Consider the following 56,380-nt stretch of genomic DNA (forward strand, 5'->3'; position numbering starts at 1 on the left):
AGCAGGGCACCGCCGACCAGGTCGGGGGCGGTCAGCAGGATGGCCAGCAGGCAGCACAGGCCGCACAGGGGGTTGCGCAGCAGCAGCACCTGGCTGAAGCCGTTGAGTAACGCCGTGGCCCAGTCGGGGCACGGGTTGACGAAATTTTTGGTGTACATGGGGCAGTCAGTGAGGTTGAAGGGAAGCGGTGGGCCTCTTTGGGCCTCGGGTTTTCCGCTGTTCTGTAAAGCACCACCGACCCTGTTGGAGCGGGCGTGCCCGCGAATGCGTCAGTACAGGCAACATTGTTGCCCCTGCTGGCCTCTTCGCGGGCACGCCCGCTCCCACAGGAGATGTGCAGTGGCTTAGATCAAGGTCTCGATCCGCAGCGTGTTAGTCGAGCCCGGCTTGCCAAAAGGCACACCGGCCGTGATCAACAACGTGTCGCCACGGCTGGCCATGCCTTGCGCCTGGGCAATCTCCAGCGCAGTCGACACAACCTCGTCCACCTGGCGCAGGCGGTCGTTGACCACCGAATGCACGCCCCACGCCACGCTCAGGCGGCGAGCGGTGTTCAGGTTCGGTGTCAGGTTGAGGATCGGTGCCCGTGGCCGCTCGCGTGCAGCACGCAGGGTGGAGGCGCCCGACTCGCTGTAGTTGACCAGCACTGCCACCGGCAGGATGCCGCTGATACGGCGGATGGCGCAGCTGATGGCGTCCGATACCGTGGCTTCGGCTTTTGGCCTGCCAACGTCGAGCTGGGCCTGGTAGTCCGGGCCGTTCTCCACCTGGCGGATGATCTTGCTCATCATCTGCACGGCTTCCAGCGGGTAGTCACCCGAGGCGGTCTCGGCCGACAGCATCACCGCATCAGCACCTTCGGCCACGGCATTGGCCACGTCGGTGACTTCGGCGCGGGTCGGTGCCGGCGAGAAGCGCATGGATTCGAGCATTTGCGTGGCCACTACTACTGGCTTGCCCAGTTGGCGGCAGGTGCCGATGATGCGTTTCTGGATCTGCGGCACGCTTTCGGCCGGCACTTCTACGCCCAGGTCACCACGGGCCACCATGATGGCGTCTGCCAGTTCGGCGATGGCTTGCAGCTGTTCGACGGCCGATGGTTTTTCGATCTTGGCCATCAGGTAGGCGCGGTCGCCAATCAGCTGGCGCGCTTCGACGATGTCTTCCGGGCGCTGCACGAACGACAGGGCCACCCAGTCCACGCCCAGTTCCAGGCCAAAGGCCAGGTCGCGGCGGTCTTTTTCGGTGAGCGGGGAGAGGTCGAGTACCGCTTGCGGCACGTTCACGCCCTTGCGGTCGGACAGCTCACCGCCGTTCAGCACGGTCGTGTCGATGGCGTCGGCGTGCTTGGCGGTCACCCGCAGGCGCAGGCGGCCGTCGTCCACCAGCAGGTCCATGCCCGGCTCCAGCGCGGCGATGATTTCCGGATGGGGCAGGTTGACCCGCTCGCTGTTGCCTGGCGTCGTGTCCAGGTCCAGGCGCAATGACTGACCACGCTGCAGCTGCACCTTGCCTTCGGCCAGGCGGCCAACACGCAGCTTGGGCCCTTGCAGGTCCATGAGGATGCCCAGCGGGTAGTTGAGCTGCTGCTCGACTTCGCGGATCCACTGGTAGCGCAAGGCGTGATCAGCGTGTTCGCCGTGGCTGAAGTTGAGGCGGAAGATGTTCACACCGGCCTCGACCAGCTGGCGGATGTCGTCTTTGCCTTTGATCGCAGGGCCGAGGGTGGCGAGGATCTTTACTTTTTTATCAGGCGTCATGATTGGGCAGTCTCAAGGATCAGGATGGCGCGGAAATCGTTGACGTTGGTACGGGTTGGTTCGGTGACGATCAGCGCATCCAGGGCGGCGAAATAGCCGTAGCCGTTGTTGTTGTCCAGTTCATCGCTGGCCGACAGGCCCAGGGCCTCGGCGCGGGCGTAACTGCCTGGGGTCATGAAGGCACCGGCGTTTTCTTCCGAGCCATCGATGCCGTCGGTATCACCGGCCAGGGCGTACACACCCGGCAGGCCTTTCAGGCTTTCGGTAAGGCTGAGCAGGAACTCGGCGTTGCGCCCGCCACGGCCATTGCCGCGCACGGTCACGGTGGTTTCACCGCCGGACAGGATCACGCAGGGCGCCTTGAGCGGCTGGCCGTGCAGGACGATTTGCCGGGCGATGCCGGCATGGACCTTGGCCACTTCGCGCGACTCGCCTTCCAGGTCGCCGAGAATCAGCGGGCTGAACCCGGCCTGGCGGGCTTTGACCGCGGCGGCTTCAAGCGACTGCTGGGGCTTGGCGATCAACTGGAAGTGGCTGCGGGCCAGGGCCGGGTCGTCGGCTTTGACGGTTTCCGAGGCTGGGTTGTTCAGCCAGTCGATGACCGCTTGCGGCGCTTCGATGTTGTAGCGCTTGAGGATGGCCAGGGCATCGGCCGAGGTGCTCGGGTCGGCCACGGTGGGGCCGGAGGCGATGACGGTTGCCAGGTCGCCCGGTACATCGGAAATCGCATAGGTGTAAACGGTGGCAGGCCAGCAGGCCTTGGCCAGGCGGCCGCCTTTGATCGCCGAGAGGTGCTTGCGCACGCAATTCATCTCGCCGATGGTGGCGCCGGATTTGAGCAGTGCCTTGTTGATCTGCTGCTTGTCGGCCAGGGTCAGGCCCTCGGCCGGCAGCGCCAGCAGGGCGGAGCCCCCGCCAGACAGCAGGAAGATGACGCGGTCGTCTTCGTTGAGGTTGCTGACCAGGTCCAGCACGCGCTTGGCCACGGCCAGGCCGGCGGCGTCGGGGACCGGGTGTGCGGCTTCGACCACTTCGATTTTTTGGCAATTGGCGCCGTGGCCGTAGCGGGTAACGACCAGGCCAGAGACTTCGCCCTGCCAGCTTTTCTCGACCACTTCGGCCATGGCGGCTGCGGCCTTGCCGGCGCCAATGACAATCACCCGGCCGCTACGGTCGGCGGGCAGGTAGGGTTCGAGGACTTGACGGGGGTGGGCGGCAGCGATGGCTGTGTCGAACAGCTCGCGGAGAATTTTTTGCGGATCGACCGACATGGCAGGCTCCCAGATTATTGTTGTTCTGCAGAATCAAAAACGCCCCTGGAACTGCCTCCGTGCAGGCCGAACCAGGGGCGGGTGTTGCTCGGTGTCACTGGCTGACCCGTGGTCGCAGGTCAGTCAGCGTGTGCTTCAATCGCGCGCTTTGCTCGCTCCTACGGGCCTTACGCTGATCCTGTAGGAGCGAGCGCAGCTCGCGATGAGGCCGGTAGGTTTTATTGGTCGTCGCGGATCGAGAAGTTGGCCATGTGCTCCAGGCCTTTGATCAGCGCCGAGTGGTCCCAGTTGCCGCCGCCCAGCGCCTGGCAGGTGTTGAACACTTGCTGGGCATTGGAGGTGTTGGGCAGGTTGATGCCCAGCTCCTTGGCACCTTGCAGGGCCAGGTTCAGGTCTTTCTGGTGCAGGTTGATGCGGAAGCCCGGGTCGAAGGTGCCTTTGATCATGCGCTCGGCATGCACTTCAAGAATTTTCGATGAAGCGAAGCCGCCCATCAGGGCTTCACGCACCTTGGCCGGGTCGGCGCCGTTCTTGGCAGCGAACAGCAGGGCTTCGGCAACAGCCTGGATGTTCAGGGCAACGATGATCTGGTTGGCCACCTTGGCAGTCTGGCCGTCGCCGTTGCCACCTACGCGGGTGATGTTCTTGCCCATGGCTTCGAACAGCGGCAGAGCACGCTCGAAGGCTTTCGTGCAGCCACCGACCATGATGCTCAGGGTCGCGGCTTTGGCACCGACTTCACCGCCGGATACCGGAGCGTCCAGGTAGGCGGCGCCGGTAGCCTTGATTTTTTCGGCGAAGGCTTTGGTGGCGGTAGGGGAGATCGAGCTCATGTCGATCACCACCTTGTTCGGGCCCACACCTTCGGCCACGCCGTTTTCACCGAACAGGACGCTTTCGACCTGCGGGGTGTCCGGGACCATGACGATGATGAATTCGGCTTCCTGTGCCACTTCCTTCGGATTGGCCAGGGCCACTGCACCGGCGGTGATCAGCTCGGCTGGCGCGGCGTCGTGATGGGTGGAAACGAACAGGCTGTGACCTGCTTTCTGCAGGTTCTGGGCCATGGGCTTGCCCATGATGCCGGTGCCGATGAAACCGATTTTAGCCATGACAATGTGCCTCTTTGTATTTGTTCACATCAGGCGCTGTGCGCCCGGCTCGTTCAGATTGCGTTGTGCGTTTTCAGCCAGCCCAGGCCTGCTTCGGTGGTGGTCTTGGGCTTGTATTCCGCGCCCACCCAGCCCTGGTAGCCAATGCGGTCCAGGTGCTCGAACAGGAAGCGATAGTTGATCTCGCCGGTACCTGGCTCGTGACGGCCGGGGTTGTCGGCCAACTGGACGTGGTTGATCAGTGGCAGGTTGGCTTCCAGGGTGCGCGCCAGGTCACCTTCCATGATCTGCATGTGATAGATGTCGTACTGCAGAAACAGGTTATCGCTGCCCACCTCGGCCTGGATTTCCAGCGCCTGTTGAGTGGTGTTCAGGTAGAAACCCGGGATATCGCGGGTGTTGATCATTTCCATGACCAGGCGAATGCCGGCGGCTTTGAGCTTGTCGGCGGCGTAGCGCAGGTTTTCCACGAAGGTCTTGCGCACGGTGGCGCAGTCCGGGCCTTGCGGGCGGATGCCGGCCAGGGCGTTGACCTGGGTATTGCCCAGCACCTTGGCGTACTCGATGGCCTTGTCGACACCGGCACGGAATTCTTCGATGCGATCAGGGTGGCAGGTGATGCCACGCTCACCTTTGGCCCAGTCACCAGCAGGCAGGTTGAACAGCACCTGGGTCAGGCCGTTGGCCTCCAGCTGCTGCTTGATTTCGGCAGCACTGAAGTCGTACGGGAACAGGTATTCGACACCGCTGAAACCAGCATCGGCGGCAGCCTTGAAGCGGGCCAGGAAGTCCTGTTCGGTGAACAGCATGGACAGGTTGGCAGCGAAGCGAGGCATGGGTTGTCTCCTTGCGTTGAAGGCCCCCAGGTAAGCCTGGGGGCGTCAGGCGATCAGTCCAGCAGCGAGATGGCGGTTGGCGCGTCGTTGCCGACGAGGGCCAGGTCTTCGAACTCGTTGACCGCGTTGATCTCGGTGCCCATGGAAATGTTGGTTACACGCTCGAGAATCACTTCGACCACTACCGGCACGCGGAACTCTTCGGCCATTTTCTGTGCCTTCATCAGGGCCGGGGCGATTTCTGCCGGCTCGAACACACGAATGGCCTTGCAGCCCAGGCCTTCGACCACGGCGACGTGGTCGACACCGTAGGTGGCAGCGTCGGTGGAGTTGATGTTCTCGAACGCCAGTTGTACACAGTAATCCATGTCGAAGCCACGCTGCGCCTGACGGATCAGGCCCAGGTAGGCGTTGTTCACCAGCACGTGCACGTACGGCAGGTTGAACTGCGCGCCCACTGCCAGCTCTTCGATCATGAACTGGAAGTCGTAGTCACCCGACAGCGCGACAACCTTGCGCTTGGGGTCGGCTTTGACCACGCCCAGCGCGGCAGGGATGGTCCAGCCCAGCGGACCGGCCTGGCCGCAGTTGATCCAGTGGCGTGGCTTGTACACATGCAGGAACTGCGCGCCGGCAATCTGCGACAGGCCGATGGTGCTGACGTAGCAGGTGTCCTTGCCGAACACCTGGTTCATTTCTTCATATACGCGCTGCGGCTTGACCGGCACGTTGTCGAAGTGGGTCTTGCGCTGCAGGCTGGCTTTGCGCTGCTGGCAGTCTTCCAGCCAGGCCTTGCGGCACTTCAGCTTGCCGGCGGCTTTCCACTCGCGGGCCACTTCCAGGAACACGTCCAGCGCTTTGCCAGCGTCGGAAACGATACCCAGGTCCGGGGTGAACACGCGGCCGATCTGGGTGGGTTCGATGTCGACGTGCACGAACTTGCGGCCTTCGGTGTAAACGTCGACCGAACCGGTGTGGCGGTTGGCCCAGCGGTTACCGATACCGAACACCAGGTCGGATTTGAGCAGGGTGGCGTTGCCGTAGCGGTGCGAAGTCTGCAGGCCGACCATGCCGACCATTTGTGCGTGGTCGTCCGGGATGGTGCCCCAGCCCATCAGGGTCGGGATGACCGGCACGCCGGTCAGCTCGGCGAATTCGACCAGCTTGTCGCTGGCGTCGGCGTTGATGATGCCGCCACCGGCCACCAGCAGTGGGCGCTCGGCGTCATTGAGCAGGGCCAGGGCTTTTTCGGCCTGCACGCGGGTGGCGGACGGCTTGTTGATGGCCAGCGGCTCGTAGGCGTCGATGTCGAATTCGATTTCGGCCATCTGCACGTCGAACGGCAGGTCGATCAGTACCGGGCCTGGGCGGCCGGTGCGCATTTCATAGAAGGCCTTCTGGAAGGCATAAGGCACCTGGCCTGGTTCCAGAACGGTGGTCGCCCACTTGGTCACCGGCTTGACGATGTTGGTGATGTCTACCGCCTGGAAGTCTTCCTTGTGCAGGCGGGCACGCGGGGCCTGGCCGGTGATGCAGAGAATCGGGATGGAGTCGGCCGAGGCACTGTACAGGCCGGTGACCATGTCGGTGCCGGCCGGGCCGGAAGTGCCGATGCACACGCCGATGTTGCCCGGGTTGGCACGGGTGTAGCCCTCGGCCATGTGCGAGGCACCTTCGACGTGACGAGCGAGGACGTGATCGATGCCACCGACTTTCTTCAGGGCCGAGTACAACGGGTTGATGGCAGCCCCCGGGATGCCGAACGCGGTATCTACACCTTCACGGCGCATGACCAGAACGGCTGCATCGATTGCTCTCATTTTGCTCATGGTTTGTGCCTCATCGATTTTGTAATTGTATACAACTTGCGTTGCGACAGAGTGTATTCACGGCGGGCGCCTCAGGTCAATGGGTTTTCATCGGCTAAGCTGGCTTTCGCCAGAGCGCCCGTGAAAACGGCGATTTGCGTCATCGCATACGATCGTTTCAAAATATTGTATACAAAAATACATCTCGTTGTGTTCTATTTGTTCTATCGGTTTTCAACTGCCCTCAGGGCTTCTCACAACAAGAAGAGGACCTTTCCATGAACGCTTTGAACCTGAACGTTGCTGTCAGCCTGGTGAATGCCGCACTGGCGGCGGGCCGCAAGATCAACGCCGCGCCACTGACCGTGGCGGTACTGGATGCCGGCGGGCACTTGCTGGCGCTGCAGCGCGAGGATGGCGCCAGCCTGATCCGGCCTGAGGTGGCCACGGGCAAGGCCTGGGGTGCGATTGCGCTGGGCAAGGGGTCGCGTTTACTGGCGCTGGATGCGCAGCAGCGCCCGGCGTTCTTTGCCGCGTTGAACGGGATGGGGGAGCGGCCGGTGGTACCGGCACCGGGTGGTGTGCTGATTCGTGATCAGGCTGGCAAGGTGCTGGGTGCTGTCGGGATCAGCGGGGATACGTCGGATATCGACGAGCAGTGTGCGATCAGTGCGATCGAGGAGGTGGGGTTGAAGGCGGATGCGGGGGTAGCAGCCTAAATCTCTATCGCCTGTTCTGGCCTGATCGCCGGCAAGGCAGCTCCCACAGGTACGGCACAGTGTTCAAGAACTGTGGTGTACCTGTGGGAGCTGCCTTGCCGGCGATTGGGCTGCAAAGCACCCACTGGCCCTGTCAGGCTGCCTCAGGCTCACAGCCTTTCAACACCATGCGAATGATGGTCTCGGCCGCCGCGTCATAGTCGCTGTCGGCCAGCTTGGCCTTGCCGGTCACCGCAGAAATCTGCCAGTCGAAATCCGCATAAGTCTGTGTCGCCGCCCAGATGCTGAACATCAGGTGGTGCGCATCCACATGGGCGATCTGCCCGCGGTCGATCCAGCGCTGGATGCACTCGATGTTGTGCCGGGCCTGCTCGTTCAATTGCTCCACCTGGTTCGGCGACAGGTGCGGGGCGCCGTGCATGATCTCGCTGGCGAACACCTTGGAGGCGTGCGGCAGGTCACGCGAAATGCGGATCTTCGATCGAATGTATGAACTCAGCACTTCCTTCGGGTCGCCGTCGGCATTGAACGGCGTCGACGCCTGCATGATTGGCGCGATGATGCTTTCCAGGACCTCGCGGTAGAGGTTGTCCTTGGATTTGAAGTAGTAATACACGTTCGGCTTGGGCAGGCCGGCCTTGGCCGCGATATCGCTGGTCTTGGTGGCGGCGAAGCCCTTGTCGGCGAATTCCTCGCTGGCCGCGCGCAGGATCAGTTCCTTGTTGCGCTCGCGAATGGTGCTCATGGTCAGGGATCTTCCTCGTGTCTGGCCACCTCTAAGAGGGATCGGGCATGGTAGCACCGGGCTCGACGGGGGCTCAAGGCAGCGGCTTTGGGCTAGAATCGATGGCACATACACATCTGGATACACGCAAACATGGCAGGAAGCAGTCTACTGGTACTGATCGACGATATTGCCACGGTGCTCGATGACGTCTCGGTGATGACCAAAGTGGCAGCGAAAAAAACCGCAGGCGTGCTGGGCGACGACCTGGCGCTGAATGCCCAGCAGGTCACCGGTGTGCGCGCCGAACGCGAAATCCCGGTGGTGTGGGCGGTGGCCAAAGGGTCGATGGTGAACAAGGCCATCCTGGTGCCGGCGGCGCTGTTGATCAGCGCGTTCATCCCTTGGGCGGTGACGCCGCTGCTGATGGTGGGTGGTGCTTACCTGTGCTTCGAGGGTTTCGAGAAGCTGGCACACAAGTTCTTGCACAGCAAAGAGGAGGATGAGGCTGAGCACGAAGCCCGTAAGGAGGCGGTGGCCGATGCCAATGTCGACCTGGTGGCGTTCGAGAAAACCAAGATCAAGGGCGCGGTGCGCACCGACTTCATTCTCTCGGCGGAGATCATCGCCATCACCCTGGGCACCGTGGCCGATGCGCCGCTGACCCAGCAGATCATCGTGCTGTCGGGCATTGCCATTGTCATGACCATCGGCGTTTACGGGCTGGTAGGCGGTATCGTCAAGCTGGATGACCTGGGGCTGTGGATGACCCGGAAGACCTCGCGGCTTGTGCAGGTGGTGGGTAACGGCATTCTGCGGGCGGCGCCGTACATGATGAAGAGCCTGTCGGTGATTGGCACGGCGGCGATGTTTCTGGTGGGCGGTGGCATTCTGGTGCATGGCATCGCGCCCCTGCATCACGCCATCGAGGCGTTCAGCGAGGGGCGCGGTGGGTCGCTGACCGGGGCGCTGCTCAACGGTGTGGCCGGGGTGGTGGCCGGTGCCGTGGTGCTGGCGGTGGTAGCGGTTGTCGGCAAATTGTGGCGGGCGGTTCGGCCTGCCACATAACATTGCATTGGGCCGCAGAGCGGCCCCTGACTCAAATCAGAAGTGAACCTTGACCAGGAAACTCATGGTGTTCTGGTCAGTGGTGAACGCATCGCTGTCCTTGATGCCGTACTTGTTCTTCCAGTAGTCGTACTCCACACCCACGTACAACTGCTTCTCACCCAGGTGCAATGCCTTGCCCAGGTCGTACTTGATCTGCGGGTTGAAGTGCAGGTTGGCCTGGTAGGTGCCGCGACGGTTCTCGTCGTTGTCCACCACCCAGTCCATGAAGCCGTCGATCAGCACGTCGGAATCGCCGACCGGGATGGTGTACGACCACACCGGGGTGATCTGCCACACATTGTCGCCGGCGCGGCTGCCGTCGGTGGTGCGGTTGTAGAAGTTCAGCTGGAAGTAGTCGAAGCCCGGGATGGCCAGGTCGAAGCCCGGGCCGATCAGGTACGACTCGGTGTCACCCTCGCCAAACTCGTAGGTCATGGCCAGCAGCACGTCCTTGACCGGGCCGAACTCCAGCTTCTGGTCAAAAATCTTGTTGAACGACAGGCGTGGGCTGATCTCACCGTAATAGGTATTCGGGCCGTTGCCGGCGTCCTTCTGGCCCTGGTAGAAAATCTTGTCAACGAAGATGAAGTTGTCGCCGTACTTCCAACCATCGGCATGCTCGAAGGTGACGGTTTGCTGGATCGCCGGGTTGACCTTGAAGTTCTTGCCCCACAGGTAGGTCAGGCTGTTGTTCTGCCATTGCAGCAGGTCGCCGCCGAAGGTGGTGCCACAGGCCAGCAGGCCGCCGGCGAGGATCAGGCTGTTGATGGTACGCATTGAAAGTGTCGCTCCCTTGATTGATCTGTTGTCAGCGCTCGTTATTGGCGCTTTTTGTCTTTTGAGTCAGCTTTTTTCGATAGGCCACAGCTGTTTGGCAAGGGTTGGGCCAACTTTCCTGGGTTGGCAAAACCTTCCTGCTCGACTTCGTTCTGAACGGATGAAAAGGGTCTTTCAGGCTGGCAACACGTTGGCCAACCGCCCGTATTCATTGACTGAGCGGTCAGTAAACGCAGGCAGAATCCGTTCTGCCCTGATCGAGGGGGCGCGCAGATTACTGGCTTGCGCGCCGCGTCTCAAGTGCTCCGTCCTGGAGCGGGGTGGTACAAACTTGTGCGTTTGGTCAGTTTTCTAGAAGTGCACTTTGATCAGCGCACTGGCGACACTCTGGTTGCTGTCCAGGTTGCCGCGGCTGTCGATGCCGTACTTGTCCTTCCAGTAGCTGTACTCAAAGCCCACGTACAGCTGCTTGGCGCCCAGGTTCAGCGCTTTGCCCAGGTCGTACTTCACCTGCGGGTTGAAGTGCAGGTTGGCGTGGTAGGTGCCACGGCGGGTCTGGTCGTTGTCGGTGACCCAGTCCATGTAGCCGTCGATCAGAATGTCGGACCTGCCCACGGGGAGGGTGTACGACCAGCCGGGGGTGATCTGCCAGACGTTGTCACCCGGGCGGCTGCCCTCGGTGTTGCGCACGTAGAAATTCAGGGTGAAATAGTTGAAGCCGGGGATGTTCAGGTCGAAACCAGGGCCGATCAGGTAGGCCTCGTTGTCGCCTTCGCCGCGCTCGTAGGTCATGGCCAGCAGAACGTCCTTGATCGGGCCGAAAGCCAGCTTCTTGTCAAAGATCTTGCCGAATGACAGGCGTGGGCTGAACTCGCCGTAGTAGGTGGTCACGCCTTTACTGGCGTCGGCTTTGCCGTTGTAGAAGATTTTGTCGACGAACATGAAGGTGTCGCCGTACTTCCATTTGTTGGCGTGCTCGAAGGTGATGGTCTGCTGGATATCAGGGTTGACCTTGAAGTCCTTGCCGTACAGGTAGGTCAGGCTTTCGCCATGCCATTGCAGCCATTCGCCTGCATGCGAGGGGACGGTGGCCAGCAGGCTGCTGCCCAGCAGCAGGGACGTGGTGATGCGCTTCATGTTGTGATTCCCGGACTTATTGTTTTTGTTGGCGGTTTTTTTGGCGCGCAGGCGCCCCGGGCGGCCCATTCCGGCGGGCCGACGGTGTTGCGTTTACTGCTTATATGAATGCGGGGCGGCCATGCGCCGCCCCGTCTGGCTCAATGCTGGTGACAAGCGTCGTTGTGCACCGCGCGTTCGGCGCCACCGAGGATGTTGAACAGTACGTTCAACACCAGGGCACTGACCGTGGCCATGGCGATACCACTGTGGGTGATGGGTTCCATCCACTGTGGCATCTGGGCGAAGAACTCCGGACGCACCACGGGGATCAGCCCGAAGCCGACGCTCACCGCCACCAGCAGCTGGTTGCGGCGGTCGCCGATGTCCGCTTCCTGAAGAATCTTGATCCCGGTGGCGGTCACCATGCCGAACATGGCAATGGAGGCGCCGCCCAGCACCGCAGGCGGGATCGAGGCAATCAGGAAGGCCGCCTTCGGCAGCAGGCTGAGCACAATCAGCAGTGCACCGGCCACGATGGTGACAAAGCGGCAGCGCACCCCGGTCATTTGCACCAGGCCGATGTTCTGGGCGAACGATGAGTGGGTGAAGGTGTTGAAGAAGCCGGCGATGAACGATGCACCGGCATCGCACAGCAGGCCGCGCCGCAGCATCCCTGGGGTGACTTCGCGATCGGTCACCTTGCCCAGGGCCAGGAACATGCCCGTGGACTCGACGAAGATGATCACCACCACCAGGCACATGGACAGGATCGGCGCCAGGCTGAAGGTCGGCATGCCGAAGTGCAGTGGGGTGACCACCTGCAACCACGGTGCGTCTTTCAGGCCCGACAAGTCGACCATGCCGATGGAACCGGCCAGGATGTAGCCAAGGCCCATGCCCACCAGTACCGACACGTTGACCCAGAACCCACGCATGAAGCGGTTGATCAGCAGGATGACCGCCAGCACCAGGCCAGCTACCAGCAGGTAGATCGGCGAGCCGAAGGTTTCTGCTTCATGGCCGCCACCGGCCCAGTTGACCGCCACCGGGAACAGCGACAGGCCAATCGAGGTTATCACCGTACCGGTGACCAGCGGCGGGAAGAAGCGCACCACCTTGGACATGAACGGCGCGATCAGCATGCCGAAGAACCCGGCAGCGATGGTCGCGCCGAAGATCCCCTGCAGGCCCACGCCGGGCATGCCGGCCATGGCCACCATGCTGCCGACGGCAGCGAAGCTGGCCCCCATCATCACCGGCATGCGGATGCCCACCGGGCCGATACCGAACGACTGGATGATGGTGGCGACGCCAGCGACCAGCAGGTCGGCGTTGATCAGGAAAGCGACTTCTTCACGGGACAACCCGGCGGCCTGGCCGATGATCAGCGGCACGGCGATGGCGCCACCGTACATCAGCAGAACGTGTTGCAGGCCAACCAGGATCAGTTGGAACAGGGGCAAGGGCTCGCGCGGCGGCGCAATGGGGATGTACGCCTTGCGTGACTCGGACATGCAGCACCTCGAGTTTTGTTTTTATTCTCGGATCCAAGCGGCAGGCTCCAGGCGGCAAGCTTCACGTAGAAGCTTGTTGATCCGCGTTGGAGCCTGACGCTCGATGCTTGCTTGTTACCTACGACTTACAGCTTGAGGCTTGAAGCTTGCGGCTTCGATCAGTTGACCGGGGCACCTTTGGCGATCCAGTCACCGACGAGCTTGCGCTCTTCGGTGGTCATCTGGGTGATGTTGCCCAGCGGCATGATCTGGCTGGCGACCGCTTGCGCCTGGATGCGCGCGGCCTGTGCCTGGATCTGCTGCGGGGTGTCGAACATCACACCGGCAGGGGCGGCGCTGAACAGTGGGCTGGTCGGCTTGGACGAGTGGCACACGGTGCAGCGTTCCTGGATGACGTTGTGGATCTTGTCGAAGCTGTCGCCGCCAGCCTGGGCAGTCGCCTGGGCAGGTGCTTCAGCCGGTGCTTCGGCAGGCTTGGCCGCTTCCTCGGCACGCAGTTCGGCGGCGGTCTTGCCGCCTACGGCAGTAGCCGGCAATGGCTGGTACTCGACTTTCGCTGCGGCTTGCTCAGGCGAAACAGCCATCGGCTTAGGGCCGGTGACGTAAGCCAGGCAGATCATTGCCAGGGCGCCGACCGGCAGGGTCCAGGCGTACTTGTTGCTGTCGTGGCGGGTGTTGAAGTAGTGGCGGATCAGAACCGCGGCTACTGCAATGCCGGCCAGGATCAGCCAGTTGTACTGGCTACCGTAGGTGCTCGGGAAGTGGTTGCTGATCATGATGAACAGCACCGGCAGGGTGAAGTAGTTGTTGTGACGCGAACGCAGCAGGCCCTTGGCCGGCAATACCGGGTCGGGCGTCTGGTTGTTCTCGATCGCCGCCACCAGCTGGCGCTGGGCCGGCATGATGATGCGGAACACGTTACCCACCATGATGGTGCCGATGATCGCGCCGGTGTGCAGGTACGCACCACGGCCGCTGAACACCAGGCTGAAGCCCCAGCACGCGGCGATGATCAGCACGAACAGTACAGCACCGAGCAGCGCTGGCTTCTTGCCCAGGGGCGAGTCGCACAGGAAGTCGTAGATGAACCAGCCGGCGATCAGTGAGCCGATCCCGATGGCCACGCCTTCGGCACCGCTCAGGGTGCTGCCAGGGGCCAGCAGGTACAGGGTCGGGTTCCAGTAGAACACCACGCACAGCAGGGCGATACCGGACATCCAGGTGAAGTAGGCTTCCCATTTGAACCAGTGCAGGTTCTCGGGCATTTTCGGGGGTGCGAGCTTGTATTTCTCCAGGTGGTAGATACCACCGCCGTGAATCGCCCAGAGATCACCCGACAACCCATCGCGCGGGTTGCTTCGGTTCAGGTGGTTCTCCAGCCAGACGAAGTAGAACGATGCACCGATCCAGGCGACACCGGTGATCATGTGAACCCAGCGAATGCTCAGGTTCAGCCATTCGTGAAGGTGTGCTTCCACAGTATGTACCTCTGCCGATCACCGTGAACGATGACCGACCTTTTCTTATTGGTGGGGATTGAGGATCAGCATCTGTTCCTCGGTGAAGTAATGCTCATCGCAGTTGTTGCCAGAACCGCTGCGATCAACCACCAGGAAATCATCCCGCTTTTCGATCGTCAGCACCGGGTGGTGCCAGACGCCGCGATGGTAATTAACGCCCTGCCTGCCATTACTGCGGAAGGCCCGGACCAAGCCTGATACAGGTGCATCGCCAACGGGCGCGACCACGATCAGAAAGGGGTTGCCGAGCAGCGGGATGAAAGCCTGGCTGCCCAGCGGATGGCGTTCCAGCATGCGTACGGTCAGCGGCATGTCCAGCGCGTCGGCGCGGAAGATGCTGATGATCGCCTTGTCTTCAGGCTCGGCGGTTTCGACCGTGGCGAGCTTGTGAAAGCGCATGGTCGAGCCGTTGTTGATCATGAAGTGGTCGCTGCCGTCGGTTTCGATCACGTCACCGAAGGGGGCGAAGGCTTCTTTGGTCAGGGGCTCGATCATCAGGGTGCGCATGCGGGTCTCTCTTATCTATTCGTTGTACTGAAAAAGGTTCGGCTGTTGCTTACAGCTGCAGCAGGCGGAACAGGGCGATCAGGTTGATCTGCGCCAGGGCTTCCTTGAACTCGGCATCGGCATCGTTGTGGATGCGCTTCTCGAAGGCGGCGAGGATCTGGTGCCGGTTGCTGCCCTTCACCGCCATGATGAACGGGAACTGGAACTTGGCCTTGTAGGCGTCGTTCAGCTCTGTGAAGCGGGCGAACTCTTCAGCGGTGCACTGGTGAATGCCGGCGCCGGCCTGTTCGTTGGTGCTCGATTCGGTCAGTTCGCCCTGGATGGCGGCCTTGCCGGCCAGGTCCGGGTGAGCGTTGATCAGTGCCAACTGGTCGGCGTGGTTGGCGCTGAGCAGGATGTCGCTCATGCGTTGGTGCAGGGCTTCGATTTCGTCCAGCTCGCCCAGTTGGCCCAGGTCATAGGCCTTTTCGGCCACCCACGGCGAATGCTCGTAGATGTCGGCGAAGGCGCTGACGAAGGCGTCACGGCCCAGGGCGGATGGCTTGAGGGTGTTGAAGGCGGTCATCAGGCGTTCTCTTTCTTGTACGGGTGGGTGGTGTGCCAGTGGCGGGCGATGTCCACGCGACGGGCGAACCAGACCTGGTCATGGCTTTTGGCGTAATCGACGAAGCGCTTCAGGGCGGCCAGGCGCGCCGGGCGGCCGACCAGGCGGCAGTGCAGGCCGATGGACAGCATCTTCGGTGCTTCGGCGCCTTCGGCGTACAGCACATCGAAGGCGTCTTTCAGGTACTGGAAGAACTGCTCGCCGCAGTTGAAACCCTGTACCTGGGTGAAGCGCATGTCGTTGGTGTCCAGGGTGTAGGGGATCACCAGGTGCGGCTTGCCGGTAGGGGTGTTCGGCTCCCAGTAGGGCAGGTCGTCGTCGTAGGTGTCGCTGTCATACAGGAAGCCACCTTCTTCCATCACCAGGCGGCGGGTGTTCGGGCCGGTGCGGCCGGTGTACCAGCCCAGCGGGCGTTCGCCGGTGAGTTCGGTGAGGATGCGGATGGCTTCGAGCATGTGCTCGCGCTCCTGGGCCTCGTCCATGTTCTGGTAGTCGATCCAGCGGTAGCCGTGGCTGCAGATTTCGTGGCCAGCCTCGACCATGGCGCGGATCACGTCGGGGTGGCGCTGGGCGGCCATGGCCACTGCGAAGATGGTGAGCGGGACGCCGCTGTCCTTGAACAGCTTCAGCAGGCGCCACACGCCGGCACGGCTGCCGTATTCGTACAGCGATTCCATGCTCATGTTACGCGCGCCCTGCAGTGGCTGGGCGGCTACCATTTCGGACAGGAAGGCCTCGGACTCCTTGTCACCGTGCAGGATGTTGCGTTCGCCGCCTTCTTCGTAGTTGAGGACGAAAGACAGCGCGATGCGAGCGTTGCCCGGCCATTGCGGGTGAGGAGGGTTGTTGCCGTAACCGATCAGGTCGCGAGGGTAGTCAGCGCTCACTGCAGTCTTCCTTCTTGTGCGTTTGTGCGGGGGGTGGGCGGGCCGCGTCGGGATGTCGCACCACCGGATGGGCTGATTGTATACAACTTCTGAAATCTTTTGTAAGCCTGTTTTTCCGCATTTCTTCCCTTTTGTCGCTTCGCAGCGACCTGGAAATACAGTGCAAGAAACCTGCCTGATCGGTCAGCTAATGACATTGGGGTCGTTACAGTGCCTGTATTTGCGACCGATGGGTCGTTTATAGGCAGGAAACGCCGGGTACGACGGATGGGTACAAAAAATTGTGTACAATTTTGCGATGGAATGTCTTAATGGCGTCATTCCCGCCTACCGCAGGCCCTGTTTGGGTGCATAGGCTGAGTATTTCTTGCCCACAGATTGAACAAGAGGCGACACGCAATGGGACGTTTGACCACACACGTACTAGATGCCGCGCATGGCTGCCCGGGCAGCTCGATCAAGGTCGAGCTGTACCGTGTCGAAGGCCAGCAGCTGGAGCTGGTGAACACCGCCCTGACCAACAGCGATGGCCGCGTCGACGCGCCGTTGCTGCAAGGTGACGATTACCGCTCAGGCGTTTACCAACTTCAATTCAGCGCTGGCGATTACTACCGCGCCCGTGGTGTGCAACTGCCGGCCCAGGCGTTTCTGGATGTTGTTGTGCTGCGCTTTGGCATCGACGAGCAACAGGAGCACTACCACGTGCCGCTGCTGATCTCGCCATACAGCTATTCGACCTATCGTGGAAGCTAGTTGGTCGCTAGAAGAATCTTCGTAGGTCCTTTGGCCCGCTCTCACACTGGCGGGCTTTTTTTATTGGCGTACTTCGCTGACAGGATTCTTGAACATCGCTCCCGATTTGTAGGATATGTGATCCAGCGCGCCTGAAACCAATGTGGCGGCACCATTGAACAAGGCGCCGGTCGCAGCGCCCGGATCTCCGGTCTGCGCCAGTTGCATCCCCCAGCCGGCGGTGCTGTGAAGATGCAGTGTGGTGTTGCTGTTCTCTGACCAGGTTCCTTCTGCGTAGTAAGCGGCTTGTTTTGCTGAAAGCGCGCCATCACCGTGTGATCCCAGATTTTCGTTGACCCGGTTCACCGCGTTGTTGAAAGGTTTGTCAGCCTTGCTCGCGTTTCTCCAGAGGTTGTATCGGTGCTCCGGGAAATTCTCAGGCGGTATCGGCCCGCGAGTGAGTGCACGCTTGCTGGTAGTGAAAACTTCACCGATGAAGTCACGGTGTTTTCTGGCCCCGAATACAATCCCTCCTCCTGCTAGCAACTTGGTAGCGGTCTTGTACAGCAAAGCATTTCTGCCGCTCGGGTCTATCCGATTGATCGGGTCTGCTTCGCAGTAGACATAGCTGTTCAAACCACCTCGGTCAAAAGGGCTTAGGTTGTCTGAACGAAGAAACCTCATCAGCACCGGGCTGTACATGCGATGGCCGTTACCCAGCGGATAAAGGCCTGTGAGCGTGTCATGAAAATCGCCATTGAAGGCCAGTAGGCTTTCACGAGACGTGCCGTGGCCAAATGGGCTATAGGCTGGCATTCAACTCTCTCCAGCGGTTGCGCTAAATGTGACCGTAAATTTATATCAAGCCTCCGAATACCCCGCACCTGGCAAAAATAACAGTGCGGCGCGGTTCAATGTGCGGTACTGAATATGACTAAGGGCGCCGAGGCGCCCTTTGTTGAAGCGGTTGAAGTTAAAGGAACACAAACTTGGCAATGAAAATCGCGCACAGCACCCACAGGCTGGCGGAGATTTCCTTGTATTTCCCGGTGCCCGCCTTCAACGCGACGTAGCTGATGAAACCCAGCGCAATACCATCGGCGACCGAGAAGGTCAGCGGCATCATGATCACCGTGACGATAGCCGGAATGCTGTCGGTGGCCTCATCCCAATGAATGTGCGCCATGCTACCCATCATCAGCATCGCCACGTAGATCAGCGCACCGGCTGTGGCATAGGCAGGAATCATCCCGGCCAGTGGCGCGAAGAACATCGCGGCGATGAACAGCAGGCCTACCACCACTGCAGTCAGGCCAGTACGACCGCCCGCTGCCACACCCGCAGCACTTTCCACATAACTGGTGACCGGTGGCACACCCACCACTGCACCGAACACACTTGATGCACTGTCAGCCTTCAAAGCCTTCGAAAGGTTCTCGATCCGCCCGTCCGGCGCCACCAGGTTGGCGCGCTGCGCCACGCCCATCAGCGTGCCGGCGGTGTCGAACATGTGCACGAACAGAAACGCCAGCACCACGCTGATCATGCTGACGTTGAACACGCCAGCCACATCCATCGCCATCCAGGTCGGTGCCAGGCTTGGCGGCATCGACATCACCCCGCCAAACTTGACCAGCCCCAGGCCCCAGCCCGCCAGGGTCACGCCAATGATGCTGATCAGGATCGCGCCAAACACCCGCTTGTAGCTGAGGATGGCAATCAGCAGGAAGCACACGGCTGCCAGCAGTGGCCCTGGCTCATGCAGCGAGCCCAGCTTGATCAGGGTAGCGGGGCTGTCGACGATGATGCCTGCCGTCTTCAGGCCGATCAGCCCGAGAAACAATCCGACGCCGGCCCCCATGGCATGGCGCAGGCTGACCGGAATGCTGTTCAGCAACCATTCGCGCACTTTCGACAAGGTCAGGAACATGAACAGCACCCCCGAGACGAACACCGCCCCCAGCGCCGTTTCCCAGTTGTAGCCCATGGTGCCGACCACGGTGTAGGTAAAGAAGGCGTTAAGCCCCATGCCCGGGGCCAGGCCCACCGGCCAGTTGGCGTACAGGCCCATCAGCAGGCAGCCCAGCGCGGCGGCGATGCAGGTGGCGACGAAGGCGGCACCATGGTCGATGCCGGCGTCGGCCATGATGTTGGGGTTGACGAAGATGATGTAGGCCATGGTGATGAAGGTGGTCACCCCGGCGATCATTTCGGTTTTGACGGTGCTGCCGTGTTGCTTGAGTTTGAAAATCCGCTCCAGCCAGCTCGTTTCGAGCGGTGGGGCGAGATCCAGCGTAGGGGCTTCGGATTTGCGGCTTTCCACAGCGAGTACTCCTCAAGTCTTTCTTGTTGTTATGGAGCCATTTTCCTGAGCAATGCACTTGGAGGCTCCGCGAGGGAAGGCAGACGTCTGACCATTTTGTTGACTCATGGGTCAAGAAGTTGCTCGGTGGATTATGCTTTTGTGTACAAAGAATGCAAATAATGTTTTATGTTTTGTGCGCGCAATGCGTCGTACAACGGCTATATAGCTAAAACGCCACCTGCGGAATCGCCTCAGCCTGTGTACAATGGCGCCATACTTTCTCTTCGTGCCTCGAGAGCCCATGAACGAACAGCTGCAACCTCTGAAAAAACCTGCACGTGCCGGCAAGGCCGGCCGCAGCGGTACCCAGGACGACATCGTCTACGCGCACATTTTCGAGGCGATCCTCGAGCAGCGCCTGGCGCCGGGCACCAAGTTGAGCGAGGAAGCGCTGGGCGAAATCTTTGGCGTCAGCCGCACCATCATCCGCCGCGCCCTGTCGCGCCTGGCCCACGAAAGCGTGGTGCTGCTGCGGCCGAACCGCGGTGCGGTGGTGGCCAGCCCGACGGTGGAAGAAGCGCGCCAGGTGTTCTTCTCGCGGCGCATGGTGGAGCGGGCCATTACCGAACTGGCCGTGCAGCACGCCACCCTCGACCAGCTCAACGAGCTGCGGCAGATGGTGCGTGAAGAGCGCGACAGCTTCTCGCGTGGCGACCGGGGCGCTGGCATTCGTCTTTCCGGCGAGTTCCACCTCAAGCTGGCCGAGGCAGCGGGCAATGCACCGCTGGTAAGCTTCCAGCGCAGCCTGGTGTCGCAGACTTCGCTGATCATCGCCCAGTACGAAAGCGGCAACCGCTCGCATTGCTCGTATGACGAGCACATGCAGCTGATCGATGCCATCGAGGCGCGTGATGCCGAACAGGCCGTGAGCCTGATGATGCATCACATGGACCACATCGACAGCAAGCTGAACCTGGACGAGGAGAGTGCCTCGGACGATCTGCATGCAGTGTTCTCGCACCTGCTGAAAAAGCCAAAGGTTTCGGCCAAGGGTTGATCGTTTGCCTGATCGATTGAGGGGCGCGAAGCGGCCCCAGTCATTTCTGGCCATTGACCAAAGGTCTGCTAAATTCTTGTGAGCAAACCTTCATCAAGCAGTTGGGCTTGCGCATTCGTTGCGTTCAACTTCTTGAGGAATGGATTCATGAGCATGTCCCTCGGTAAACGGATGGGGGCCGAACTGGTCGGCACCTTCTGGCTGGTTCTCGGCGGCTGTGGCAGTGCGGTACTCGCAGCCAGTTCCCCTGTCGGTATCGGCGTTCTCGGTGTTGCTTTCGCCTTCGGCCTCACTGTGCTGACCATGGCCTTCGCCATCGGTCATATCTCCGGCTGTCACCTCAACCCTGCCGTCTCGTTCGGGCTGGTTGTGGGTGGGCGTTTCCCGGCCAAGGAGCTGCTGCCCTACGTCATCGCACAAGTGATCGGCGCCATCCTGGCTGCAGGTGTGATCTATCTCATTGCCAGCGGCAAAGCGGGTTTCGAGCTTGCCTCAGGGTTGGCTTCGAACGGCTACGCCGACCACTCCCCTGGTGGCTACACATTGGGGGCGGGCTTTATCAGTGAAGTGGTGATGACCGCGATGTTCCTGGTGGTGATCATGGGGGCGACCGACTCCCGGGCACCGGCAGGGTTCGCACCGATTGCCATCGGCCTGGCCCTGACGCTGATCCACCTGATCTCCATTCCGGTGACCAATACCTCAGTCAACCCCGCGCGCAGCACGGGGCCGGCCCTGTTTGTCGGTGGCTGGGCCCTGCAGCAGCTGTGGCTGTTCTGGGTAGCGCCGCTGATCGGGGCTGCAATCGGCGGCGCGCTGTACCGGGGCCTGGCGAAAGAACCTTAGCGCTGGTGCACGCAACGGCCTGCTGCGTAGGTTTCGCGCACAGTGCGGTCGTCGCCCAGGGTGGTGAGCACGAACAAGGTCTCTTCAATGCTGTTGGACTGTTGAATGCGGTAGTCCAGCAGCGGCGTTGCCTTGTAGTCCAGCACCACGAAGTCGGCATCGTTGCCCGGGCGCAGGCTGCCGATGCGGTCGTCCAGGCGCAGCGCACGGGCGCCGCCAAGGGTGGCCAGGTACAGTGACTTGTAAGGGTGCAGGCGCGCGCCTTGCAGCTGCATCACCTTGTACGCTTCGTTCAGGGTGTTGAGCAGCGAGAAGCTGGTGCCAGCGCCCACGTCGGTACCCAGGCCCACGTTGACCTTGAAGCGCTCAGCCTGGGGCAGGTTGAACAGACCGCTGCCCAGGAACAGGTTGGAGGTGGGGCAGAAGGCCACGGCCGAGCCGGTTTCTGCCAGGCGCTGGCATTCCTCATCGCACAGGTGCACGCCGTGGGCGAACACCGAGCGCTCGCCCAACAGCTCGAAGTGGTCGTAGACGTCCAGGTAACCCTTCTGCTCGGGGAACAGCGACTTCACCCAATCGATTTCCTTGAGGTTTTCCGAAAGGTGCGTGTGCATATACACGCCTGGGTGCTCCTTCAGCAGTTGCCCAGCCAGGGTCAATTGCTCCGGCGTACTGGTCGGGGCAAAGCGTGGGGTGACCGCATAGTGCAGGCGGCCCTTGCCGTGCCAACGCTCGATGAGTGCTTTGCTTTCGGTGTAGCCGGACTCTGCCGTGTCGGTCAGGTAGTCCGGGGCGTTGCGGTCCATCATCACCTTGCCGGCGATCAGTCGCAGGTCCAGGCGCTCGGCTTCTTCGAACAAGGCATTGACCGATTCCGGGTGCACGCTGCCGAACACCAGCGCGGTGGTGGTGCCGTTTCGCAGCAGTTCCTTGAGGAAAATCTTCGCCACCTGATCGGCGTGGTCCTTGTCGGCGAACTGCTTTTCGCAAGGGAAGGTGTAGGTGTTCAGCCAGTCCAGCAGCTGCTCGCCGTAAGAGCCGATCATGCCGGTTTGCGGGAAGTGGATATGGGTATCGATAAAGCCTGGGGTAATCAGTGCGTCCTGGTAGTGTTCAACCGGGATGCCGGCATCCAGGGTCGGCAGCAGCTCGCTGGCGTGGCCAAGGGCGCTGATGCGGCCATCGTCGACCACCAGCAGGCCGTCCTCGAAGTACTCATGGGAAGCCTCCAGGCCCACCTCGGCCGGGTCGGCGATGCTGTGCAGGATGGCGGCGCGATAGGCTTTGCGGGTAACGGTCATAACACACTCGTCAAATGGCTTGGCTGCGCCGGGAAGGCGGCAGCAACTGGGCAATGGGGCCGGCATTGGCGCCAGCGTCGTGCTGGCCGAAGCAGGCGTTGTAGGTGGCGATGATTTCACCGGCGATGGACACAGCGATCTCGATAGGCAGCTTGCCCTTTACCTCGGGCAGGCCCATCGGGCAGCGCATGCGCGCCAGCACGGCATCGTCGTAACCGCGCTCGCGCAGGCGATGCTCAAACTTGACCCGTTTGGTCTTCGAGCCGATCAGGCCGAACCAGGTGAAGTCATTACGCTTGAGAATGGCGGCGGTCAGTTCCAGGTCGAGCTGGTGGTTGTGGGTCATGACGATGCAGTAGCAACCTGGCGGCAGGTCTGCGACTTCGTCGACCGGTTCTTCACTGACGACCTTGGTCACCCCGTTGGGGATGAGTTCGGGGAATTCCTGTTCGCGCGAGTCGATCCAGCGCACCCGGCAGGGCAGCGCGGCGAGCAAGGGTACCAGAGCACGGCCGACATGGCCCGCGCCGAACACGGCGATGTGCGCTTGCACCGCAGCCATGGGCTCGAACAACAGCACGGTAGCGCCGCCGCAGCACTGGCCCAGGCTGGCCCCGAGGCTGAAGCGCTCCAGGTGTGGGGTGGTGCGCTGTTCTTCGAGCATTTGCCGGGCGATGTGCAGGGCCTTGTATTCCAGGTGGCCACCGCCGATGGTGTCGAACAGGCCATTGGCGCTGACGACCATTTTCGAGCCGGCGTTACGCGGGGTGGAGCCGCGTTCTTCGATGATGGTCACCAGTACGCAGGCTTCGCCACGGGACTGGTGGTCGGCGAGGGCGTTGATCCATTGGTGCATGATGCAACCTCTCTATGTTGCGCCGCAGGCTCTGTGGGAGCGGGCGTGCCCGCTCCCACAGGGTTCCTCGCTGTCAGTGGGGGACGGTTTCCAGTTCCGGTTTGGCAGGCTGCGCCGCCGCCACCGCCTTGCGCATCTGCTCACACCCCCACAACACCCGCTCCGGTGTGGCTGGCGCGTCGATGTTCGGCTGCACCCGGTAATCGGCAATACTGGCCACGGCATCCTTGATCGCACACCAGGCGGCGATGCCAAGCATGAACGGCGGCTCGCCCACTGCCTTGGAATGGAACACGGTGTCTTCCGGGTTCTTGCGGTTCTCCACCAGCTTCACCCGCAAGTCCAGCGGCATGTCGGCCACCGCCGGGATCTTGTAGCTGGCCGGGCCATTGGTCATCAGCTTGCCCTTGGCGTTCCACACCAGTTCTTCGGTGGTCAGCCAGCCCATGCCCTGGATGAAGCCGCCTTCCACCTGGCCGATGTCGATGGCCGGGTTCAGCGAGTCGCCCACGTCGTGCAGGATGTCGGCGCGCAGCATCTTGTATTCGCCGGTCAGGGTATCGACGATCACTTCCACGCAGGCGGCGCCGAAAGCGAAGTAGTAGAACGGCCGGCCGCGCGCCTGGCTGCGGTCGTAGAAGATCTTCGGCGTGCGGTAGAAACCGGTGCTGGACAGCGATACCTGGGCGAAGTACGCCTGCTGCACCAGTTGCTCGAAGCTGACGATCTGGTCGCGTACACGCACATGGCCATTGCGGAACTCGACGTCCTCCTCGGTCACGTTGTAATGCCGCGCCGCGAACTCTGTCAGGCGCTTCTTCAGTATTTCGGCAGCGTTCTGCGCCGCCTTGCCGTTCAGGTCGGCGCCACTGGAGGCTGCGGTCGGCGAGGTGTTGGGCACCTTGTCGGTGTTGGTGGCGGTGATCTGGATGCGGCTGAAATCTACCTGGAAGATCTCGGCGACCACCTGCGCGACCTTGGTGTTCAGGCCCTGGCCCATCTCGGTGCCACCGTGGTTCAGGTGAATGCTGCCGTCGGTATAGATGTGGATCAGCGCCCCGGCCTGGTTGAGGAAGGTGGCAGTGAACGAGATGCCGAACTTGACCGGCGTCAGCGCCAGGCCCTTCTTCAGTACCGGGCTGTTGGCGTTGAAGCGACGGATCGACTCACGGCGCTCGGCGTAGTCGCTGCTGGCTTCCAGGTCGGCAGTCATCTCATCGAGCATGTTGTGCTCGACGGTCTGGTAGTAGTGGGTGACGTTGCGCTCGGTTTTGCCGTAGTAGTTGGCCTTGCGCACCGCCAGCGGGTCGCGGCCCAGGTGGCGGGCGATGTGGTCCATCACCTGTTCGATGGCAACCATGCCCTGTGGGCCGCCAAAGCCACGGTAGGCGGTGTTGGAGGCCGTGTTGGTCTTGCAGCGGTGACCATGCACGGTGGCATCGCCCAGGTAGTAGGCGTTGTCGGAGTGGAACATGGCGCGGTCGACGATCGAACCGGACAGGTCGGGCGAGTAACCGCAGTTGCCGGCCAGGTCGAAGTTGATGCCGTGCAGGCGACCGTTGTCGTCAAAGCCCACGTCATATTCGACATAGAACGGGTGGCGCTTGCCGGTCATGGTCATGTCTTCGACACGCGGCAGGCGCATCTTGGTGGGCTGGCCGGTCAGGCGGGCCACTACCGCGCACAGGCACGCCGGGCTGGCAGCCTGGGTTTCCTTGCCGCCAAAACCGCCACCCATGCGGCGCATGTCCAGCACCACCTTGTTCATCGGCACGTCGAGCACTTCGGCCACCAGCTTCTGCACTTCGGTGGGGTTCTGCGTGGAGCAGTAGACGATCATGCCGCCATCCTCGGTGGGCATCACCGAGGAAATCTGCGTTTCCAGGTAGAAGTGTTCCTGGCCACCGATGTGCAGGGTGCCCTGAATGCGGTGTGGGGCGCTGGCCAGCGCGGCGGCGGAATCGCCGCGTTGGTGGGTGTGGCTGTCGAGCACGAAGTGCTTCTTGCGCAGTGCATCGACCACGTCCAGCACCGGCTCCAGGTCTTCATATTCGACAATGGCGGCCATGGCTGCACGGCGCGCGGTTTCCAGATCGCGGGCTGCTACGGCGAGTACCGGCTGGCCGAAGAACTCGACCTTGTCGATGGCCAGCAGCGGGTCGCCGGCCACCACAGGGCCGATGTCTTTCAGGCCGGGGATGTCTTCGTGGGTGATCGCGATGCGCACGCCTTCGAAGGCGTAGCACGGCGTGGTGTCGATGCGCAGGATGCGCGCATGGGCACGGTCGGCGGTGCGCGCATAGACGTGCAACTGGTTGGGGAATTCCAGGCGGTCGTCGATGTACAGCGCCTCGCCGGACACATGCTTGTCGGCGCTGTCGTGCTTGACGCTGCGGCCGACCCCGGTGGTGAGGTCCTGGCTGAACAGCTCGGCCATCTCGGCCTGGCTTTTGGCTACGTGATGGTTAGACATAAGCGGTCACCCGGGTTTCGATGTACGGCGTTTGCTGTTCGATGAAGTACTTGCGCAGCAGGTTCTGCGCGGTCAGCAGGCGGTATTCCTTGCTGGCGCGGAAGTCGCTGAGCGGGGTGAAGTCCTCGGCCAGGGCCTGGCAGGCGCGCTCGATGGCAGCCTGGTCCCACGGTTTGCCACGCAGCGCCGCTTCGCAGGCACGGGCGCGTTTGGGAATGGCGGCCATGCCGCCGAAGGCGATGCGCACACCGCTGACCACGCCGTCTTCGATGCTCAGGTTGAACGCCCCGCACACGGCGGAGATGTCATCGTCCAGGCGTTTGGACACCTTGTAGGCGCGGAACGCCCAGTCGCGGGTGGCGCGCGGTACGATGATTTTCTCGATGAACTCGCTGTCCTGGCGGGCGGTAATGCGGTAATCGATGAAGTAGTCTTCCAGTGGCATTACCCGCTGACGCTCGCCTTGGCGCAGGACGACCTGCGCATCCAGGGCGATCAGCAGGGGCGGCGAGTCGCCGATCGGCGAGGCGTTGCCGATGTTGCCTCCGAGGGTGCCCTGATTGCGGATCTGCAGCGAGGCAAACCGGTGCAGCAAGGCACCGAAGTCTGGGTACTCCTCGTTCAGCGCGCCGTAGCAGTCGGTGAGGGGGGTGGCGGCGCCGATTTCCAGGTGGCTGGCGGTTTTCTCGATGCGCTTGAGCTCGGCCACGTGGCCGACGTAGATCATCACCGGCAAGGTCTTGTGGAACTGGGTCACTTCAAGCGCAAGGTCGGTACCGCCGGCCAGCAGGCGGGCTTCGGGGTGCGAGCTGTAAAGGTCGGCCAGGTCGGCCACGGTCAGCGGCACCAGGCAGCGTTTGTCGCCGCTGTTCAGTTCGCCGGTCTGGGTGGGTGCAATGGCCTTGAGGCGGCTGATGGTTTGCGCCTGCTGGGCATCGAACTGGTCGCGGCAGGGCTGGCGGCAGCTCTGCTCGGCAGCGTCTAGAATCGGCCGATAGCCGGTGCAGCGGCACAGGTTGCCGGCCAGGGCTTCCTGGGCCTGATGCAGGTCGGGGCCACTGCTGTTCTTTTGCAGGGCGAACAGCGACATCACGAAACCGGGGGTGCAGAAGCCGCATTGCGAGCCATGGCAATCGGCCATGGCCTGTTGCACGCTGTGCAGCTGGCCCTGGTGCTTGAGGCCTTCAACGCTGATCAATTGCTTGCCGTGCAGCGACGAGACAAACGTCAGGCACGAGTTGAGGCTGCGATAACGCAGGCTGTCGTTGCCCTGGTCGTCCTGGGTCAGTTCGCCGACCACCACGGTGCAGGCGCCGCAGTCACCACTGGCGCAGCCCTCCTTGGTGCCGGGTTTGCCCAAGTGCTCGCGCAGGTACTGCAGCACCGTCATGTTCGGGTCCAGGGCGTGCTCGCTGCGCAACTCCTGGTTGACGAGAAACTGGATCACGGGGATGGCCTCGCAATGGTTTTATTGTTGTTGGGCGGACTCTAAGCAAGACCTGTCTAGCAGGTCAATATTTTTCTGACCCAAAGGTCAAGAAATTGCGTATGTCTACGCCCGGCCGAACACATTGCCTATGGAACAAGCATAGATCGCGCCGGGCGTGTGGCTGTCTGGCAGGTCAAATAAACCGCCTGGCCCCTCTGCGCGATTACCGCCCAAGTACGCTACAATCCGCCCCTTGTGCCCAGTTCAATGATTTTGAAGGAAAACCATGACGTTCAAGGCCCCGGACAGCCTCTCCGAGCAGATTGCCGATTACCTGGCCGAACGCATCATCCGCGGCGAGCTGGCGCCAGGCGAGCGTATCCAGGAGCAGAAGGTTACCCAGGCGCTCAACGTCAGCCGTGGCTCGGTGCGTGAAGCGTTGCTGATCCTCGAGCGCCGCCACCTGGTGGCGATTTTGCCGCGCCGAGGTGCCCATGTAACCGAGCTGGACGAGCGCAGCGTGCGCAGCCTGTGTTCGTTGATGGGCGAGTTCTACATCCTGCTGGGCAACGCGGTTGCGCAAAAATGGCGCACTGAAGCCGACCTGCGCCCGTTTCTGGAGATCCAGCAGCGCCTGCAGCGTGCCCATGACCAGCTCGACATCAAGGCCTTCGTCGCCCACAGCTTTGCGGTCATGCGTGCGGCTTATCCGTTCGCCGACAACCCGTTCCTGCAGGAAACCGTGGAAAACCTCCAGCCAGCCATGAGCCGTGCCTACTACCTGTCGCTGGACCAGCGCCAGGCCAACATGATCGACTACCTCGACTTGTTCGCCCGCCTGCTCGAAGCCGTGGTCGCCCGCGACCTGCCGCGTATTCGCGAGGTGCTCACCGCCTACGGCCAGCGCAGCTGCGAACTGGTGCTGGCGGCGCTGGCCCGAGGCTGACCGATGCGCCTGAAGTGCATTCGCCTGGCCGGGTTCAAGTCGTTCGTCGACCCGACCACGGTCAACTTCCCCAGCAACATGGCGGCTGTCGTCGGCCCCAACGGCTGCGGCAAGTCCAACATCATCGACGCAGTGCGCTGGGTGATGGGCGAGAGTTCGGCGAAGAACCTGCGTGGCGAGTCGATGACCGACGTCATCTTCAACGGCTCCAGTGGCCGCAAACCGGTCAGCCAGGCCAGCATCGAACTGGTGTTCGACAACAGCGAAACCACCCTGGTCGGCGAGTACGCCGCCTACGCCGAGATTTCGATCCGCCGCAAGGTCACCCGCGACGGGCAGAACAGCTATTACCTCAACGGCACCAAGTGCCGCCGGCGCGACATTACCGATATCTTCCTGGGTACTGGCCTGGGGCCGCGCAGCTACTCGATCATCGAGCAGGGCATGATTTCCAAGCTGATCGAGGCCAAGCCCGAGGAGCTGCGCAACTTCATCGAGGAAGCCGCCGGCATTTCCAAGTACAAGGAACGCCGCCGCGAAACCGAAAACCGCATCCGCCGCACCCAGGAAAACCTGGCCCGGCTGACCGACCTGCGCGAAGAGCTGGAACGCCAGCTGGAACGCCTGCACCGCCAGGCCCAGGCAGCTGAGAAGTACCGTGAGTACAAGGCCCAGGAGCGCCAGATGAAGGCGCGTCTGTCGGCCTTGCGCTGGCGCGACCTGGATGAGCGAGTGCGTCAGCGTGAGTCGGTGATCGGCGACCAGGACGTGTCCCATGAGGCGTTGGTGGCCGAGCAGCGCAACGCCGATGCCAGCATCGAGCGCCTGCGCGACGGTCATCACGAACTGTCCGAGCGCTTCAACCAGGTGCAGGGCCGCTTCTATTCGGTGGCCGGTGATATCGCTCGGGTTGAACAGAGTATCCAGCACGGCCAGCAGCGCCTGCGCCAGTTGCAGGACGACTTCAAGGAAGCCGAGCGCACGCGCCTGGAGACTGAGTCGCACCTGGGCCATGACCGCACTTTGCTGGCCACCTTGAGCGAAGAGCTGGCCATGCTGGAGCCCGAGCAGGAAATGACCCTTGCCTCTGCCGAAGAGGCTGCTGCCGCTCTTGAAGAGGCCGAGCTGGGCATGCACGGTTGGCAGGAGCAGTGGGACAGCTTCAACAGCCGCTCCGCCGAGCCGCGCCGCCAGGCCGAGGTGCAGCAGGCGCGCCTGCAGCAGCTCGAAGCCAGCCTGGAGCGTCTGGCCGAACGCCAGCGCAAGCTGGGCGAGGAGCGTGAGCAACTGGGTAGCGACCCGCAGGATGCCGCCATGCTTGAACTGGCTGAGCAGTTGGCCAGCAGCGAAATACTGCTGGAAGAACTGCAACTGTCGGAAGAGCAGGTGGTCGAGCGACTGGAAGGCGGGCGCGAGCAGTTGCAACAGGCCACCCAGGCACAACAACAGGCGCAGGGTGACCTGCAGCGCCTGGGCGGCCGGTTGGCTTCGCTGGAGGCTTTGCAGCAGGCCGCGCTGGAGCCCGGTGCAGGTGCTGCTGACTGGCTGCAAAGCCAAAGCCTGGCGCAGCAGCCGCGCCTTGCAGAAGGCCTGCGGGTGGAGCCGGGTTGGGAGCTGGCTGTGGAAACGGTGCTTGGCGCCGATCTGCAAGCCGTACTGGTGGACGACTTCGGCAAGCTCGATTTTGCCGGCCTGGAGCAGGGCGAGTTGCGCTTGCTTCTGGCCAGCGCCGACAACGCATCCTTGCCTGGCAGCCTGCTGGAAAAAGTTGAAGGCCCTATCGACCTGGCGCCGTGGCTTGGCCAGGTCAAACCGGTAGAAAACCTGGCCGAGGCGCTGGCCCGGCGCGCAGCCCTTGCTGAAGGGCAAAGCCTGGTCAGTCGTGATGGTTATTGGGTTGGCCGGCATTTCCTGCGGGTTCGTCGTGGTGGTGAGGCCGAAGGCGGGGTTTTGGCACGCGGTCAGGAAATCGAACGGTTAGGTCAGGAGCAGCTGGAGCAGGAGGCGGCGCTGGAGCAACTGGAACAGCAACTGCAAACCCTGCGCGAGCAGCAGCTGGACCTGGAAGAGCAGCGCGAACAGCTGCGCCGCCGCAGCCAGGAAGAAAACCGCCTGCATGGCGAACTCAATGCCAGCCTGTCGGCCAGCCGTGCCCGCGCCGAGCAGGTCGAATTGCGCCGCCGGCGCCTGCAGGAAGAATTGGCTGAGCTGGAAGAGCAGCGTGCCCTGGAGCATGAGCAACTGGGCGAATCACGCCTGCTGCTGCAAGAAGCCCTGGAGCTGATGGCCCAGGACACCGAGCAACGTGAACAGTTGATGGCGCGCCGCGACACGCTGCGTGAAGGCCTCGATCGGGTGCGCCAGGAAGCCCGTCAGCACAAGGACCACGCCCACCAGCTGGCCGTGCGCCTGGGGTCGCTGCGCGCCCAGCACGATTCCACTCGTCAGGCGCTGGAACGCCTGGAGCAGCAGGCCGCGCGCCTGACCGAGCGCCAGGAGCAACTGAGCCTGAACCTGGAGGAGGGCGAGGCCCCGCAGGAAGAGCTGCGCCTGAAGCTGGAAGAGCTGCTGGAGCGGCGTATGAGCGTCGACGAGGAAATGCGCAAGGCCCGCCTGCACATGGACGAAGCCGACCGCGAACTGCGCGATGCCGAAAAACGCCGCACCCAGGCCGAGCAGCAAGCGCTGGTGTTGCGTGGCCAACTGGAACAGTTGCGCCTTGAATGCCAAGGTTTGGATGTGCGGCGCAAAACCTTGCAGGAGCAGCTGCTGGCCGATGGCTATGACCTGCAAGGTGTGCTCGCCACCCTTGAGGCCGACGCCAGCGAGCAGGGTGCCGAGCAGGAGCTGGAGCAGCTTGAAGCACGCATCCAGCGCTTGGGTGCGATCAACCTGGCGGCCATCGAAGAATACGAGCAGCAGTCCGAGCGCAAGCGCTACCTGGACGCGCAAGACGCCGACCTGGTCGAAGCCCTGGAGACCCTGGAAAACGTCATCCGCAAGATCGACAAGGAAACCCGCAACCGCTTCAAGGATACCTTTGATCAGATAAATGCCGGATTACAGGCACTTTTCCCAAAAGTTTTCGGGGGCGGCAGCGCTTATCTGGAACTGACGGGCGAAGATCTACTCGATACAGGGGTGACGATCATGGCACGGCCACCGGGCAAGAAGAACAGCACCATCCATCTGCTGTCCGGCGGCGAGAAGGCACTGACCGCTTTGGCGCTGGTGTTTGCCATTTTCAAGTTGAACCCCGCACCGTTCTGCATGCTCGACGAAGTCGACGCGCCGCTGGACGATGCCAACGTCGGGCGCTACGCCCGTCTGGTCAAGGAAATGAGTGAAAGCGTGCAGTTCATCTACATCACCCATAACAAGATTGCCATGGAGATGGCGGATCAATTGATGGGGGTAACCATGCATGAACCCGGGTGTTCACGCCTTGTTGCAGTTGATGTGGAGGCAGCCATGGCCATGGTCGATGCGTGATGCGCGACGATGGGGGCACATTCTGTAGCGAAATGCCCCCGCCATGTGCGACAGACGGTGTAAAGTTGTCTTTGGTCGTGCTAGCTTAATGTCACTCGTTTTTTGCGTGGGTAAAACGCCTGTCAGAACATAGAGTTGGCGCCACGTGTTAAAGGGCTTTGAACCCTTTGTTTTCAAGCATATTTTTATAGAGGCACGGGATTACATGGAAATCGGTCTGCGCGAGTGGCTGATCGTCATCGGCATCATTGTCATTGCCGGGATTCTTTTCGACGGCTGGCGCCGCATGCGCGGCGGCAAAGGCAAGTTGAAATTCCGTCTGGATCGCAGTTATTCCAACCTGCCGGACGAAGACGGCGGCAGTGCCGAAGTGCTCGGCCCGTCGCGGGTGCTGGATACCCACAAGGAGCCTGAGCTGGACGAAAGCGACCTGCCGTCGCTCAGCGCTTCTGCGCGTGATCGTGAGCGCGAGCCCAAGCCGGTCAAGGCCGGCAAGCGCGGCAAGCGTGCGGCCGCCGACGTACAGCAGGGCGACCTGAACCTCAGCGCCGAGCCGCGTGAGCCGGACCTGTTTGCCGAAAGCGACGACGACTTCGCCGCCGACAACACCCGCAATAGCGGTGCGGCCCCTGCCAGCAGCAGCGTGAAGGAGCTGCCGCCGGCCGAGGAAGTGCTGGTTATCAGCGTGATCTCCCGCGACGAGGGCGGCTTCAAGGGCCCGGCACTGCTGCAGAACATTCTGGAAAGTGGCTTGCGCTTCGGCGAAATGGACATCTTCCACCGCCACGAGAGCATGGCCGGCCACGGCGAAGTGCTGTTCTCCATGGCCAACGCGGTCAAGCCTGGCGTGTTCGACCTGGACGACATCGACCACTTCAGCACCCGTGCCGTCAGCTTCTTCCTCGGCTTGCCGGGCCCGCGCCATCCGAAGCAAGCCTTCGACGTGATGGTGGCTGCGGCACGCAAGCTGGCCCACGAACTGAACGGTGAGCTCAAGGACGACCAGCGCAGCGTGCTGACCGCCCAGACGATCGAGCACTACCGCCAGCGTATCGTCGAGTTCGAGCGCCGCGCGCTGACCCAGAAGCGCTGATGTGCCCAAGTGGGCAGACCTCTGTCCACCCTGTTTCAAGCGCAAGAGCAGCCAAGGGCTGCTCTTTTGCTATGCAAGAGAACCTGAAAATGACCGCCGAAACCCGTATCCACGAACTGCGTGCCGAGCTCGACCAGCACAACTACCGCTACTACGTGCTCGATGAGCCCAGCGTGCCGGATGCCGAATACGACCGCCTGTTCAACGAGCTGAAGGCGCTTGAAGCCGAGCACCCGCACCTTGTCACACCCGACTCGCCCACCCAGCGTGTCGGCGGTGCTGCCCTGGCCGCCTTTAGCCAGGTGCGCCATGAAGTCCCGATGCTCAGCCTGGGTAACGCTTTCGAAGAAACCGACCTGCGTGAGTTCGGCCGCCGCGTTGTAGAAGGCCTCGATCAGCCTGGCGCGGTCGACTACAGCTGCGAACCCAAGCTCGACGGCCTGGCCGTGAGCCTGCTGTACCGCGATGGCCAGCTGGTGCAGGGCGCTACCCGTGGCGATGGCACCACCGGCGAAGACATCAGCGCCAACGTGCGCACGGTGCGCAACATCCCGCTCAAGCTGCAGGGTGAGGGCTGGCCGGCGGTGCTGGAGGTGCGCGGCGAGGTGTACATGAGCAAGGCCGGTTTCGACCGGCTCAATGCAGCCCAGGCAGAAGCCGGTGGCAAGACGTTCGCCAACCCGCGCAACGCCGCCGCCGGCAGCCTGCGCCAGCTGGATTCGAAAATCACCGCCAGCCGCCCGCTGGAGTTTTGCTGCTATGGCGTTGGTCAGGTGTCTGAAAGCATCGGCGACAGCCATATTGGCATCCTTGAACAGCTCAAAGCCTGGGGGATGCCGATCAGTCGCGAGCTCAAGCATGCGGCAGGCATCGAAGAATGCCTGGCCTACTACCGCGACATCGGCGAGCGACGTAACAGCCTGCCGTATGAAATCGATGGTGTCGTGTTCAAGGTCAACAGCCTGGCCGCCCAGCGCGAGTTGGGCTTCCGTGCGCGTGAGCCACGGTGGGCGATTGCCCACAAGTTCCCGGCCATGGAAGAGCTGACCGAGGTGCTGGACGTCGAATTCCAGGTTGGCCGCACGGGGGCGGTAACGCCTGTCGCGCGCCTGAAGCCGGTCAAGGTTGCGGGGGTGACCGTGTCCAACGCCACCTTGCACAACATGGACGAAATCGCCCGCCTGGGCCTGCGCATCGGTGACACGGTAATCATTCGCCGTGCCGGTGACGTGATCCCGCAGGTGATGCAGGTGGTGCTGGAGCGTCGCCCGGAAGATGCCCGCCCGGTCGAGGTGCCGAGCGCGTGCCCGGTGTGTGGCTCGCAGGTCGAGCGTACTCAATTGGTCAAACGCAGCAAGGGCAAGGAAACCACCAGCGAAGGCGCGGTGTACCGCTGCGTTGGCCGCCTGGCCTGTGGCGCCCAGCTCAAGCAGGCGATCATTCACTACGTGTCGCGCCGTGCCATGGATATCGATGGCCTGGGCGAAAAGAGCGTCGAGCAACTGGTGGACGAAGGCCTGATCGGCTCGCCGGCAGACCTGTACAAGCTGGAGTTCGACCAGATCGTTGGCCTGGAAGGTTTCGCCGAAGTGTCCAGCAAGAAGCTGCTGGATGCCATCGAGGCCAGCAAGCGCCCGGCCTTGTCGCGGTTCATCTACGCTTTGGGCATTCCGGATGTAGGCGAAGAGACTGCAAAGGTGCTGGCCCGCTCGCTGGGCAGCCTGGCGCGCGTGCAGCAGGCATTGCCGCAGGTGCTCACCTACCTGCCGGACATCGGCCTGGAGGTTGCCTACGAGATCCACAACTTCTTTGAAGACGAGCACAACCGCAAGGTCATCAAGCAACTGCTCGATAGCGGCATGCAACTGCAGGACGAGGGCGAACTGGCTGCCGAATTCGCCGCCAGCACCACCCTCGCCGGCATGATTGCCAAGCTCGACATTGCCTCGGTCGGCCCGACCGGGGCCGAGAAGCTGGTGGCCAAGCTCGACACCCTGGAAAAGATCATCGCCGCCGACGGCATCGACCTGCGCCAGGCCCTTGCGGCCAAGCAGGCGGATGCCGTGCGTGAGTTCTTCAAGAATGAAGCGAACCAGAAGCTGGCGCGGGACATCGAAGCGCAGTTGCTGGCGTTCGGCATGCACTGGACCAGCGAGAAGAAGGTGGCCGAAGGTTTGCCGCTGGCAGGCCAGACCTGGGTGCTCACCGGCACCCTGGAGCGCATGAGCCGCGACATCGCCAAGGACAAGCTGGAAAACCTGGGGGCCAAGGTGGCGGGTTCGGTGTCTGGCAAGACCCACTGCGTGGTGGCCGGGCCAGGGGCGGGGTCCAAGCTGGCCAAGGCTGCCGAGCTGGGGGTGAAGGTGCTGGACGAAGATGCCTTTGTCACCTTCCTGGCCGGGCAGGGGGTCACGGTTTAAAGGCCGGCGCGCGTTTCTTGTGGGGGCGGGTTTACCCGCGAAGAGGCCGGGGCTGCCACGTCAGCCCTGACAAGTCATTGAGAAATGATGACTTTTTCTCCCGCTAGAGGTTGTATCTGCCCCCAAGAACGGTACAATGGCGCCACTCGCTGTTCAGCGAGGCATGTAGTGGTGGCCCCATCGGTCCCCCCGCATTGATTACCCGTTAACCTGGTCAGGCCCGGAAGGGAGCAGCCATAGCGGGAACATCGAGTGCCGGGGTGTGGCTGGTGGGGCCGCCTCCATTTCCGGGGTCGGAAAACCTCAAACTGCGGCGAACGCCTTCTTACTTTCCTGCTTGTCGTCCAGTGCCCCTGCCGCAGAGAGCTTCATCAGCCTTTGGAATTTCGGGCATGCCAAATGATCTTCTTCCGGACATTGCGCTGCGTGCCGCAAGCCCTTGCTCATCGCCTGTAACCGCTTGATCCGCGCATCCAGCTCGTCCGCCTTGGCCATCAGCACCTGCCGGTCGACTTGCAAGTCCACCAGCATTGCCCCCACTTCATCCAGCGAAAACCCCGCAGCCTGCCCCAGGGCGATCAGCGCCAGCCGGTCCGCCACATCGGCTGAAAACTGCCGCCGTTGGCCGTGCCCGGCGAGTGACTTGAGCAAACCTTTCTTTTCGTAGTAACGCAGTGTCGAGGCGGGTACGCCTGTGCGTTTGGCGACGTCGGCAATGTCCATTTAGGGCCCTTGACTTGAAGTTGACTTCAACTTCTATGCTGCGCGTCATGGTCATGACCGTCAATCTTCGAGGGCTTGTTCTATGACGATTACTGCGATGTTTTCAGCTGCATTGCCGATTGGCATGGGTGCCACGGTGGTGATGGACGTGTGGGGGCTGCTGCTGCGGCGCTTGGGTGTTGCCACGCTTGATTTCGCCATGGTCGGGCGTTGGGCGGGGCATTTGCTTAACGGTCGTGTACTGCATCAGGCGATTGCCAAAGCCGAACCCGTGCGAAATGAGTTGGCGTGGGGATGGGTGATTCATTACGCCATCGGTGTGCTGTTCGCAATGCTGCTGGTTGTGATCGTAGGGGAGGGCTGGTTGCTGTCGCCTACTTTGTTGCCTGCAGCAGTTGTTGGCGTGGGTACGGTCGTGGCACCGTTGTGCTTCATGCAGCCGGCGATGGGCGCGGGATTCTTTGCGTCCAGGACGCCGAAGCCTGCGCAAAACTGTCTTAAGAGCCTGGCCACGCACCTTGTGTTTGGCGTGGGGATGTTCTTGAGTGCGGGTTTGCTGGCGTTGGTATGAGGACAAGGTGCTCGGTCAGAGCGAGCGCACGATCAGCATGCCTGCTACCAGCAGTACCCCTGTAGAGATTGCGCCGAGGTAAAACAGGAGTACACCTGTCCAGGGCGAAGACGCTCTGAGGTTGCGCATTTCTTCGGCAAACGCTTCCGCTTCACTCAGTGCGTTTCCAGTGTGATCCTGGGTGGCGCGGCGCATTGGCTGCTCCTTGTGGCTGGATTAATCAAAACTCAGAGCTTGCTGGCCAGTGCCATGATGCCAACGATGGTGGTGATAACGGCTGAGCCTGTTGCGATTGGGTACCAGAACGCCTCCTGCCTGAGCTTACGCGCTTCTGCTACAAATTCCTGTGTCTCGGCCCTTAACTTGCGGCCCTCATTTTGTAACTTCTCAAGTTCGAGGTGTGCACAATCATCTTGAAGCATCGGATTGTCTTTTCAAGTGGCGGCGAAGGTGCCTTGGTCGGGGCCTGACTATGGTGCAATCAGGGACAAGGTTGGAATCGCCGTCTTCCAACGGATGGTGTAGTCCATTTCCCCCTCAAGCCTAGTTTCCACAAGAAGACAGTTTTCCCAAAATGGCATGTCAGGTGTGCAGTGGTCAGGGGCGAACTACAGAAATGGGCGCCTGGTATCCTGCTCCCCCATAACGCTGCATTATCCGCTCGACCTCCCCCGATTGCTTCAGTCGCACCAGCGCCCGCAGCACTCCCTGGGTCGGTATCGCCGGGTCATTGCGCACCATGCACGCCAGGTCCTGTTCCTCCAGCACTGCCAAGCCCTGCAGTTGCTGTTCCGCCGGCAAGCCCTGGTTGAACCACTGCAAAGACAGTTGATTGCTCACTGCATGCCGGTACCGCCCCGCATGCAGTTTCTGCAGCACCAGCAACTGGCTGCGGCTGTCTTCACGGCGCAACTGGCCCTGATCCAGCAGCGGTTGCAGGGTCGAGTAGGTGTAGCCCAGTACCGTGCCGATAGCCTGGGGTGGCAGTTGCTCCGGGGGCATTGGGGTGCTGTCGCCGACACGCCCCACCAGCACGTCACGCTGGTGTATCAGCGGGATACTCCAGACAAAATCCCCGGGGCGGTCATTGAACCACTGGGTGCTGACATAGCAGCGCACATCGATATCGCCGTTGTTCATGGCCTCCTGCAGGCGAAGGCGGGCCATGACGTGATACTGGGGGCGTACGCCCACTTCCTTGGCCAGCGCTTGTATCAGGTCATACACCAGGCCTTCCACCGGCTGGTTGCCTTCTATGCGTACTAGCGGCATGCTCCAGCTCTCTGCAACGGAGAAGCGCAGCACGGGCTGTTCAGCCAGGCTGTGCATGGGCCAGAGCAGTAGCAGGGCCAGCAAACTTCGCAAAGGCGTATCCTCCTTGAACAACGCGCCTGCCTCAAAGCTTAGACGACTCGCGCAGGGTGCAATTTTGCCCCCGCTCCGCTAGCATTAGCGCTCTTCCGCTCTATCAGGCTACGATGGTTTTTCGATGAGTTATCAGGTTCTTGCACGTAAATGGCGTCCGCGCTCGTTCCGCGAAATGGTCGGCCAGGCCCATGTGCTCAAGGCCTTGATCAATGCCTTGGACAACCAGCGCCTGCACCACGCCTACCTGTTCACCGGTACCCGCGGCGTGGGCAAGACGACCATCGCCCGTATCATCGCCAAGTGCCTTAACTGCGAAACCGGCATCACCTCCACGCCGTGCGGCATCTGTTCGGTGTGCCGGGAGATCGACGAAGGCCGTTTCGTCGACCTGATCGAAATCGACGCCGCCAGCCGTACCAAGGTCGAGGACACCCGCGAACTGCTCGACAACGTGCAGTACGCCCCGAGCCGTGGGCGCTTCAAGGTCTACCTGATCGACGAAGTGCACATGCTCTCGACGCACTCGTTCAACGCCTTGCTCAAGACGCTGGAAGAGCCGCCGCCCTACGTCAAGTTCATCCTCGCCACCACCGACCCGCAGAAACTGCCGGCCACCATCCTGTCGCGCTGCCTGCAGTTCTCGCTGAAAAACATGAGCCCGGAGCGGGTGGTGGAGCACCTCAGCCACGTACTGGCTGCCGAAAACGTGCCGTTCGAACCGGATGCCCTGTGGCTGCTGGGCCGCGCGGCCGATGGTTCGATGCGTGACGCCATGAGCCTGACCGACCAGGCCATCGCCTTTGGCGAAGGCAAAGTGCTGGCCGCTGATGTGCGGGCGATGCTTGGCAGCCTGGATCATGGTCAGGTTTATGGCGTGCTGCAGGCCTTGCTGGAAGGCGATGCCCGGGCGTTGCTGGAGGCCGTGCGCAACCTGGCCGAGCAAGGGCCGGACTGGGCTGGCGTGTTGGCCGAGATGCTCAATGTGCTGCACCGCGTGGCCATTGCCCAGGCGCTGCCCGAAGCCGTGGACAACGGCCAGGGCGATCGCGAGCGGGTACTGGCGCTGGCCTCGGCGCTGCCGGCCGAAGACGTGCAGTTCTATTACCAGATGGGCCTGATTGGCCGCCGAGACCTGCCGTTGGCCCCGGACCCGCGCGGCGGCTTTGAAATGGTGCTGCTGCGCATGCTGGCGTTCCGCCCGGCCGATACCGACGACGCGCCGAAACCGGTGCTAAAGCCAGCGGGGATCAGCCAGGCCACAGCTGATCCTGCAACGCCGGTGGCAGCGCCAGCGGTAGCCGTGGCGCCGCCTGTCACGGTTGCGGCAGACCCTGTTCTGCCGGCTGTGGCGCCGCAGGCCCAGGAACCTGCGACGGTCGAGCCTGCGCCCCAGCCTGTGGTCGAGCCCGTTGTGGTAGCCGAACCTGTTCCGGTCGCAGAGCCCGAGCCCGAACCTGAGCCTCAAACCGAAGCTGAGGCAGAGGAGGTGCTCGACCTGCCGTGGGAGGCGCCTGCAACGGCCGTCGCGCCGGTCGTGGCTGAGCCTGCTGCAGCACCTGTTACCCCGGTGGCGCCCCAACAGGCCGCGCCGGCCCATGACCTTGAGCCGCCTTTCGATCCGTCCGCCTACGCTTCAGTAGGCATGGACCGCGATGATGAGCCGCCGCTGGACGAAGATTATTACGGTGGCGAAAGCGACCCGGTCGGCTTCAGCTACCTGGACGAGCTGGCCGAGCACATCCAGGAAGAGACACCCAAGCCATTGGCCGAACCGCTGCCTGCGGCCAAACCGGCCACCGGCCTTGCCCTGCAATGGCTGGAATTATTCCCGCAGTTGCCTGTGTCCGGGATGACAGGCAACATCGCGGCAAACTGTACGCTGATTGCCGCCGATGGCGACGACTGGCTGTTGCACCTGGACCCTGGCCAAGGTGCGTTGTTCAACGCCACTCAGCAGCGACGCCTGAACGAAGCGCTCAACCAGCACCTGGGGCGCACGCTGAACCTGCGCATCGAGTTGATCCTGCCCGAGCAGGAAACCCCGGCCCAGGCCGCCGCGCGCAAGCGCGCCGAGCGCCAGCAGGACGCGGTCACCTCGATCGAGCAGGATCCGTTGATCCAGCAGATGATCAAATTGTTCGGTGCCAAGGTGCGGCAGGATACTATTGAGCCTGTAGAGGCCCTGGCCAATCAGGGCCAGTAACGGATAACCATGCGGCCGGCCCTGCGCCGGGCCGCATCACATGACCCAATCGAGGTATACCCCCATGATGAAAGGTGGCATGGCCGGCCTGATGAAGCAGGCCCAGCAGATGCAGGAAAAGATGCAGAAGATGCAGGAAGAGCTGGCCAACGCTGAAGTCACCGGCCAGTCCGGCGGTGGTCTGGTGAGCGTGGTGATGACCGGTCGTCACGACGTCAAGCGTGTCAGCATCGACCAGAGCCTGATGTCGACCGACGAGGACGACAAGGAAGTGCTGGAAGACCTGATCGCCGCCGCGCTGAACGATGCGGTGCGCAAGGTTGAGCAGAGCAGCCAGGAAAAGATGGGCGGCATGACGGCTGGCATGCAACTGCCGCCGGGCTTCAAGATGCCGTTCTAAGGGCATTGCCATACCGAAAACCGCCGCTGAATCCAGCGGCGGTTTTTTTTGCAAAGATTTCACCCAAGGCGCGGTCTACTGATTTGACGCCACTGCCCTCGCTGGGTATAAACCGCCTCTTATTGAATTGTCAGGCCTTTCTCATGAGCTTCAGCCCCCTCATCCGCCAACTGATCGACGGCCTGCGTATTCTGCCCGGTGTCGGCCAGAAAACCGCCCAGCGCATGGCCCTGCAACTGCTCGAGCGCGACCGCAGTGGCGGGCTGCGCCTGGCCCAAGCGTTGACCCAGGCCATGGAAGGTGTAGGCCATTGCCGTCTGTGCCGTACCCTGACCGAGCAGGAGCTGTGCCCGCAATGCGCCGACACACGCCGTGATGACACCCAGCTGTGCGTGGTCGAGGGGCCGACCGATGTGTATGCAGTGGAGCAGACCGGCTACCGTGGTCGTTACTTCGTGCTCAAGGGTCACCTGTCACCGCTGGACGGCCTGGGGCCGGAGGCGATTGGCATTCCGCAACTGATGGCGCGTATCGAGGAGCAGGGCACCTTTACCGAGGTGATCCTGGCGACCAACCCGACGGTGGAGGGGGAGGCGACAGCGCATTACATTGCGCAGTTGCTGAGCGAGAAGGGGTTGGTGGCTTCGCGGATTGCCCATGGAGTGCCGCTGGGCGGAGAGCTGGAGCTGGTGGATGGCGGGACCTTGGCCCATGCGTTTGCGGGGCGTCGGCCGATTTCGCTCTGATTGAGAATGGTTGGGGCTGCAAAGCAGCCCCAAAACCCAACTCAGTACTCGCTAAGAGAAAACTCGGTCAGGCAGAAAGTCGGTACCCCGGCCGCCTGCAGGCGGCGCGACCCGTCCAGCTCCGGCAGATCGATGATCGCCGCCGCCTCGAACACCTGCGCCCCGGTACGGCGTACCAGGTTGGCCGCCGCCAGCAAGGTACCGCCCGTGGCGATCAAGTCATCGAAGATCAACACCGAATCCCCTTCGCACAGGCTGTCGGCATGCACTTCCAGGAAGGCCTCGCCGTACTCGGTCTGGTAGCCCTCGCTCAGTACGTCAGCCGGCAGTTTGCCTTGCTTGCGGAACAGGATCAGCGGCTTGTTCAGCTGGTGTGCGATGATCGAACCAATCAGAAAGCCCCGCGCATCCATGGCACCAATATGGCTGAACTCGGCCTCGACATAGCGCTCGATGAACTGGTCGGCCACATAGCGCAGCCCGCGCGGCGACTGGAACAGCGGGGTAATGTCGCGGAAGATCACGCCTGGCTTGGGGAAGTCCACTACCGGGCGGATGAGGGCTTTGAGGTCGAAGGTGTCGCTGTGCATTGTTGCGGGTATCCTGGGAAAACGAATGCCCAAGTATACCCGCTAAACGCTGGCCTCAGGCCTCGATTGCACCACCGGCCAGCGCACACAGCTGGATTGGGTCGAGAATGTGCACTTCCTTGCCTTCGGCGCGGATCAGGCCATTCTGCTGGAACCGGGTGAACACCCGCGAAACGGTTTCCACCGCCAGGCCCAGATAATTACCGATTTCGTTGCGCGACATGCTCAGGCGGAACTGGTTGGCCGAATAGCCGCGGGCGCGGAAGCGCGCCGACAGGTTGACCAGGAAGGTGGCAATGCGCTCGTCAGCGGTTTTTTTCGACAGCAGCAGCATCATTTGCTGGTCGTCGCGGATTTCCCGGCTCATGACCCGCATCAGCTGGCGGCGTAGCTGCGGCAGCTGTACCGACAGCTCGTCGAGGCGCTCGAAGGGAATCTCGCACACCGAAGTGGTTTCCTGAGCCTGCGCCGATACCGGGTAGGCCTCGGTGTCCATGCCCGACAGCCCGACCAGCTCGCTGGGCAGGTGGAAGCCGGTAATCTGCTCTTCGCCGCTGTCGCTGAGGCTGAAGGTTTTCAGGGCGCCGGAACGTACCGCGTAGACCGAGCCGAAATTGTCACCCTGGCGGAACAGGAACTCGCCTTTTTTCAGCGGACGGCCGCGTTTGACGATTTCATCCAGTGCATCCATGTCTTCCAGGTTCAGCGAAAGAGGCAGGCACAGGGGGGCCAGGCTGCAGTCCTTGCAGTGGGCCTGGTTGTGTGGGCGCAGTTTGACTGGCTCGGACATTTGAATCGATCCTTGTGGGAAAGCACACATAAGTCGTAAGGGTAACCTACGACACAGGGTGTAGGCCAGTGTGCGCGTTTTTGGTGCACACTGGCGAAACCCCGGCAGGTGCCCTGCCGGGAGTCTTTGTGCGCCCATAGTGTGCCCGGCAAGGAAACTTGTCCATGCGGTTGAACGCCTCGGTTTTCAGATCACCCGCGAGAAGCGCTGGCGGTTTTGCATGGCCAGGTAGGCGTCGAACACCATGCACACCGAGCGTGCCAGCAAGCGGCCCGCCGGCAAGATGCGGATGCCTTTGTCGTCCAGGCTGATCAGGCCGTCGCGCTGCAAGGTCAGCAGCTCGGGCCAGAGGTCGTTGAAGTAACCGCGAAAATCAAGGGTGAAGGCTTGCTCGATCGGCTCGAAGTCCAGCTCGAAATGGCAAATCAGTTGCTGGATCACCGCACGCCGCACGCGGTCGTCGTGGTTGCACAGCAGGCCGCGCTGGGTGGCCAGCTGTGCGTTGGACAGGCTGTCCTGGTAGGTGTTGAGGTCGCTGCTGTTCTGGCAGTACAGGTCGCCGATCTGGCTGATGGCCGACACGCCCAGGCCAATCAGGTCGCAATGCCCGTGGGTGGTGTAGCCCTGGAAGTTGCGCTGCAGGGTGCCTTCTTCCTGGGCAATGGCCAGCTCGTCGTCGGGCAGGGCGAAGTGGTCCATGCCGATGTAGCGGTAACCGGCGGCGGTCAGTTGGTCGATGGTGGCGTGCAGCATCTCCAGCTTGGCCGCCGCGCTGGGCAGGTCGTTGTTGTCGATACGCCGCTGCGGCATGAAGCGCTCGGGCAGGTGGGCGTAGTTGAACACCGACAGCCGGTCGGGCTGCAAGCGGATCACCTCTTCGACGGTGCGGGCAAAGCCTTCCGGGGTTTGCTTGGGCAGGCCGTAGATCAGGTCGAGGTTGATCGAGCGGAACTGCAACGTGCGTGCAGCTTCGATCAAGGTACGGGTTTGCTCAAGGCTTTGCAGGCGGTTGACCGCACGCTGCACGGCCGGATCAAGATCCTGCACGCCCAGGCTGACGCGGTTGAAACCCAGCTCGCGCAGCAGGCCCATGGTCGACCAGTCGGCTTCGCGGGGGTCGATTTCGATGCCGTAGTCGCCAGAATCGTCGTCCAGCAGGTGGAAGTGCTGGCGCAGGGTGGCCATCAGCTGGCGCAGTTCCACATGGCTGAGAAAGGTCGGCGTGCCGCCGCCAAAATGCAGCTGTTCAACACGTTGTTTAGGGGCCAGGTGGCAGGCGATCAGCTGGATTTCCTGCTCCAGGCGCTGCAAATAGGGCGCAGCGCGGGCGCGGTCCTTGGTGATGACCTTGTTGCAAGCGCAGTAGTAGCAGATGTTGGCGCAGAACGGCACATGCACGTACAGCGACAGCGGGCGCACGGCTCGACGACTCTCGCGCAGGGCATGGAGCAGGTCGAACGAGCCCACCTCGCTGTGCAGTTGCACGGCGGTCGGGTAAGAGGTGTAGCGTGGTCCGGCCAGATCGTAGCGGCGGATCAGGTCGGTATCCCAACGTAGGTCGTCGAGCATGAGGGCGGTCCCCGGAAAGAGCAGCAGTGCACCGGAGTCTATGGCCGTCTGTAGGAAACTGTGTTGATTTGTATCAAGGGCATTGGGGCGTCAAAGCAGCGCCCATCAATGCCCCATCAGCCAATGCTGGTGCGGCCCGGGCAGGGTCCACACCCCAAACAGCATCACCAACACCCCGCCAGCCACCCGCACACTGCGCCGTCTCAACAAAGCGTTTACCCGCTCCGCCGCCAACCCGGTAGCCAGCAGCACTGGCCAGGTCCCCACCCCGAACGTCAGCATCAACGCCGCGCTATACCCGGCGTTGCCTTGGCTTGCCGCCCACAACAGGGTGCTGTACACCAACCCGCACGGCAGCCACCCCCACAGCGCGCCCAGCAGTAATGCCCGGGGCAGGCTGGATACCGGCAGCAAGCGCGAAGCGACCGGCTGGATGTGCCGCCACAGGCCCCGGCCCAGCGCTTCGATGCGGGTCAGCCCGCTCCACCAGCCGGCCAGGTACAGGCCCATGGCAATCAGCAGCAGTGCCGCCAGCACCCGCAGTGCCAGTGCTGCCGGGCTGCTGGCCACGGCCCAGCCGGCCAGGCCCAGCAACAGGCCGGCACAGGCATAGCTGGTAATGCGCCCGAGGTTGTACGCCAGCAGCAGGCGCAAGCGCCGGCCACGCTGTTCGGGCGGGATGGCCAGGGTCAGCGCGCCCATCAGGCCGCCGCACATACCCAGGCAATGGCCGCCGCCAAGCAGGCCAAGGACCAGTGCCGAGCCCAGCAGGGGAAGCAGGTCAGGCACGGGGTGGTGGTTCCTTGTCGGTGTCGGCCTGCGCGTCTTCAGGCTTTACCGCCGCCTGGTGGCGCGGGTCCTGGTCGTCGAAGAGGATGCTATGGGCCGGGCCTTCGAGGTCGTCGTACTGGCCGCTGTCCACCGCCCAGAAGAAGATGTACACGGCCACGCCGACCAGCAGCAAAGCGGCGGGGATCATGACATAGAGGGCGGGCATGGCGACTTCCTCCCGGGCAGGGGTGCTTCGGTTTTCGGCAAGGCTGCTGCCGGGGGCATGCGGGTCAGGCGCAGGGCATTGAGCACCACGATCAGCGAGCTGACCGACATGCCGATGGCGGCCCACACCGGGGTAATCCAGCCGAGCGCGGCAAACGGCAACATCAGGCCATTATACAGCGACGCCCACAGCAGGTTTTCGAGGATATTGCGGCGGGTGCGGCGGGCCAGGTCGAAGGCCTGCACCAGTGCCTGAAGGCGGTTGGACAGCAGCACGGCATCGGCGCTGGTCTTGGCAAGGTCCGTGGCACTGCCCATGGCGATGCTGATATCGGCGGCGGCCAGCACTGGCACGTCGTTGACCCCGTCACCCAGCATCAGCACCTTGCTTCCGGCTGCCTGCAGCGCTTTCAGCCGGTCCAGCTTGTCGTCCGGGCGCAGGCCGCCAATGGCCTGGTCGATACCCAGCTGCGCGGCCACTTCGGCGACCATCGGCGAGCTGTCGCCCGACAGCAGCAGCGTACGCCAGCCACGGGCCTTGCAGGCGGCGAGCAGGGCAGGGGCATCGTCGCGCAGACGGTCGTCCAGGCCGAACCAGGCCAGCGGCCCCTGGCGGTCACCCAGCAGCAACCACTGGCCGCGCGGTTCCGGCACGCCGGGGATCTCCGCGCCGCTCAGGGCGCAGACGAAGGTGGCCTGGCCAATGCGCAGGCGCTGGCCGTCCACCAGGCCTTCCAGGCCCAGGCCGGGTAAGGTCTGCACATCATCCGCGGGTGTGGCGGTGCGGCCAAAGGCGCGGGCGATGGGGTGTTCGGAGCGGTTTTCCAGCGCGGCTGCCAGGGCCAGGCAGCGGTCGGCGGGCAGGCTGCCGAGTGGGCGGATGCTGCGCAGGGTAAGGCGGCCTTCGGTCAGTGTGCCGGTCTTGTCGAAAATCACCGTGTCGATCTGGTTCAGGCCTTCCAGCACATGGCCACGGGTGACCAGCAGGCCGAGCTTGTGCAGGGTGCCGGTGGCGGCGGTCAGCGCCGTTGGCGTGGCCAGGGACAGCGCGCAAGGGCAGGTGGCTACCAGCATCGCCAGCACGATCCAGAACGCGCGCGCCGGGTCCAGATACCACCACCACAGGCCGATGGCCACGGCGGCCAGCAACGAGAACAGCAGGAACCACTGCGAGGCCCGGTCGGCGATTTCGGCCAGGCGTGGTTTTTCGGTTTGCGCACGTTCCAGCAAACGCACGATGGCCGACAGCCGCGAATCGTGGCCCAGTGCTTCAACCTCCACGTTCAGCGTGCTTTCGACGTTCAGCGTGCCGCCGGTGACCCGCTCACCCACCCGGCGCGGTTGTGGCAGGTATTCGCCGGTCAGCAACGATTCATCCACACTGGAGCGGCCTTCGACAATGCGCCCGTCGGCGGGGATCACGGCGCCCGGCAGTACTTGCACCGTGTCACCGCATTGCAGTTCGCTGAGCAGGATGCGTTCGCTGCGGCCGATGGTATCCAGGCGCAGGCACGAGGCTGGCAGCAGGTTGACCAGTTGCGCGGTGGCGGCGGCAGTGCGTTCGCGGGCGCGGCGCTCCAGGTAGCGGCCGGTGAGCAGGAACAAGGCGAACATACCCACGGTGTCGAAATACAGCTCTCCACTGCCGGTGATGGCGGTCCAGATGCCGGCGCCGAAGGCCAGGCCAATGGCCAGCGACACCGAAACGTCCATGGTCAGGTGGCGGGTGCGCAGGTCGCGTGCTGCGCCTTTGAAGAACGGCGCGCAGCTGTAGAACACGATGGGGATGGTGAGAAACAGCGCCACCCAGCGCAGGATGGTGTGCAGTTCAGGCGACAGGTCGATGTTGAATTCCGGCCAGGTGGCCATGGTTGCCATCATTGCCTGGAACCACAGCAGCCCGGCCACGCCCAGGCGGCGCAGGGCGCTACGGTTCTCGCGGGCCAGCTGTTCGGCCGCCTGGTCGGGTTGGTAGGGGTGGGCGGCGTAGCCGATCTGGCGCAGCTCGGCCAGCAGGCGGGAAAGCGGCTGTTGCTTGTCGTCCCAGTTCAGCAGCAGGCGGTGGTTGGACAGGTTCAGACGGGCTTCGGCGACGCCGGGCAGGTTGCGCAGGTGTTTTTCGATCAGCCAGCCGCAGGCGGCGCAGCTGATGCCTTCGACCAGCAGGGTGGTTTCGGCCAGTTCGCCCTGGTGGCGCACGAAGCTTTGCTGCACGTCGCTACGGTCGTACAGGGCCAGCTCGTCTTGCAGCTGTTTGGGCAAGGCTTCGGGGTTGGCGCTGTTGTCGCTGCGGTGCTGGTAGTAGTGCTCCAGGCCACCGGCTACGATCGACTCGGCCACCGCCTGGCAACCGGGGCAGCAGAACTGCCGAGGCTGGCCAAGGACCACGGCGGTGAAGCGGCTGCCAGCGGGGACGGGCAGGGCGCAGTGGTAGCAGGGGGTGGGTTGGGTCATAAGGCGAACACGCATTGGCTGACAGGAGCGGACCCTGTGGGAGCGGGCGTATCCCGCGAATGGGCCGGTACAGGCAACATCATATGCAGCTCTGGCCCCTTCGCGGGACAAGCCCGCTCCCACAGGTATGAAGGTGATGCGGCTATTGGTGTTCGGCACCCTGTATAGCTTCGTCACCCAGCTGCAAGGTCACACCATGCTCCACTTTTTCCTCTTCGAACAAGCGCCACACCTGGCCACCTTCGCTACCCAGCAGCTCAACAAAGCGCCGCCCGTCCACCTTGTCTTCCAGTTGCCCCACATAACGCCCTGCGTCAACCCGGCTCAGCAGCACCCTGCGGTCTTTCTCCGGCTGGGTAGGCGAAATCAGGTTCAGCTCCAGGCTCTGCGGGCCGCTGTTGCCGGTCAGGCGCAGGTCCACTTCGCCTGTGAGCTCGTCCAGGTGCACGCTGGCCTTCAGCCCCAGCTGCTGCGCCAGCAGTTCACGGTCGAGCGAGCGGTTGATGCCCTTGCCGGCCTCGTAGTAGTTGTCGTTCACCAGGTTGTCCGGGTTGTTCACGGCGATACTGACCATGGTCAGGCTCAGGCACACGGAGGTGGTGAGGATGCCGATGATGATCCAGGGCCAGAGGTGCTTGTACCAGGGGCTGGCGGCGGTGGCGACAGGCATTGTGCGTTATCTCTCTTAGCGGATCTGTGGGCCGATGAAACGGCTCTTGGCTTCAACCTGAGCGTCACTGTCGTCGGCGCTTTTGAGGATGAAGGTGATTTCGTTGGTGGTCGAGGGCAGCTTCTCGGGGGCGACCGACAGCTGCACCGGCAGGCTGACGATATCACCGGCAGCCACGCGGATCTCGCGCTGGCCCTCAAGCTTGAGGTCTGGCAGGCCGGCGGCGTCCAGTACGTAGACGTGGTCGCGCTGGTCCTTGTTCATCACCTTCAGGCTGTACACGTTCTCGATCCTGCCCTGGGCGTTCTCGCGGTACAGCACGCGGTCCTTGCTGACGTCGAAGCCGACCAGCGAGCGGGTGGCGAAGGCGGTGGCCAGGCCGATGATCATCACCAGCAGCACCACGGCATAGCCGATCAGGCGCGGGCGCAGCATGTGGGTCTTCTGCCCGGACAGGTTGTGTTCGGTGGTGTAGCTGATGAGCCCTTTGGGGTAGTTCATCTTGTCCATGATGTTGTCACAGGCGTCGATGCACGCGGCGCAGCCGATGCACTCGATCTGCAGGCCGTCACGGATGTCGATGCCGGTAGGGCAGACCTGGACGCACAGGGTGCAGTCAATGCAGTCACCCAGCCCCTGTGCCTTGTAGTCGGCATCCTTTTTACGCGGGCCGCGTGTTTCGCCGCGGCGCGGGTCGTAGGAAACAATCAGCGTGTCCTTGTCGAACATCACGCTCTGGAAGCGGGCGTAGGGGCACATGTAAACGCACACCTGTTCGCGCAGCCAGCCGGCGTTGCCGTAGGTGGCGAGGGTGAAGAACCCGACCCAGAAGTAGGCCCAGCCATCGGCTTGGCCGGTGAAGAACTCGATGACCAGTTCGCGGATGGGCGAGAAATAGCCCACAAAGGTCATGCCGGTGACGAAGCCGATCAGCAGCCATAGGCTGTGCTTGGCGAATTTTCGCAGGAACTTGTTGCCGCTCATGGGAGCTTTGTCGAGCTTCATGCGCTGGTTGCGGTCGCCTTCGGTGACTTTCTCGCACCACATGAAAATCCATGTCCACACGCTTTGCGGGCAGGTGTAGCCGCACCACACCCGGCCGGCGAACACGGTGATGAAGAACAGGCCGAAGGCGGCGACGATCAGGATGCCCGACAGCAGGATGAAGTCCTGTGGCCAGATGGTAGCGCCGAAAATGTAGAACTTGCGCTCGGGCAGGTTCCACCACACGGCCTGGTGACCCCCCCAGTTCAGCCATACGGTGCCGAAGTACAGCAGGAACAACACGGCACCACCGACCATGCGCAGGCGGCGGAACAGGCCGGTGAAGGCGCGGGTGTAGATCTTTTCCCGGGAGGCGTAGAGGTCGACGGAATCCTTCCCTTTGCTGGCAGGCGGGGTGACGTCATGTACCGGAATTTGCTTGCTCATCATCAAGTCCCACGGCAGTGGAGAAACGCCGCGGCCAGTGCGTGCCGGCCGCAGTCTCGCGCAATCTGCTAGCGCTCTACGGCCCATGATACGCCGCTGATGGCGGTATGGGGTCGCACTGCGACCTTTAGTCGCGTTGGGTTTGTGGTATGAATCGTGTTATGGCGGGTGTCAATTGATCCAGGTCATCAGCCTGCAAGAAATGCTTGGCTGTACCGGCCTCTTCCCGGGCTTGCCCGCGAAGAGGCCAGGCCTGCCTTACTCGGCCTTGGCCGGTTCAGCCTGGTGCGACAGGCTATACACATAAGCCGCCAGCAAGTGCACCTTGTCATTACCCTGCAACTGTTCCTGCGCCGGCATCTGCCCTTGGCGACCATAACGGATGGTCTGTTGCAGCTGGGCAAAGCTGGACCCGTAGATGAACGCCTGCGGGTGGGTCAGGTTCGGCGCGCCCATGGCCGGTGTGCCTTTGCCTTCCGGCCCGTGGCAGGCCACGCAGTTGGCGGCGAAGATCTTCTGACCGTTCTCGGCATCGGCCTTGACGCCTTCCGGCAGGGTGCGGCCATCCAGCTTGCTGACCACGAACGCTGCCACGTCGGCCACGCCCTGATCACCGATCACCTCGGCCCAGGCCGGCATCACGCCGTGGCGGCCGCCCATGATGGTGGTCTTGATGGTGTCGGGCTCGCCGCCCCAGCGCCAGTCGTTGTCGGTGAGGTTAGGGAAGCCGAAGGCACCCTTGGCGTCGGAGCCGTGGCACACCGAGCAGTTGGAGGCGAACAGCCGCGCGCCCATTTTCAGCGCCTGCGGATCCTTGGCCACGTCCTCGATGGGCATGGCGGCAAATTTGGCGAAGATCGGCCCGAAGCGGGCGTCGGCCTTGGCCATTTCCTTTTCCCACTCGTGCACGCCGGTCCAGCCCGGCTGGCCGTTGGAAAACTCGGTCTGCTTGTCGTTGTCCAGGTACGAGTAGCCCGGCAGCACGCCTTTCCAGTTGCCCAGGCCCGGGTACAGCACCAGGTAGCCAAGGGCGAAGATGATGGTGCCGACGAACAGCCAGAACCACCATTTCGGCAGCGGGTTGTCATATTCCTCGATGCCATCGAAGGCATGCCCGACGGTTTCGTCGGTCACCTCTTCGCGCTGGCCCTTGCGGGTGGACAGCAGCAGCCAGGTCAACGAGAAGATGGTGCCCAGGGTCAGGACGGTAACGTACAGACTCCAGAAGGTTGTCATTGTTGTTTGCTCCCAGAAGCTTTTGCTTGCTCGACGTGCCGGGTGGCCTCGGGGTCATCCGCGAAGGGCAGTTGGGTCGCTTCGTCGAAGTCCTTTTTACGCCGTGGGTTAAACACCCACAGCGCCAGGCCCACGAACGCCACCATCACCACGACGGTGCCCAGGCCGCGAATCATCCCGATATCCATCAGCGTCACCGTTTGCTTTTGATGATGGTGCCAAGACCTTGCAGGTACGCGACGATGGCGTCCATTTCGGTCTTGCCCTTGACCGCGTCACGCGCGCCGGCAATGTCGGCGTCGGTGTACGGGGTGCCGAGTGTGCGCAGCACTTCCAGTTTTTTCGCGGTGTCCTTGCCGTCGAGCTTGTTCTCGACCAGCCACGGGTAGGACGGCATCTTCGACTCCGGTACCACGTTGCGTGGGTTGTACAGGTGCGCACGGTGCCAGTCATCGGAGTAGCGGCCACCCACGCGGGCCAGGTCCGGCCCGGTGCGCTTGGAGCCCCACAGGAACGGGTGGTCCCACACGCTTTCGCCGGCTACCGAGTAGTGGCCGTAGCGCTCGGTTTCGGCGCGGAACGGGCGGATCATCTGCGAGTGGCAGCCCACGCAGCCTTCGCGGATGTAGATGTCGCGGCCTTCCACTTCCAGCGCGGTACGCGGCTTCATGCCTTCAACGGGTTTGTTGGTGACGTCCTGGAAAAACAGCGGGACGATCTGGGTCAGGCCACCGACGCTCACGGCGATGACCATGAAGAAGGCCAGCAGGCCTATGTTCTTCTCGACGGCTTCATGCTTCATCAGTGCGCTCCCACAACGACGATCTTGGCGGCTTCCTCAGCCTGTGCCGGGTTGGCGGCACGTACGGTACGGAACACGTTGTAGGCCATCAGCAGCATGCCGCTGGCGAAGAACGCACCGCCCAGGGCGCGGACGATATAACCAGGGTGGCTGGCCTGCAGGGCTTCGACGAAGGAGTAGGTGAGGGTGCCGTCATCGTTGATGGCGCGCCACATCAGGCCTTGGGTGATGCCGTTGACCCACATCGAGGCGATGTACAGCACGGTACCGATGGTGGCGAGCCAGAAGTGCGCGTTGATCAGGCCGATGCTGTGCATCTGCTCGCGGCCGTAGAGTTTCGGGATCATGTGGTACACGGCACCGATCGAGATCATGGCTACCCAGCCGAGGGCGCCGGCGTGGACGTGGCCGATGGTCCAGTCGGTGTAGTGCGACAGCGAGTTCACGGTCTTGATGGCCATCATCGGGCCTTCGAAAGTGGACATGCCGTAGAACGCCAGCGAAACGACCAAAAAGCGCAGAATCGGGTCGGTGCGCAGTTTGTGCCAGGCGCCCGACAGGGTCATCATGCCGTTGATCATGCCACCCCAGCTAGGCGCCAGCAGGATGATCGACATCACCATGCCCAGCGACTGTGCCCAGTCAGGCAGGGCGGTGTAGTGCAGATGGTGAGGGCCGGCCCAGATGTACAGGGTGATCAGCGCCCAGAAGTGCACGATCGACAGGCGATACGAGTAGATCGGCCGTTCGGCCTGCTTGGGCACGAAGTAGTACATCATCCCCAGGAAGCCGGTGGTGAGGAAGAAGCCCACGGCGTTGTGGCCGTACCACCACTGGATCATCGCGTCGGTGGCACCGGAGTACGCCGAGTACGACTTGAACAGGCTCACCGGCAGCGAGATGTGGTTGACGATGTGCAGCATCGCGGTCACCACGATGAAGGCGCCGTAGAACCAGTTGCCGACATAGATGTGCTTGGTCTTGCGCTTGACGATGGTGCCGAAGAACACCAACCCGTAGGTCACCCAGACGATGGCCAGCAGGATCGCCAGCGGCCACTCGAGCTCGGCGTATTCCTTGGTGGTGGTGTAGCCCATCGGCAGGGTGATCAGCGCGCCGACGATCACCGCCTGCCAACCCCAGAAGGTGAAGGCCGCCATGCTGTCGGAGATCAGCCGGGTCTGGCAGGTGCGTTGCACCACGTAGTAGCTGGTGCCGAACAGCGCACAGCCCCCGAAGGCGAAGATCACCAGGTTGGTGTGCAGCGGGCGCAGGCGGCCGAAGCTGGTCCAGGGCAGGTCCAGGTTCAGTTGCGGCCATACCAGCTGCGAGGCGATGAAGACGCCGAGGCCCATGCCAAGGATCCCCCAGACCACCGTCATGATGGCGAACTGGCGGACGACCTTATAGTTATAAGCAGTCGGACTGATTGCTGTGCTCATGCTAAGGTTCCACGGTTTTGATGTTCTTGTTGGTCGAAAAATCGGCGCCAGTATTGATAACCATCAGGGTTACCGCAACGCAACTTTGGTACGCCGACCCGTGTCCGAGCCCGTTCGCTGATGTCCCGCAGCGATCGGGTCCGGACGATTGTACACAAATAAATATCTGTAATGTGTACCGTTTTTCATCTTTTTCTGATCGATCGGTCAGGCTTTTTACCGGGACGGCGACAGGCTATGCGCCGCGTCTGCATCGGTCCTTTCGGAGCGAAGCCCACTGTGGCAACAAGCTTAGTTCTGTTCGGAGGGGGTGCAAGGGAGGGAGTACGGCGGGGGAGAGCTGGGGCCGCAACGCGGCCCCGAGGTATTACTTGGCAGTCACAGTTTCAGCTGCGCCATCTTGCGACAGGCTATACACATAAGCCGCCAGCAGGTGCACTTTGTCATTACCCTGGATCTCGGCCTGCGCCGGCATCTGCCCTTGGCGACCATAGCGAATGGTCTGTTGCAGCTGGGCAAAGCTCGACCCATAGATGAACGCCTGCGGGTGGGTCAGGTCTGGCGCGCCCATGGCGGGAGTGCCTTTGCCTTCCGGTCCGTGGCAGGCCACGCAGTTGCCGGCGAAGATCTCCTTGCCTTTGGCCGGGTCGGCCTTGGCGCCTTCCGGCAGGCTGCGGCCGTCCATGCTGGTCAGCACGAACGCGGCCACATCGGCCACACCCTGCTCGCCGATCACCTCGGCCCAGGCCGGCATCACACCATGGCGGCCGTTCATGATCGACGCCTTGATGGTTTCTGCATCGCCGCCCCAGCGCCAGTCCTTGTCGGTGAGGTTGGGGAAGCCGAAGGCACCCTTGGCGTCCGAGCCATGGCACACCGAGCAGTTGGAGGCAAACAGGCGGCCGCCCATTTCCAGCGCTTGCGGGTCCTTGGCGACTTCTTCCACGGGCATGGCGGCGTACTTGGCGAAGATCGGGCCAAATCGGGCATCGGCCTTGTCCATTTCCTTCTGCCATTCATTCACGCCAGTCCAGCCGTTTTCATAACCCGGCAAGATGCCTTTCCAATTGCCCAGGCCCGGGTAGAGGATCAGGTAGCCGACCGAGAACACCAGGGTGCCGACGAACAGCCAGAACCACCACTTGGGCAGCGGGTTGTCGTACTCCTCGATGCCGTCGAAGCTGTGGCCCATGGTCTGGTCAGTGGTGTTCTTGCTCTCGCCCTTGCGGGTGGCGAGCAACAGCCAGGTCAGGCCAATCAGGCTACCGATGGTCAGTACGCTGATGTACGTACTCCAGAAGGTGGTCATTGCCCGTTACTCCTTTTTGCAGCAGGTTCCTGCCCGGCAGGGGGCAGGCGGTCGTCGACGAAGGGCAGCAGGCGCGCTTCGGCGAAATCACGGTCGCGGCGACGGTTGAATACCCACAGCGAGAGGCCGATGAAGGCGATCATCACCACCAGGGTGCCCAGGCCGCGGATCATGCCGATGTCCAGTTCCATCGCACTCACCTCTTGTTCTTGATCGCGGTGCCGAGCACCTGCAGGTAGGCGACCAGCGCGTCCATTTCGGTCTTGCCCTTGACCGCGTCACGGGCGCCGGCAATGTCGGCGTCGGAGTACGGCACGCCCAGGGTGCGCAGGGTGCGCATCTTGGTGTCGGTGTGGCTGTTGTCGACTTGCTGGGCGACCAGCCACGGGTACGCCGGCATCTTCGACTCCGGTACCACGTTGCGCGGGTTGTACAGGTGCGCGCGGTGCCAGTCGTCCGAGTAGCGGCCACCCACGCGGGCCAGGTCTGGCCCAGTGCGCTTGGAACCCCACAGGAACGGGTGGTCCCATACACTTTCGCCGGCTACCGAGTAGTGGCCGTAGCGCTCGGTTTCGGCGCGGAACGGGCGGATCATCTGCGAGTGGCAGCCCACGCAGCCTTCGCGGATGTAGATATCGCGGCCTTCCAGCTGCAGCGCGGTATAGGGTTTCATGCCTTCCACCGGCTTGTTGGTGACGTCCTGGAAGAACAGCGGGACGATCTGGGTGAGGCCGCCGATGCTGACGGCGAACACCATCAGCAGGGCCATCAGGCCGACGTTTTTCTCGATGACTTCATGTTTCATCAGGCGTTTCTCCTCAAGCCAACTGGGCGTTCGCAGGGGCGACGTCAAGCGCTGGCGAACGCACGGTGCGCCAGGTGTTCCAGGCCATCAGGAACATGCCGCTGAGGAAGATCGCGCCGCCAACGAAGCGCACGACAAAGCCTGGGTGGCTGGCCACCAGGGTTTCCACGAACGAGTAGGTGAGCGTGCCGTCGCTGTTGACCGCGCGCCACATCAGGCCCTGGGCAATGCCGTTGACCCACATCGAGGCGATGTACAGCACGGTGCCGATGGTGGCCAGCCAGAAGTGCGCGTTGATCAGGCCGAGGCTGTACATCCGCTCTTTGCCGAACACTTTCGGGATGGTGTGGTACAGCGCGCCGATCGAGATCATCGCCACCCAGCCGAGGGCGCCGGCGTGCACGTGGCCGATGGTCCAGTCGGTGTAGTGGGACAGGGCGTTGACCGTCTTGATGGCCATCATCGGGCCTTCGAAGGTGGACATGCCGTAGAACGCCAGCGACACCACCAAAAAGCGCAGGATCGGGTCGCTGCGCAGTTTGTGCCAGGCGCCCGACAGGGTCATCATGCCGTTGATCATGCCGCCCCAGCTCGGTGCCAGCAGGATCAGCGACATCACCATGCCCAGCGATTGCGCCCAGTCGGGCAGGGCGGTGTAGTGCAGGTGGTGCGGGCCGGCCCAGATGTACAGGGTGATCAGCGCCCAGAAGTGCACGATCGACAAGCGATAGGAATACACCGGGCGTTCGGCCTGCTTGGGCACGTAGTAGTACATCATCCCCAGGAAGCCCGCAGTCAGGAAGAAGCCCACCGCGTTGTGGCCGTACCACCACTGCACCATGGCGTCGGTAGCGCCGGCGTACACCGAATACGACTTGGTCAGGCTGACCGGCAGTTCCAGGTTGTTGACGATGTGCAGCAACGCCACGGTCAGGATGAAGGCCCCGAAGAACCAGTTACCCACGTAGATGTGCTTGGTGTTGCGCTTCATCAGCGTGCCGAAGAACACGATGGCGTAGGCCACCCAGACGATGGTGATCAGGATGTCGATCGGCCA

The 56,380-nt window shown here is 62.5% G+C and carries 53 protein-coding genes and 1 other RNA gene (2 of these 54 cut by a window edge); 14 read left to right on the forward strand and 40 right to left on the reverse strand.

Features of this window, described 5'->3' with window-relative positions:
• From FHW75_RS15180 to gcl, 6 genes are all read right to left on the reverse strand, one after another.
• A protein-coding gene (locus tag FHW75_RS15180; RefSeq protein WP_183674021.1) for an urea transporter crosses the window boundary here: on the reverse strand, window positions 1-158 show its 5' portion. 715 nt of this gene lie to the left of the window's left edge; the window shows 158 of its 873 coding nt (coding positions 1-158); its start codon is at window positions 156-158; its stop codon lies beyond the left edge, outside the window.
• Between the two features lie 186 nt (window positions 159-344).
• Window positions 345-1,760, reverse strand: coding sequence for a pyruvate kinase (gene pyk / locus FHW75_RS15185; RefSeq protein ID WP_016711741.1), 1,416 nt, complete (start codon window positions 1,758-1,760; stop codon window positions 345-347).
• Window positions 1,757-3,031 (reverse strand): glycerate kinase, encoded by a 1,275-nt coding sequence (locus FHW75_RS15190; protein ID WP_025754769.1) that lies wholly within the window; start codon window positions 3,029-3,031, stop codon window positions 1,757-1,759. The genes pyk and FHW75_RS15190 overlap by 4 nt, the downstream gene beginning before the upstream one ends.
• 218 nt (window positions 3,032-3,249) lie before the next feature.
• The gene (locus FHW75_RS15195) at window positions 3,250-4,143 is read right to left on the reverse strand and encodes a 2-hydroxy-3-oxopropionate reductase (RefSeq protein ID WP_183674023.1); all 894 of its coding nucleotides are present in this window, start codon (window positions 4,141-4,143) and stop codon (window positions 3,250-3,252) included.
• A 53-nt stretch (window positions 4,144-4,196) separates the two neighbouring features.
• The gene (gene hyi / locus FHW75_RS15200; protein ID WP_016711738.1) at window positions 4,197-4,979 is read right to left on the reverse strand and encodes a hydroxypyruvate isomerase; all 783 of its coding nucleotides are present in this window, start codon (window positions 4,977-4,979) and stop codon (window positions 4,197-4,199) included.
• A 53-nt stretch (window positions 4,980-5,032) separates the two neighbouring features.
• On the reverse strand, window positions 5,033-6,808 hold the full coding sequence (gene gcl, locus FHW75_RS15205) for a glyoxylate carboligase (protein ID WP_183674025.1): 1,776 nt from the start codon (window positions 6,806-6,808) through the stop codon (window positions 5,033-5,035).
• Between the two features lie 257 nt (window positions 6,809-7,065).
• On the opposite strand from gcl, the gene FHW75_RS15210 reads away from it, so the two are divergent.
• Window positions 7,066-7,506, forward strand: coding sequence for a heme-binding protein (locus tag FHW75_RS15210; RefSeq protein WP_025754770.1), 441 nt, complete (start codon window positions 7,066-7,068; stop codon window positions 7,504-7,506).
• 133 nt (window positions 7,507-7,639) lie between these two features.
• Here the strand turns inward: FHW75_RS15210 and FHW75_RS15215 are convergent, their stop codons facing one another.
• Window positions 7,640-8,251, reverse strand: coding sequence for a TetR/AcrR family transcriptional regulator (locus FHW75_RS15215; RefSeq protein WP_019099536.1), 612 nt, complete (start codon window positions 8,249-8,251; stop codon window positions 7,640-7,642).
• Window positions 8,252-8,383: 132 nt separating this feature from the next.
• Here FHW75_RS15215 and FHW75_RS15220 point away from each other — a divergent pair, with 132 nt between their 5' ends.
• Window positions 8,384-9,298 (forward strand): DUF808 domain-containing protein, encoded by a 915-nt coding sequence (locus FHW75_RS15220; RefSeq protein ID WP_019099537.1) that lies wholly within the window; start codon window positions 8,384-8,386, stop codon window positions 9,296-9,298.
• 36 nt (window positions 9,299-9,334) lie between these two features.
• Here FHW75_RS15220 and FHW75_RS15225 read toward each other — a convergent pair whose 3' ends face one another.
• The 7 genes from FHW75_RS15225 to puuE all read right to left on the reverse strand — a co-directional run bounded on the left by FHW75_RS15225 (window position 9,335) and on the right by puuE (window position 16,268).
• Window positions 9,335-10,117 (reverse strand): outer membrane protein OmpK, encoded by a 783-nt coding sequence (locus FHW75_RS15225; RefSeq protein ID WP_016711733.1) that lies wholly within the window; start codon window positions 10,115-10,117, stop codon window positions 9,335-9,337.
• A gap of 351 nt (window positions 10,118-10,468) precedes the next feature.
• Window positions 10,469-11,254 carry an outer membrane protein OmpK gene (locus FHW75_RS15230; protein ID WP_026020506.1) on the reverse strand — a complete coding sequence of 262 codons (786 nt, stop codon included), beginning with the start codon at window positions 11,252-11,254 and terminating at the stop codon, window positions 10,469-10,471.
• Between the two features lie 140 nt (window positions 11,255-11,394).
• Window positions 11,395-12,750, reverse strand: a complete 1,356-nt coding sequence (locus FHW75_RS15235; RefSeq protein WP_016711731.1) for a nucleobase:cation symporter-2 family protein — start codon at window positions 12,748-12,750, stop codon at window positions 11,395-11,397.
• Between the two features lie 158 nt (window positions 12,751-12,908).
• Window positions 12,909-14,228, reverse strand: coding sequence for a urate hydroxylase PuuD (locus FHW75_RS15240; protein ID WP_019099538.1), 1,320 nt, complete (start codon window positions 14,226-14,228; stop codon window positions 12,909-12,911).
• A gap of 45 nt (window positions 14,229-14,273) precedes the next feature.
• The gene (locus FHW75_RS15245) at window positions 14,274-14,777 is read right to left on the reverse strand and encodes an ureidoglycolate lyase (RefSeq protein WP_012315446.1); all 504 of its coding nucleotides are present in this window, start codon (window positions 14,775-14,777) and stop codon (window positions 14,274-14,276) included.
• 49 nt (window positions 14,778-14,826) lie between these two features.
• Window positions 14,827-15,342: a 2-oxo-4-hydroxy-4-carboxy-5-ureidoimidazoline decarboxylase gene (gene uraD / locus FHW75_RS15250; protein WP_019099539.1), complete on the reverse strand. Its 516-nt coding sequence runs from the start codon at window positions 15,340-15,342 to the stop codon at window positions 14,827-14,829.
• On the reverse strand, window positions 15,342-16,268 hold the full coding sequence (gene puuE, locus FHW75_RS15255) for an allantoinase PuuE (protein WP_016711728.1): 927 nt from the start codon (window positions 16,266-16,268) through the stop codon (window positions 15,342-15,344). Before puuE ends, uraD begins: the two co-directional genes overlap by 1 nt.
• A 399-nt stretch (window positions 16,269-16,667) precedes the next feature.
• Here puuE and uraH point away from each other — a divergent pair, with 399 nt between their 5' ends.
• Complete coding sequence (uraH, locus tag FHW75_RS15260) at window positions 16,668-17,021, forward strand: hydroxyisourate hydrolase (RefSeq protein WP_016711727.1); 354 nt, start codon at window positions 16,668-16,670, stop codon at window positions 17,019-17,021.
• 60 nt (window positions 17,022-17,081) lie between these two features.
• Here uraH and FHW75_RS15265 read toward each other — a convergent pair whose 3' ends face one another.
• Together FHW75_RS15265 and FHW75_RS15270 are read right to left on the reverse strand one after the other, a co-directional pair.
• Window positions 17,082-17,816, reverse strand: coding sequence for an RHS repeat-associated core domain-containing protein (locus FHW75_RS15265; RefSeq protein WP_183674027.1), 735 nt, complete (start codon window positions 17,814-17,816; stop codon window positions 17,082-17,084).
• A gap of 157 nt (window positions 17,817-17,973) precedes the next feature.
• A complete protein-coding gene (locus FHW75_RS15270; RefSeq protein ID WP_003254327.1) occupies window positions 17,974-19,323 on the reverse strand; it encodes an NCS2 family permease in 1,350 nt (449 codons plus the stop codon).
• 283 nt (window positions 19,324-19,606) lie between these two features.
• On the opposite strand from FHW75_RS15270, the gene FHW75_RS15275 reads away from it, so the two are divergent.
• Both FHW75_RS15275 and aqpZ read left to right on the forward strand, forming a co-directional pair.
• Window positions 19,607-20,362: a GntR family transcriptional regulator gene (locus FHW75_RS15275; protein ID WP_183674029.1), complete on the forward strand. Its 756-nt coding sequence runs from the start codon at window positions 19,607-19,609 to the stop codon at window positions 20,360-20,362.
• A 147-nt stretch (window positions 20,363-20,509) separates the two neighbouring features.
• A complete protein-coding gene (gene aqpZ, locus FHW75_RS15280; RefSeq protein ID WP_019099541.1) occupies window positions 20,510-21,208 on the forward strand; it encodes an aquaporin Z in 699 nt (232 codons plus the stop codon).
• On the opposite strand, the gene guaD is transcribed toward aqpZ, so the two are convergent.
• From guaD to xdhA, 4 genes are all read right to left on the reverse strand, one after another.
• Window positions 21,205-22,509 carry a guanine deaminase gene (gene guaD / locus FHW75_RS15285; protein WP_025754773.1) on the reverse strand — a complete coding sequence of 435 codons (1,305 nt, stop codon included), beginning with the start codon at window positions 22,507-22,509 and terminating at the stop codon, window positions 21,205-21,207. The two genes, aqpZ and guaD, sit on opposite strands and share 4 nt — an antisense overlap.
• Before the next feature lie 10 nt (window positions 22,510-22,519).
• The gene (gene xdhC, locus FHW75_RS15290; RefSeq protein WP_019099543.1) at window positions 22,520-23,365 is read right to left on the reverse strand and encodes a xanthine dehydrogenase accessory protein XdhC; all 846 of its coding nucleotides are present in this window, start codon (window positions 23,363-23,365) and stop codon (window positions 22,520-22,522) included.
• 73 nt (window positions 23,366-23,438) lie between these two features.
• On the reverse strand, window positions 23,439-25,838 hold the full coding sequence (gene xdhB, locus FHW75_RS15295; RefSeq protein ID WP_019099544.1) for a xanthine dehydrogenase molybdopterin binding subunit: 2,400 nt from the start codon (window positions 25,836-25,838) through the stop codon (window positions 23,439-23,441).
• Window positions 25,831-27,285, reverse strand: a complete 1,455-nt coding sequence (gene xdhA, locus FHW75_RS15300; RefSeq protein WP_019099545.1) for a xanthine dehydrogenase small subunit — start codon at window positions 27,283-27,285, stop codon at window positions 25,831-25,833. The genes xdhB and xdhA overlap by 8 nt, the downstream gene beginning before the upstream one ends.
• Before the next feature lie 268 nt (window positions 27,286-27,553).
• Between xdhA and FHW75_RS15305 the strand changes: the two genes are divergently transcribed.
• From FHW75_RS15305 to ffs, 5 genes are all read left to right on the forward strand, one after another.
• Window positions 27,554-28,213, forward strand: coding sequence for a GntR family transcriptional regulator (locus FHW75_RS15305; RefSeq protein WP_019099546.1), 660 nt, complete (start codon window positions 27,554-27,556; stop codon window positions 28,211-28,213).
• 3 nt (window positions 28,214-28,216) lie between these two features.
• Window positions 28,217-31,705: a chromosome segregation protein SMC gene (smc, locus tag FHW75_RS15310; RefSeq protein WP_183674031.1), complete on the forward strand. Its 3,489-nt coding sequence runs from the start codon at window positions 28,217-28,219 to the stop codon at window positions 31,703-31,705.
• Between the two features lie 205 nt (window positions 31,706-31,910).
• Window positions 31,911-32,798 (forward strand): cell division protein ZipA, encoded by an 888-nt coding sequence (gene zipA, locus FHW75_RS15315; protein ID WP_019099548.1) that lies wholly within the window; start codon window positions 31,911-31,913, stop codon window positions 32,796-32,798.
• An 89-nt stretch (window positions 32,799-32,887) separates the two neighbouring features.
• Window positions 32,888-35,218, forward strand: coding sequence for an NAD-dependent DNA ligase LigA (gene ligA, locus FHW75_RS15320; RefSeq protein WP_025754776.1), 2,331 nt, complete (start codon window positions 32,888-32,890; stop codon window positions 35,216-35,218).
• A 178-nt stretch (window positions 35,219-35,396) separates the two neighbouring features.
• Window positions 35,397-35,493: signal recognition particle sRNA small type (gene ffs / locus FHW75_RS15325), an RNA gene on the forward strand.
• Between the two features lie 28 nt (window positions 35,494-35,521).
• Here ffs and FHW75_RS15330 read toward each other — a convergent pair.
• Window positions 35,522-35,941, reverse strand: coding sequence for a helix-turn-helix domain-containing protein (locus FHW75_RS15330; RefSeq protein WP_019099550.1), 420 nt, complete (start codon window positions 35,939-35,941; stop codon window positions 35,522-35,524).
• An 82-nt stretch (window positions 35,942-36,023) separates the two neighbouring features.
• On the opposite strand from FHW75_RS15330, the gene FHW75_RS15335 reads away from it, so the two are divergent.
• Window positions 36,024-36,512, forward strand: coding sequence for a DUF2938 domain-containing protein (locus FHW75_RS15335; protein WP_019099551.1), 489 nt, complete (start codon window positions 36,024-36,026; stop codon window positions 36,510-36,512).
• Between the two features lie 15 nt (window positions 36,513-36,527).
• On the opposite strand, the gene FHW75_RS15340 is transcribed toward FHW75_RS15335, so the two are convergent.
• The 3 genes from FHW75_RS15340 to FHW75_RS15350 all read right to left on the reverse strand — a co-directional run bounded on the left by FHW75_RS15340 (window position 36,528) and on the right by FHW75_RS15350 (window position 37,877).
• Window positions 36,528-36,707 (reverse strand): hypothetical protein, encoded by a 180-nt coding sequence (locus FHW75_RS15340; protein ID WP_019099552.1) that lies wholly within the window; start codon window positions 36,705-36,707, stop codon window positions 36,528-36,530.
• Between the two features lie 32 nt (window positions 36,708-36,739).
• The gene (locus FHW75_RS15345; protein WP_019099553.1) at window positions 36,740-36,934 is read right to left on the reverse strand and encodes a hypothetical protein; all 195 of its coding nucleotides are present in this window, start codon (window positions 36,932-36,934) and stop codon (window positions 36,740-36,742) included.
• A gap of 175 nt (window positions 36,935-37,109) precedes the next feature.
• Complete coding sequence (locus tag FHW75_RS15350) at window positions 37,110-37,877, reverse strand: ABC transporter substrate-binding protein (protein WP_025754783.1); 768 nt, start codon at window positions 37,875-37,877, stop codon at window positions 37,110-37,112.
• A 124-nt stretch (window positions 37,878-38,001) separates the two neighbouring features.
• Here FHW75_RS15350 and dnaX point away from each other — a divergent pair, with 124 nt between their 5' ends.
• From dnaX to recR, 3 genes are all read left to right on the forward strand, one after another.
• The gene (gene dnaX, locus FHW75_RS15355) at window positions 38,002-40,083 is read left to right on the forward strand and encodes a DNA polymerase III subunit gamma/tau (protein ID WP_183674033.1); all 2,082 of its coding nucleotides are present in this window, start codon (window positions 38,002-38,004) and stop codon (window positions 40,081-40,083) included.
• A 64-nt stretch (window positions 40,084-40,147) separates the two neighbouring features.
• On the forward strand, window positions 40,148-40,483 hold the full coding sequence (locus tag FHW75_RS15360; protein ID WP_003254305.1) for a YbaB/EbfC family nucleoid-associated protein: 336 nt from the start codon (window positions 40,148-40,150) through the stop codon (window positions 40,481-40,483).
• Window positions 40,484-40,626: 143 nt separating this feature from the next.
• A complete protein-coding gene (recR, locus tag FHW75_RS15365; RefSeq protein ID WP_019099556.1) occupies window positions 40,627-41,229 on the forward strand; it encodes a recombination mediator RecR in 603 nt (200 codons plus the stop codon).
• A 41-nt stretch (window positions 41,230-41,270) separates the two neighbouring features.
• Here the strand turns inward: recR and FHW75_RS15370 are convergent, their stop codons facing one another.
• From FHW75_RS15370 to ccoN (FHW75_RS15445), 16 genes are all read right to left on the reverse strand, one after another.
• Window positions 41,271-41,819, reverse strand: a complete 549-nt coding sequence (locus tag FHW75_RS15370; protein WP_016711710.1) for an adenine phosphoribosyltransferase — start codon at window positions 41,817-41,819, stop codon at window positions 41,271-41,273.
• Between the two features lie 55 nt (window positions 41,820-41,874).
• Window positions 41,875-42,609, reverse strand: a complete 735-nt coding sequence (gene fnrA / locus FHW75_RS15375; protein WP_016711709.1) for a Crp/Fnr family transcriptional regulator FnrA — start codon at window positions 42,607-42,609, stop codon at window positions 41,875-41,877.
• 186 nt (window positions 42,610-42,795) lie between these two features.
• On the reverse strand, window positions 42,796-44,178 hold the full coding sequence (hemN, locus tag FHW75_RS15380) for an oxygen-independent coproporphyrinogen III oxidase (RefSeq protein ID WP_016711708.1): 1,383 nt from the start codon (window positions 44,176-44,178) through the stop codon (window positions 42,796-42,798).
• Between the two features lie 105 nt (window positions 44,179-44,283).
• Complete coding sequence (locus FHW75_RS15385; protein ID WP_084296989.1) at window positions 44,284-44,967, reverse strand: sulfite exporter TauE/SafE family protein; 684 nt, start codon at window positions 44,965-44,967, stop codon at window positions 44,284-44,286.
• Entirely contained in the window at window positions 44,960-45,175 is a 216-nt protein-coding gene (gene ccoS / locus FHW75_RS15390; protein ID WP_016711706.1) for a cbb3-type cytochrome oxidase assembly protein CcoS, read from the reverse strand. The genes FHW75_RS15385 and ccoS overlap by 8 nt, the downstream gene beginning before the upstream one ends.
• Window positions 45,154-47,628: a heavy metal translocating P-type ATPase gene (locus tag FHW75_RS15395; protein ID WP_027609460.1), complete on the reverse strand. Its 2,475-nt coding sequence runs from the start codon at window positions 47,626-47,628 to the stop codon at window positions 45,154-45,156. The genes ccoS and FHW75_RS15395 overlap by 22 nt, the downstream gene beginning before the upstream one ends.
• A gap of 142 nt (window positions 47,629-47,770) precedes the next feature.
• Window positions 47,771-48,298 (reverse strand): FixH family protein, encoded by a 528-nt coding sequence (locus tag FHW75_RS15400; protein WP_025754788.1) that lies wholly within the window; start codon window positions 48,296-48,298, stop codon window positions 47,771-47,773.
• A gap of 15 nt (window positions 48,299-48,313) precedes the next feature.
• Window positions 48,314-49,729: a cytochrome c oxidase accessory protein CcoG gene (gene ccoG, locus FHW75_RS15405; protein ID WP_025754789.1), complete on the reverse strand. Its 1,416-nt coding sequence runs from the start codon at window positions 49,727-49,729 to the stop codon at window positions 48,314-48,316.
• A gap of 258 nt (window positions 49,730-49,987) precedes the next feature.
• The gene (gene ccoP / locus FHW75_RS15410; RefSeq protein WP_016711702.1) at window positions 49,988-50,965 is read right to left on the reverse strand and encodes a cytochrome-c oxidase, cbb3-type subunit III; all 978 of its coding nucleotides are present in this window, start codon (window positions 50,963-50,965) and stop codon (window positions 49,988-49,990) included.
• Window positions 50,962-51,153: a CcoQ/FixQ family Cbb3-type cytochrome c oxidase assembly chaperone gene (locus FHW75_RS15415; protein WP_003254287.1), complete on the reverse strand. Its 192-nt coding sequence runs from the start codon at window positions 51,151-51,153 to the stop codon at window positions 50,962-50,964. Before FHW75_RS15415 ends, ccoP (FHW75_RS15410) begins: the two co-directional genes overlap by 4 nt.
• Window positions 51,154-51,158: 5 nt before the next feature.
• On the reverse strand, window positions 51,159-51,767 hold the full coding sequence (gene ccoO, locus FHW75_RS15420) for a cytochrome-c oxidase, cbb3-type subunit II (RefSeq protein WP_016488340.1): 609 nt from the start codon (window positions 51,765-51,767) through the stop codon (window positions 51,159-51,161).
• A complete protein-coding gene (gene ccoN / locus FHW75_RS15425) occupies window positions 51,767-53,209 on the reverse strand; it encodes a cytochrome-c oxidase, cbb3-type subunit I (protein ID WP_003254284.1) in 1,443 nt (480 codons plus the stop codon). Before ccoN (FHW75_RS15425) ends, ccoO (FHW75_RS15420) begins: the two co-directional genes overlap by 1 nt.
• A gap of 367 nt (window positions 53,210-53,576) precedes the next feature.
• Window positions 53,577-54,518: a cytochrome-c oxidase, cbb3-type subunit III gene (gene ccoP, locus FHW75_RS15430; protein WP_183674035.1), complete on the reverse strand. Its 942-nt coding sequence runs from the start codon at window positions 54,516-54,518 to the stop codon at window positions 53,577-53,579.
• Window positions 54,515-54,709, reverse strand: coding sequence for a cbb3-type cytochrome c oxidase subunit 3 (locus FHW75_RS15435; RefSeq protein WP_016711696.1), 195 nt, complete (start codon window positions 54,707-54,709; stop codon window positions 54,515-54,517). Before FHW75_RS15435 ends, ccoP (FHW75_RS15430) begins: the two co-directional genes overlap by 4 nt.
• Window positions 54,710-54,714: 5 nt before the next feature.
• Complete coding sequence (gene ccoO / locus FHW75_RS15440) at window positions 54,715-55,323, reverse strand: cytochrome-c oxidase, cbb3-type subunit II (protein WP_019099854.1); 609 nt, start codon at window positions 55,321-55,323, stop codon at window positions 54,715-54,717.
• A gap of 13 nt (window positions 55,324-55,336) precedes the next feature.
• Window positions 55,337-56,380: the 3' portion of a cytochrome-c oxidase, cbb3-type subunit I gene (gene ccoN, locus FHW75_RS15445; RefSeq protein ID WP_016488335.1), read on the reverse strand. The gene runs 381 nt beyond the window's last position; only the last 1,044 of its 1,425 coding nucleotides appear in the window; its start codon lies beyond the right edge, outside the window — the gene reads right to left on this strand; it ends in the stop codon at window positions 55,337-55,339.

It is taken from the genome of Pseudomonas sp. OG7 (assembly GCF_014192825.1).
Taxonomy (GTDB): Bacteria; Pseudomonadota; Gammaproteobacteria; order Pseudomonadales; family Pseudomonadaceae; genus Aquipseudomonas; species Aquipseudomonas monteilii.

Coding starts and splice junctions, on each gene's coding strand:
- FHW75_RS15220 (WP_019099537.1), top strand. CDS start 8,384: ATGGCAGGAAGCAGTCTACTGGTACTGATCGACGATATTGCCACGGTG.
- FHW75_RS15275 (WP_183674029.1), top strand. CDS start 19,607: ATGAACGAACAGCTGCAACCTCTGAAAAAACCTGCACGTGCCGGCAAG.
- pyk (WP_016711741.1), bottom strand. CDS start 1,760: ATGACGCCTGATAAAAAAGTAAAGATCCTCGCCACCCTCGGCCCTGCG.
- FHW75_RS15265 (WP_183674027.1), bottom strand. CDS start 17,816: ATGCCAGCCTATAGCCCATTTGGCCACGGCACGTCTCGTGAAAGCCTA.
- fnrA (WP_016711709.1), bottom strand. CDS start 42,609: ATGTCCGAGCCAGTCAAACTGCGCCCACACAACCAGGCCCACTGCAAG.
- FHW75_RS15235 (WP_016711731.1), bottom strand. CDS start 12,750: ATGTCCGAGTCACGCAAGGCGTACATCCCCATTGCGCCGCCGCGCGAG.
- xdhB (WP_019099544.1), bottom strand. CDS start 25,838: ATGTCTAACCATCACGTAGCCAAAAGCCAGGCCGAGATGGCCGAGCTG.
- FHW75_RS15195 (WP_183674023.1), bottom strand. CDS start 4,143: ATGGCTAAAATCGGTTTCATCGGCACCGGCATCATGGGCAAGCCCATG.
- recR (WP_019099556.1), top strand. CDS start 40,627: ATGAGCTTCAGCCCCCTCATCCGCCAACTGATCGACGGCCTGCGTATT.
- FHW75_RS15330 (WP_019099550.1), bottom strand. CDS start 35,941: ATGGACATTGCCGACGTCGCCAAACGCACAGGCGTACCCGCCTCGACA.
- gcl (WP_183674025.1), bottom strand. CDS start 6,808: ATGAGCAAAATGAGAGCAATCGATGCAGCCGTTCTGGTCATGCGCCGT.
- FHW75_RS15335 (WP_019099551.1), top strand. CDS start 36,024: ATGACGATTACTGCGATGTTTTCAGCTGCATTGCCGATTGGCATGGGT.
- ccoG (WP_025754789.1), bottom strand. CDS start 49,729: ATGAGCAAGCAAATTCCGGTACATGACGTCACCCCGCCTGCCAGCAAA.
- uraD (WP_019099539.1), bottom strand. CDS start 15,342: ATGACCGCCTTCAACACCCTCAAGCCATCCGCCCTGGGCCGTGACGCC.
- hemN (WP_016711708.1), bottom strand. CDS start 44,178: ATGCTCGACGACCTACGTTGGGATACCGACCTGATCCGCCGCTACGAT.
- FHW75_RS15210 (WP_025754770.1), top strand. CDS start 7,066: ATGAACGCTTTGAACCTGAACGTTGCTGTCAGCCTGGTGAATGCCGCA.
- FHW75_RS15340 (WP_019099552.1), bottom strand. CDS start 36,707: ATGCGCCGCGCCACCCAGGATCACACTGGAAACGCACTGAGTGAAGCG.
- ccoP (WP_016711702.1), bottom strand. CDS start 50,965: ATGACAACCTTCTGGAGTCTGTACGTTACCGTCCTGACCCTGGGCACC.
- FHW75_RS15400 (WP_025754788.1), bottom strand. CDS start 48,298: ATGCCTGTCGCCACCGCCGCCAGCCCCTGGTACAAGCACCTCTGGCCC.
- hyi (WP_016711738.1), bottom strand. CDS start 4,979: ATGCCTCGCTTCGCTGCCAACCTGTCCATGCTGTTCACCGAACAGGAC.
- ccoO (WP_019099854.1), bottom strand. CDS start 55,323: ATGAAACATGAAGTCATCGAGAAAAACGTCGGCCTGATGGCCCTGCTG.
- FHW75_RS15230 (WP_026020506.1), bottom strand. CDS start 11,254: ATGAAGCGCATCACCACGTCCCTGCTGCTGGGCAGCAGCCTGCTGGCC.
- FHW75_RS15360 (WP_003254305.1), top strand. CDS start 40,148: ATGATGAAAGGTGGCATGGCCGGCCTGATGAAGCAGGCCCAGCAGATG.
- smc (WP_183674031.1), top strand. CDS start 28,217: ATGCGCCTGAAGTGCATTCGCCTGGCCGGGTTCAAGTCGTTCGTCGAC.
- aqpZ (WP_019099541.1), top strand. CDS start 20,510: ATGAGCATGTCCCTCGGTAAACGGATGGGGGCCGAACTGGTCGGCACC.
- FHW75_RS15370 (WP_016711710.1), bottom strand. CDS start 41,819: ATGCACAGCGACACCTTCGACCTCAAAGCCCTCATCCGCCCGGTAGTG.
- FHW75_RS15225 (WP_016711733.1), bottom strand. CDS start 10,117: ATGCGTACCATCAACAGCCTGATCCTCGCCGGCGGCCTGCTGGCCTGT.
- xdhC (WP_019099543.1), bottom strand. CDS start 23,365: ATGCACCAATGGATCAACGCCCTCGCCGACCACCAGTCCCGTGGCGAA.
- uraH (WP_016711727.1), top strand. CDS start 16,668: ATGGGACGTTTGACCACACACGTACTAGATGCCGCGCATGGCTGCCCG.
- guaD (WP_025754773.1), bottom strand. CDS start 22,509: ATGACCGTTACCCGCAAAGCCTATCGCGCCGCCATCCTGCACAGCATC.
- FHW75_RS15245 (WP_012315446.1), bottom strand. CDS start 14,777: ATGCGCACCCTGATGATCGAGCCCCTGACCAAAGAAGCCTTCGCCCCC.
- FHW75_RS15215 (WP_019099536.1), bottom strand. CDS start 8,251: ATGAGCACCATTCGCGAGCGCAACAAGGAACTGATCCTGCGCGCGGCC.
- FHW75_RS15435 (WP_016711696.1), bottom strand. CDS start 54,709: ATGGAACTGGACATCGGCATGATCCGCGGCCTGGGCACCCTGGTGGTG.
- ccoP (WP_183674035.1), bottom strand. CDS start 54,518: ATGACCACCTTCTGGAGTACGTACATCAGCGTACTGACCATCGGTAGC.
- ligA (WP_025754776.1), top strand. CDS start 32,888: ATGACCGCCGAAACCCGTATCCACGAACTGCGTGCCGAGCTCGACCAG.
- FHW75_RS15305 (WP_019099546.1), top strand. CDS start 27,554: ATGACGTTCAAGGCCCCGGACAGCCTCTCCGAGCAGATTGCCGATTAC.
- ccoS (WP_016711706.1), bottom strand. CDS start 45,175: ATGCCCGCCCTCTATGTCATGATCCCCGCCGCTTTGCTGCTGGTCGGC.
- dnaX (WP_183674033.1), top strand. CDS start 38,002: ATGAGTTATCAGGTTCTTGCACGTAAATGGCGTCCGCGCTCGTTCCGC.
- FHW75_RS15415 (WP_003254287.1), bottom strand. CDS start 51,153: ATGGATATCGGGATGATTCGCGGCCTGGGCACCGTCGTGGTGATGGTG.
- zipA (WP_019099548.1), top strand. CDS start 31,911: ATGGAAATCGGTCTGCGCGAGTGGCTGATCGTCATCGGCATCATTGTC.
- FHW75_RS15190 (WP_025754769.1), bottom strand. CDS start 3,031: ATGTCGGTCGATCCGCAAAAAATTCTCCGCGAGCTGTTCGACACAGCC.
- ccoO (WP_016488340.1), bottom strand. CDS start 51,767: ATGAAGCATGAAGCCGTCGAGAAGAACATAGGCCTGCTGGCCTTCTTC.
- FHW75_RS15345 (WP_019099553.1), bottom strand. CDS start 36,934: ATGCTTCAAGATGATTGTGCACACCTCGAACTTGAGAAGTTACAAAAT.
- ccoN (WP_003254284.1), bottom strand. CDS start 53,209: ATGAGCACAGCAATCAGTCCGACTGCTTATAACTATAAGGTCGTCCGC.
- FHW75_RS15395 (WP_027609460.1), bottom strand. CDS start 47,628: ATGACCCAACCCACCCCCTGCTACCACTGCGCCCTGCCCGTCCCCGCT.